Origin of the sequence: Streptomyces sp. NPDC102360 (assembly GCF_044766085.1) — a bacterium.
Lineage (GTDB): Bacteria > Actinomycetota > Actinomycetes > Streptomycetales > Streptomycetaceae > Streptomyces.
Window position 1 is genome coordinate 378,599 of sequence record NZ_JBIWLG010000005.1, and the last position, 56,270, is coordinate 434,868.

Annotated in this window: 52 protein-coding genes (1 of these 52 cut by a window edge); 26 read left to right on the plus strand and 26 right to left on the minus strand. The window is 71.8% G+C overall.

Translation table 11 applies throughout. The features are described from left to right. Positions 1-111: 111 nt before the first annotated feature. Positions 112-1,656, minus strand: a complete 1,545-nt coding sequence (locus ACIRHA_RS22635; RefSeq protein ID WP_403848525.1) for an APC family permease — start codon at positions 1,654-1,656, stop codon at positions 112-114. An 83-nt stretch (positions 1,657-1,739) separates the two neighbouring features. Next, complete coding sequence (locus tag ACIRHA_RS22640) at positions 1,740-2,717, minus strand: hypothetical protein (RefSeq protein WP_403848528.1); 978 nt, start codon at positions 2,715-2,717, stop codon at positions 1,740-1,742. 249 nt (positions 2,718-2,966) lie between these two features. Between ACIRHA_RS22640 and ACIRHA_RS22645 the strand changes: the two genes are divergently transcribed. From ACIRHA_RS22645 to ACIRHA_RS22660, 4 genes are read left to right on the plus strand one after another with little or no spacing between them, the layout of a single operon-like run. After that, on the plus strand, positions 2,967-3,857 hold the full coding sequence (locus ACIRHA_RS22645; protein ID WP_403848531.1) for a DMT family transporter: 891 nt from the start codon (positions 2,967-2,969) through the stop codon (positions 3,855-3,857). Positions 3,858-3,880: 23 nt separating this feature from the next. Beyond that, positions 3,881-4,417: an NUDIX hydrolase gene (locus tag ACIRHA_RS22650; RefSeq protein WP_403848534.1), complete on the plus strand. Its 537-nt coding sequence runs from the start codon at positions 3,881-3,883 to the stop codon at positions 4,415-4,417. Between the two features lie 23 nt (positions 4,418-4,440). Continuing rightward, positions 4,441-4,833, plus strand: coding sequence for a YidH family protein (locus ACIRHA_RS22655; protein WP_403848537.1), 393 nt, complete (start codon positions 4,441-4,443; stop codon positions 4,831-4,833). Continuing rightward, positions 4,830-5,156: a DUF202 domain-containing protein gene (locus tag ACIRHA_RS22660; protein ID WP_403848540.1), complete on the plus strand. Its 327-nt coding sequence runs from the start codon at positions 4,830-4,832 to the stop codon at positions 5,154-5,156. Before ACIRHA_RS22655 ends, ACIRHA_RS22660 begins: the two co-directional genes overlap by 4 nt. Before the next feature lie 27 nt (positions 5,157-5,183). Here the strand turns inward: ACIRHA_RS22660 and ACIRHA_RS22665 are convergent, their stop codons facing one another. Continuing rightward, positions 5,184-6,119: an NADP-dependent oxidoreductase gene (locus tag ACIRHA_RS22665; RefSeq protein WP_403848543.1), complete on the minus strand. Its 936-nt coding sequence runs from the start codon at positions 6,117-6,119 to the stop codon at positions 5,184-5,186. A gap of 385 nt (positions 6,120-6,504) precedes the next feature. Between ACIRHA_RS22665 and ACIRHA_RS22670 the strand changes: the two genes are divergently transcribed. Beyond that, a complete protein-coding gene (locus tag ACIRHA_RS22670; protein ID WP_403848546.1) occupies positions 6,505-7,533 on the plus strand; it encodes a phosphotransferase family protein in 1,029 nt (342 codons plus the stop codon). A gap of 81 nt (positions 7,534-7,614) precedes the next feature. Here ACIRHA_RS22670 and ACIRHA_RS22675 read toward each other — a convergent pair whose 3' ends face one another. Continuing rightward, entirely contained in the window at positions 7,615-8,208 is a 594-nt protein-coding gene (locus tag ACIRHA_RS22675; RefSeq protein ID WP_403848549.1) for a TetR/AcrR family transcriptional regulator, read from the minus strand. A 26-nt stretch (positions 8,209-8,234) separates the two neighbouring features. Next, complete coding sequence (locus tag ACIRHA_RS22680; protein WP_403848552.1) at positions 8,235-9,923, minus strand: class I adenylate-forming enzyme family protein; 1,689 nt, start codon at positions 9,921-9,923, stop codon at positions 8,235-8,237. Positions 9,924-10,086: 163 nt separating this feature from the next. On the opposite strand from ACIRHA_RS22680, the gene ACIRHA_RS22685 reads away from it, so the two are divergent. The 3 genes from ACIRHA_RS22685 to ACIRHA_RS22695 all read left to right on the plus strand — a co-directional run bounded on the left by ACIRHA_RS22685 (position 10,087) and on the right by ACIRHA_RS22695 (position 14,218). Continuing rightward, positions 10,087-11,367, plus strand: coding sequence for an exo-beta-N-acetylmuramidase NamZ domain-containing protein (locus ACIRHA_RS22685; protein ID WP_403848555.1), 1,281 nt, complete (start codon positions 10,087-10,089; stop codon positions 11,365-11,367). A gap of 182 nt (positions 11,368-11,549) precedes the next feature. Continuing rightward, positions 11,550-12,803 (plus strand): MFS transporter, encoded by a 1,254-nt coding sequence (locus ACIRHA_RS22690; RefSeq protein WP_403848928.1) that lies wholly within the window; start codon positions 11,550-11,552, stop codon positions 12,801-12,803. Between the two features lie 116 nt (positions 12,804-12,919). Beyond that, the gene (locus ACIRHA_RS22695; protein WP_403848559.1) at positions 12,920-14,218 is read left to right on the plus strand and encodes a serine-threonine protein kinase; all 1,299 of its coding nucleotides are present in this window, start codon (positions 12,920-12,922) and stop codon (positions 14,216-14,218) included. A 30-nt stretch (positions 14,219-14,248) separates the two neighbouring features. Here the strand turns inward: ACIRHA_RS22695 and ACIRHA_RS22700 are convergent, their stop codons facing one another. Next, positions 14,249-17,116: a penicillin acylase family protein gene (locus tag ACIRHA_RS22700; protein WP_403848562.1), complete on the minus strand. Its 2,868-nt coding sequence runs from the start codon at positions 17,114-17,116 to the stop codon at positions 14,249-14,251. 267 nt (positions 17,117-17,383) lie between these two features. On the opposite strand from ACIRHA_RS22700, the gene ACIRHA_RS22705 reads away from it, so the two are divergent. Beyond that, a complete protein-coding gene (locus ACIRHA_RS22705) occupies positions 17,384-17,986 on the plus strand; it encodes a hypothetical protein (protein ID WP_403848565.1) in 603 nt (200 codons plus the stop codon). 96 nt (positions 17,987-18,082) lie between these two features. On the opposite strand, the gene ACIRHA_RS22710 is transcribed toward ACIRHA_RS22705, so the two are convergent. The 3 genes from ACIRHA_RS22710 to ACIRHA_RS22720 form a co-directional block, all read right to left on the minus strand. Further along, a complete protein-coding gene (locus ACIRHA_RS22710; RefSeq protein ID WP_403848568.1) occupies positions 18,083-19,744 on the minus strand; it encodes an immunity 49 family protein in 1,662 nt (553 codons plus the stop codon). A 115-nt stretch (positions 19,745-19,859) separates the two neighbouring features. Beyond that, complete coding sequence (locus ACIRHA_RS22715; RefSeq protein ID WP_403848571.1) at positions 19,860-20,366, minus strand: hypothetical protein; 507 nt, start codon at positions 20,364-20,366, stop codon at positions 19,860-19,862. A 104-nt stretch (positions 20,367-20,470) separates the two neighbouring features. Further along, on the minus strand, positions 20,471-20,983 hold the full coding sequence (locus tag ACIRHA_RS22720) for a helix-turn-helix domain-containing protein (RefSeq protein WP_403848574.1): 513 nt from the start codon (positions 20,981-20,983) through the stop codon (positions 20,471-20,473). Positions 20,984-21,120: 137 nt separating this feature from the next. On the opposite strand from ACIRHA_RS22720, the gene ACIRHA_RS22725 reads away from it, so the two are divergent. After that, complete coding sequence (locus ACIRHA_RS22725) at positions 21,121-22,248, plus strand: aryl-sulfate sulfotransferase (RefSeq protein ID WP_403848577.1); 1,128 nt, start codon at positions 21,121-21,123, stop codon at positions 22,246-22,248. After that, positions 22,233-23,573: a uracil-xanthine permease family protein gene (locus ACIRHA_RS22730; protein ID WP_403848580.1), complete on the plus strand. Its 1,341-nt coding sequence runs from the start codon at positions 22,233-22,235 to the stop codon at positions 23,571-23,573. Before ACIRHA_RS22725 ends, ACIRHA_RS22730 begins: the two co-directional genes overlap by 16 nt. Here the strand turns inward: ACIRHA_RS22730 and soxR are convergent. Beyond that, entirely contained in the window at positions 23,521-23,997 is a 477-nt protein-coding gene (soxR, locus tag ACIRHA_RS22735) for a redox-sensitive transcriptional activator SoxR (protein ID WP_403848583.1), read from the minus strand. The genes ACIRHA_RS22730 and soxR overlap by 53 nt on opposite strands. 103 nt (positions 23,998-24,100) lie before the next feature. Here soxR and ACIRHA_RS22740 point away from each other — a divergent pair, with 103 nt between their 5' ends. Then, a complete protein-coding gene (locus ACIRHA_RS22740) occupies positions 24,101-24,562 on the plus strand; it encodes a MaoC family dehydratase (protein WP_403848586.1) in 462 nt (153 codons plus the stop codon). A 32-nt stretch (positions 24,563-24,594) separates the two neighbouring features. Here the strand turns inward: ACIRHA_RS22740 and ACIRHA_RS22745 are convergent, their stop codons facing one another. The 3 genes from ACIRHA_RS22745 to ACIRHA_RS22755 form a co-directional block, all read right to left on the minus strand. After that, complete coding sequence (locus ACIRHA_RS22745) at positions 24,595-25,239, minus strand: TetR/AcrR family transcriptional regulator (protein WP_403848588.1); 645 nt, start codon at positions 25,237-25,239, stop codon at positions 24,595-24,597. Between the two features lie 59 nt (positions 25,240-25,298). Further along, on the minus strand, positions 25,299-26,672 hold the full coding sequence (locus ACIRHA_RS22750; protein ID WP_403848591.1) for a pyridoxal phosphate-dependent decarboxylase family protein: 1,374 nt from the start codon (positions 26,670-26,672) through the stop codon (positions 25,299-25,301). 169 nt (positions 26,673-26,841) lie between these two features. Further along, positions 26,842-27,642, minus strand: coding sequence for a FadR/GntR family transcriptional regulator (locus ACIRHA_RS22755; protein WP_403848594.1), 801 nt, complete (start codon positions 27,640-27,642; stop codon positions 26,842-26,844). A gap of 245 nt (positions 27,643-27,887) precedes the next feature. Between ACIRHA_RS22755 and ACIRHA_RS22760 the strand changes: the two genes are divergently transcribed. From ACIRHA_RS22760 to ACIRHA_RS22770, 3 genes are all read left to right on the plus strand, one after another. Further along, a complete protein-coding gene (locus ACIRHA_RS22760; RefSeq protein WP_403848597.1) occupies positions 27,888-29,276 on the plus strand; it encodes an MFS transporter in 1,389 nt (462 codons plus the stop codon). Continuing rightward, complete coding sequence (locus ACIRHA_RS22765) at positions 29,273-30,625, plus strand: M20 family metallopeptidase (RefSeq protein WP_403848599.1); 1,353 nt, start codon at positions 29,273-29,275, stop codon at positions 30,623-30,625. Before ACIRHA_RS22760 ends, ACIRHA_RS22765 begins: the two co-directional genes overlap by 4 nt. 89 nt (positions 30,626-30,714) lie before the next feature. Continuing rightward, positions 30,715-32,352 (plus strand): amidohydrolase, encoded by a 1,638-nt coding sequence (locus tag ACIRHA_RS22770; protein ID WP_403848602.1) that lies wholly within the window; start codon positions 30,715-30,717, stop codon positions 32,350-32,352. Between the two features lie 18 nt (positions 32,353-32,370). Here ACIRHA_RS22770 and ACIRHA_RS22775 read toward each other — a convergent pair whose 3' ends face one another. Further along, the gene (locus tag ACIRHA_RS22775; RefSeq protein WP_403848605.1) at positions 32,371-32,664 is read right to left on the minus strand and encodes a YiaA/YiaB family inner membrane protein; all 294 of its coding nucleotides are present in this window, start codon (positions 32,662-32,664) and stop codon (positions 32,371-32,373) included. A gap of 81 nt (positions 32,665-32,745) precedes the next feature. Then, a complete protein-coding gene (locus tag ACIRHA_RS22780) occupies positions 32,746-33,897 on the minus strand; it encodes an acyl-CoA dehydrogenase family protein (RefSeq protein WP_403848608.1) in 1,152 nt (383 codons plus the stop codon). Positions 33,898-33,975: 78 nt separating this feature from the next. On the opposite strand from ACIRHA_RS22780, the gene ACIRHA_RS22785 reads away from it, so the two are divergent. From ACIRHA_RS22785 to ACIRHA_RS22795, 3 genes are all read left to right on the plus strand, one after another. After that, the gene (locus ACIRHA_RS22785) at positions 33,976-34,656 is read left to right on the plus strand and encodes a TetR/AcrR family transcriptional regulator (protein WP_403848611.1); all 681 of its coding nucleotides are present in this window, start codon (positions 33,976-33,978) and stop codon (positions 34,654-34,656) included. A gap of 43 nt (positions 34,657-34,699) precedes the next feature. After that, on the plus strand, positions 34,700-35,416 hold the full coding sequence (locus ACIRHA_RS22790; protein WP_403848614.1) for an ArsR/SmtB family transcription factor: 717 nt from the start codon (positions 34,700-34,702) through the stop codon (positions 35,414-35,416). A gap of 106 nt (positions 35,417-35,522) precedes the next feature. Further along, positions 35,523-36,503, plus strand: a complete 981-nt coding sequence (locus tag ACIRHA_RS22795; RefSeq protein WP_403848617.1) for an urea transporter — start codon at positions 35,523-35,525, stop codon at positions 36,501-36,503. Between the two features lie 222 nt (positions 36,504-36,725). Here the strand turns inward: ACIRHA_RS22795 and ACIRHA_RS22800 are convergent, their stop codons facing one another. From ACIRHA_RS22800 to ACIRHA_RS22825, 6 genes are all read right to left on the minus strand, one after another. After that, positions 36,726-37,208: a VOC family protein gene (locus ACIRHA_RS22800; protein WP_403848619.1), complete on the minus strand. Its 483-nt coding sequence runs from the start codon at positions 37,206-37,208 to the stop codon at positions 36,726-36,728. Between the two features lie 116 nt (positions 37,209-37,324). After that, a complete protein-coding gene (locus ACIRHA_RS22805; protein WP_403848622.1) occupies positions 37,325-38,407 on the minus strand; it encodes a Zn-dependent alcohol dehydrogenase in 1,083 nt (360 codons plus the stop codon). Positions 38,408-38,505: 98 nt separating this feature from the next. Continuing rightward, the gene (locus tag ACIRHA_RS22810) at positions 38,506-39,732 is read right to left on the minus strand and encodes an MFS transporter (RefSeq protein ID WP_403848625.1); all 1,227 of its coding nucleotides are present in this window, start codon (positions 39,730-39,732) and stop codon (positions 38,506-38,508) included. 73 nt (positions 39,733-39,805) lie between these two features. Next, positions 39,806-41,203 carry a CitMHS family transporter gene (locus tag ACIRHA_RS22815; protein WP_403848628.1) on the minus strand — a complete coding sequence of 466 codons (1,398 nt, stop codon included), beginning with the start codon at positions 41,201-41,203 and terminating at the stop codon, positions 39,806-39,808. A 156-nt stretch (positions 41,204-41,359) separates the two neighbouring features. Continuing rightward, positions 41,360-41,971 carry a TetR family transcriptional regulator gene (locus ACIRHA_RS22820; protein ID WP_403848631.1) on the minus strand — a complete coding sequence of 204 codons (612 nt, stop codon included), beginning with the start codon at positions 41,969-41,971 and terminating at the stop codon, positions 41,360-41,362. A 9-nt stretch (positions 41,972-41,980) separates the two neighbouring features. Further along, positions 41,981-42,469, minus strand: a complete 489-nt coding sequence (locus tag ACIRHA_RS22825; protein WP_403848634.1) for a hypothetical protein — start codon at positions 42,467-42,469, stop codon at positions 41,981-41,983. Positions 42,470-42,647: 178 nt separating this feature from the next. Between ACIRHA_RS22825 and hmgA the strand changes: the two genes are divergently transcribed. The 3 genes from hmgA (at position 42,648) to ACIRHA_RS22840 (ending at position 46,434) form a co-directional block, all read left to right on the plus strand. Further along, entirely contained in the window at positions 42,648-43,961 is a 1,314-nt protein-coding gene (gene hmgA / locus ACIRHA_RS22830) for a homogentisate 1,2-dioxygenase (RefSeq protein ID WP_403848637.1), read from the plus strand. Between the two features lie 75 nt (positions 43,962-44,036). Continuing rightward, complete coding sequence (locus ACIRHA_RS22835) at positions 44,037-44,786, plus strand: GntR family transcriptional regulator (RefSeq protein WP_389279613.1); 750 nt, start codon at positions 44,037-44,039, stop codon at positions 44,784-44,786. A gap of 430 nt (positions 44,787-45,216) precedes the next feature. Beyond that, complete coding sequence (locus ACIRHA_RS22840; RefSeq protein ID WP_403848640.1) at positions 45,217-46,434, plus strand: type ISP restriction/modification enzyme; 1,218 nt, start codon at positions 45,217-45,219, stop codon at positions 46,432-46,434. Positions 46,435-46,479: 45 nt separating this feature from the next. Here the strand turns inward: ACIRHA_RS22840 and ACIRHA_RS22845 are convergent, their stop codons facing one another. Beyond that, positions 46,480-47,190 (minus strand): TetR/AcrR family transcriptional regulator, encoded by a 711-nt coding sequence (locus tag ACIRHA_RS22845; RefSeq protein ID WP_403848643.1) that lies wholly within the window; start codon positions 47,188-47,190, stop codon positions 46,480-46,482. A 63-nt stretch (positions 47,191-47,253) separates the two neighbouring features. On the opposite strand from ACIRHA_RS22845, the gene ACIRHA_RS22850 reads away from it, so the two are divergent. Together ACIRHA_RS22850 and ACIRHA_RS22855 are read left to right on the plus strand one after the other, a co-directional pair. Beyond that, positions 47,254-48,249, plus strand: coding sequence for an ATP-binding cassette domain-containing protein (locus tag ACIRHA_RS22850; RefSeq protein WP_403848646.1), 996 nt, complete (start codon positions 47,254-47,256; stop codon positions 48,247-48,249). Next, a complete protein-coding gene (locus ACIRHA_RS22855) occupies positions 48,246-49,031 on the plus strand; it encodes an ABC transporter permease (protein ID WP_403848649.1) in 786 nt (261 codons plus the stop codon). The genes ACIRHA_RS22850 and ACIRHA_RS22855 overlap by 4 nt, the downstream gene beginning before the upstream one ends. Before the next feature lie 32 nt (positions 49,032-49,063). Here ACIRHA_RS22855 and ACIRHA_RS22860 read toward each other — a convergent pair whose 3' ends face one another. The 4 genes from ACIRHA_RS22860 to sigK all read right to left on the minus strand — a co-directional run bounded on the left by ACIRHA_RS22860 (position 49,064) and on the right by sigK (position 52,779). After that, positions 49,064-50,803: an amidohydrolase gene (locus tag ACIRHA_RS22860; RefSeq protein ID WP_403848652.1), complete on the minus strand. Its 1,740-nt coding sequence runs from the start codon at positions 50,801-50,803 to the stop codon at positions 49,064-49,066. 273 nt (positions 50,804-51,076) lie between these two features. Beyond that, positions 51,077-51,349: a hypothetical protein gene (locus ACIRHA_RS22865; protein ID WP_403848654.1), complete on the minus strand. Its 273-nt coding sequence runs from the start codon at positions 51,347-51,349 to the stop codon at positions 51,077-51,079. A gap of 126 nt (positions 51,350-51,475) precedes the next feature. Next, a complete protein-coding gene (locus ACIRHA_RS22870; protein ID WP_403848656.1) occupies positions 51,476-52,240 on the minus strand; it encodes an anti-sigma factor domain-containing protein in 765 nt (254 codons plus the stop codon). Next, a complete protein-coding gene (sigK, locus tag ACIRHA_RS22875; protein WP_403848659.1) occupies positions 52,237-52,779 on the minus strand; it encodes an ECF RNA polymerase sigma factor SigK in 543 nt (180 codons plus the stop codon). Before sigK ends, ACIRHA_RS22870 begins: the two co-directional genes overlap by 4 nt. Before the next feature lie 255 nt (positions 52,780-53,034). Here sigK and ACIRHA_RS22880 point away from each other — a divergent pair, with 255 nt between their 5' ends. The 3 genes from ACIRHA_RS22880 to ACIRHA_RS22890 all read left to right on the plus strand — a co-directional run. Then, on the plus strand, positions 53,035-54,645 hold the full coding sequence (locus tag ACIRHA_RS22880) for a DUF4331 domain-containing protein (RefSeq protein ID WP_403848662.1): 1,611 nt from the start codon (positions 53,035-53,037) through the stop codon (positions 54,643-54,645). A 103-nt stretch (positions 54,646-54,748) separates the two neighbouring features. Beyond that, complete coding sequence (locus tag ACIRHA_RS22885) at positions 54,749-56,107, plus strand: tetratricopeptide repeat protein (RefSeq protein WP_403848665.1); 1,359 nt, start codon at positions 54,749-54,751, stop codon at positions 56,105-56,107. Then, positions 56,104-56,270, plus strand: partial view of a nickel transporter gene (locus ACIRHA_RS22890; protein ID WP_403848668.1) — the beginning only. Its footprint extends 1,327 nt past the window's final position; the window shows 167 of its 1,494 coding nt (coding positions 1-167); the start codon lies at positions 56,104-56,106; its stop codon lies off the right edge, out of view. The genes ACIRHA_RS22885 and ACIRHA_RS22890 overlap by 4 nt, the downstream gene beginning before the upstream one ends.

A 56,270-nucleotide genomic window follows, 5' to 3' on the forward strand; every position in this document is an offset into this window, starting at 1 on the left:
CGGTCGCGGGGCGCTGCCCCGGACCCCGCTGGCTCTCGTTCGAACGGCGGGGCTTGATTTGGGGCTCCGCCCCGGACCCCGCGCCTCAAACGCCGGCGAGGCTGGATCGCCTCAATCGCCGGCGGGGCTTGAAAGCTGGTCCAGCTGGAAGGCCTCGTTGCCCAGGCCGATTCGCGCGTGGGTTTGAGGGGCCTTGCGGCGGAGGAACAGCCCGTACGCGCCGCCGGCCACCGCGGCCAGGGCGATGATGCCGGGGAGGATCCAGTTGAGCGGGGAGTCCGGGCCCGAGCCGACCAGGACGTCGAAGTCCTTGACCGTGTAGACGGCGATCACGAGGAGGGCGAGGCCCGCCACGCCGGACGCCACGAGCCGCCAGGCCTGCGCCGCCGCCGCCCCGCGGCGCGCGAAGAACACGATGACGGCGAGGGACGCCGTGGCCATGAGGAGGATGACGCCGAGCGCGCCCACGTTGCCGCCCCAGGTGAACAGGTGCAGGACCGGCGCCGTCGGGTCGCCGAACGGCCCGTCGTCGGCGACCGCGAAGCCGACGACGGCGATCAGCGAGATCACCGACTGCAGCACCGAGCCCTTGCCGGGCGCGCCGGTCGCCGTGTTCGTCCGCCCGAACGCGGCGGGCAGCAGCCCCTCGCGCCCCATCGCGAACGCGTACCGCGCCACCACGTTGTGGAAGCTGAGCAGCGCCGCGAACATGCCGGTGACGAAGAGGACATGGACGATGTCCGTGAAGGCGCCGCCGAGTCGGTCCTCCGTCAGTCCGAAGAGGAGGCCCGCCGACTGCTTCTGTGCGGCGCCGACGATGCCCGAGGGGCCCGTCGCCACCGTCATCGCCCACGAGCTGAACGCGAAGAAGAGGGCGACGCCGCCGACCGCGAGGAACATCACGCGCGGCACCAGGACGTGCGGCCTGCTGGTCTCCTCCGCGTACACCGGTGCCTGCTCGAAGCCGGTGAACGCGGCGATGCAGAAGCAGAGCGCGGTGCCGAGGCCGACGCCCGAGAGGGTCTCCGGGTTGAAGGCGTGCAGGGAGAGGCCCTGGGGGCCGGGGTCGCCGATGGCCGCGATGTCGAAGACGACCACGACGGCGACCTCGATGAGCAGCAGGACGCCCAGCACCTTCGCGTTGACGTCGATCTTCAGCAGGCCGAGTGCGCCGACCGCGAGGACCGCCACCACCGCCGGTATCCACCAGGCCAGTTCGAGGTTCAGGTACTGCTCGGCGAGGCCCGCGACCTCGTAGCCGAACAGGCCGAAGATGCCGACCTGCAGCGAGCTGTAGGCGACGAGCGCGACGAGGGCGGCCGCGGCGCCGGCCGTCGGGCCGAGGCCGCGGGCGATGTACGCGTAGAACGCGCCGGCGTTGTGCACGTGCCGGCTCAACTCCGCGTAGCCGACGCTGAAGAGGGCCAGCACGACGCCGAGGAGGAGGAAGAGGAGCGGCATGCCGACCACCCCCATCACCGCGAACGTCGTGGGCATGACACCCGCGACGACGAGCAGCGGCCCGGTCGCGGCGAGCACGGAGAGCAACAGCCCCGCCGTACCGAGCCGCCCGGCGCGCAGCGCGCTCGTCTCGCCCAGATACGTGTGAATGGCCGGATCCGCCGTGGCCTCGGGCGGTCGCTCGCTCGCGCTCATTGGGGGGCGTCCCTTCCTTCGTGCGGTGAGGTGAGGTGGAGTGAAGTGAGGTGAGGTGAGGTGAGGGCTTCGTCGGTGACTCTCTACACCGAGCCGAGCGCGGCGCCGCGCGCGACCCGGAACGCTTCGTACGGGTCCCGGTCCGGATACGACCAGGGGTGCGGTGTGCTGTGCCGGCCGATCCGGTGGAACAGGGCGGCCGCCTCGGCGGGGCGGCCCTCGCAGTACTTCGCGTGCGCGAGGTAGTTGAGGTCGATGCGGCCGCGCGGGTGCGAGGTGCCGGACCGCTCACGCGCGGCTCCCCACTCCAGCCACCAGTCGAACGCGGCCTTCAGGACGAGCCGGGCGCGCCGCCCCGACCAGTGCCCGGACGTCTTCGGGTCGTCGGAGAGCACACCCACCCGTGCGAGCACCCGGTAGCGCTCGGCGTGCGCGACGACGGGGAGCAGCGCCAACGGCGAGTCCGGCGTGACCTGTTCGCCGGCCCAGGACGCGAAGTCGTACACCTCGTGCAGCGGGTCCTGCCCGACGTCGGCGCGCCGCTCGGCGAGCCGCGCGACCATCAGGTGGTGCGCGTGGTGATGCCCGGGGTGCCGCAGGCGTACCTCGTCGAAGAGCCGCACGACGTCCTCCTCGCTCCCCAACTCCCGCTCCAGGAGCATCAGCCCGAGCAGCGGCGTCGGGTCGTTGGGCACGAGCTCCGCCGCCTGCGCGCACGCCGCGCGCGCCTTCTCCGGGCGGCCGCGGCCCTCGACGGCGCGCAGCGCACTCGCGCAGGCGAGCAGCACGACCGCGTCCGTGGAGTCGGGTTCGGCGAGCAGCCAGTCGCGGGCCCAGACCTTGGCCGTGGGTTCGCCCGCGAGGCCGAGGACGCGGTGGCCGCGCAGGTCCCAGTCGCTGCCGGTGGCGCGGAGCAGGGAGCGGACCTCGGTCCAGCGGCCGCGGGCGAGGGCGGAGCGGGCCGCGACGAGCTCGGTGTCGTCGAGTGCGGGGTCGCCGAAGGGAGGGGTGTGCGCGGGCTTCTTGCGGGAGCGCCCGAGCGGAGGCGGGGGTGGGGGCACCAATGGGGTCTCCCCTGTTCGAGCGCAGCCGAGAACTTGGGGAAGGGGTCCTTACGACTGTTCAGATGTGGGTGAGTGGACGGCAATTCGATGATCAAGCACAGCAAACCGGTATGCAGGTGTCCGCGTCAAGGTCGGCCGGTGACGCACTTCACCAACTGGTCGAAAACGCAGGTGAGTTCGGCGAGGAAGCGGCAGGCGCCGCTCGCTCGCGCGCGAGTGGCCGCGCCGGCCGCTATCGTCGACAGCGTGTCGGTTGTCGTCCTCCTCCTCTCCGTGAGCGCGGCGTTCTGTCTGGGCATCGGTTTCGTCCTCCAGCAGAACGCGGCGGTGCGGGCCCCGCTCAGCGACTTCCTCTCGCCCCGGCTGCTGCTCGACCTGATGCGCGTGCCGCGCTGGCTCGGCGGGATCGGCCTGATGGTGTGCGGGATGGTGCTCGGCGCGCTGGCCCTCGGCCAGGGCGAGGTGACCCTCGTCGAGCCGCTGCTCGCCACGAACCTCCTCTTCGCCCTGCTGCTCTCCCGCCGTCAGACGAGATCGCCGCTCGGCCGGCAGGGCTGGGCGGGACTGCTGCTGCTCGCGGGCGGCGTCACGGCGTTCATCGTCGCCGGGCAGCCGCGGGGCGGCAGCGCGGTCACCGATCCGCTGCGGCACTGGCTGATCATCGGCGTGATGGTCGGCGGGGCGCTGCTCCTCGCGGCCCTCGCCAAGCGCTCCCGGCTGACCGCGGGCCCGGCGCTGCTCGCGGTGGCGGCGGGCCTGCTGTACGGGGTGCAGGACGCGTTGACGCGGGTGAGCGGTCAGCGGTTCTCCGCGGGCGGCTGGCCGGAGCTGTTCACCGGCTGGCAGCCGTACGCGGTGCTGGCGCTGGGGGTCACGGGGCTCGTCCTGGTGCAGAGCGCGTTCGAGACGGCGCCGCTGCGGATGTCGCTGCCCGCGCTGACCGCGGCGCAGCCGCTGGCCGGGATCGCGTGCGGCGTGGGCTTCCTGGGCGACCGGCTGCGGATGGACACGGGGGCCCTCGCGTGGGAGGCGGTGGGCCTTGCCGGGATCGTGGCCGGCGTCGTCCTGCTCGGGCTGCACCCCGCGATGCCGGGCGCCGCCGCGTGCGGACGGGACCGGGTGGAGGCACCCCTCTAGCCGTCCCCCTTAGCCTGCCGTTCATGAACCCCGCCGAAGCGAACCCCCCTGAAGTGAATCCCGCCGAGGAAATTCTCGACATCGTCGACGAGCAGGACCGGGTGGTCGGGCAGGCGCCGCGCGGCGAGGCCTACGCGAAGCACCTGCGGCACCGGTGCGCCTTCATCCTCGCCAGGAACCCGGCGGGCGACATCTTCGTGCACCGCCGCACCCCCACCAAGCTCGTCTTCCCCTCCCACTACGACATGTTCGTCGGCGGGGTGGTCGGCGCCGGTGAGACGTACGACGAGGCGGCGCTGCGCGAGGCCGAGGAGGAGCTGGGAGTGAGCGGACTCCCGCAGCCCACGCCGCTGTTCACGTTCCTGTACGAGGGCGATGCCGGGCAGTCCTGGTGGTCGTACGTCTACGAGGTCACCTTCGCTCTGCCGGTACGCCCGCAGGTCGAGGAGATCGACTGGCACGCCTTCCTGAGCCCCGCCGACCTTGAGCGGCGGATCGGCGAGTGGGACTGGACGCCCGACGGGCTCGCGGCGTACGAGCGGTGGAAAACGCACAGGTAAAACGCACGGGTAATGTGCCGCGAGTGATCGAATTCGTACGCAGTATCCGTCTCTGGTTCGCGCCGGAGCGGATCAGAGAAGAGGGTGACACCCCCGACTACCGCTTCTCGCTCGCCAACGAGCGCACCTTCCTGGCGTGGGTGCGCACCGCGCTCGCACTGATCGGTGGCGGTTTCGCCGTGGACCAGTTCCTGCCGGACCTGCGCTGGGGCTGGCGCGTCGGGCTCGCGCTCGCGCTGCTCGCCGCGGGCGCACTGTGCTCGCTGCGGGCCGTGGGGCACTGGGTGCGCTGCGAGCTGGCGATGCGGCGCGGCGAGGACCTGCCGGTGTCGAAGTTCCCCGCGGTGCTCGGCGTCGTGGTGGCACTCGTCTCGGTGGCCATGGTCGTCATCGTGTTCGTGGGGTGGGAGGGGTGAGCGAGGCGGGCCCGCCCGTGCGCGACCCCGGACTTCAGCCCGCCCGGACGCGGCTCGCGTGGCGGCGTACGACGCTGTCGGGCACGGTCGCCGCGGTGCTCGCGGTGAAGGCGACGCTGAACAGCGGCGTCGGTCCCGGGCGGTTCGCGGCCACGGCGCTGTGCCTGCTGCTGTGGCTGGGCTTCGTGGCGGTCGCCCACCAGCGGATCACCGGACTCGCCCGGAACGAGGCCGCGCCGCCAGTGATGACGCGGCGGCAGGCGACGGCCGCCGCGCTGTGCACGGTGGCGATCACGGTGTGCGCGGCGGTGCTCATCGCTTAGCGGTATTCGCTATGTGAGCGCGCGGGGTCACTCGCCCCAGTCGACCGTGACCACCACTTTCCCGCGCGTGTGGCCCGTCTCGATCAACTCGTGTGCGCGCGCGGCCTCCTCCAGCGGGAGCGTCTCGTCGACGTGCACCGTCACCACGTCGGCCTCGGCGAGCGCCGCGAGGCGGGCGAGGTCGGCGGCGTCGGGGCGGACCCAGCAGTAGCGGCCGCCGAGCGCGACCACGTCGCCGTCGGCGATGGAGGCGAGCCGGCCGCCGGGTGCAAGGAGTTCGGCGGAGACCCGCAGCGTCTCGCCGCCCACCGTGTCGAACGCCCCGTCGACGCCCTCGGGCGCCAGGGCCCGGACCCGTTCGGCGAGCCCGTCCCCGTAGGTGACCGGCTCCCCGCCGAGTTCCCGTACGTAGTCGTGGTTGCGCTCGCTCGCGGTGCCGATGACGCGCGCGCCGAAGTGCCGGGCCAGTTGCACGGCGATCGAGCCGACGCCGCCGGCGGCCGCGTGCACCAGGACCACGTCGCCCTCCCGCACCTCCAGGCCGCGGGTCAGCACCTGGAACGCGGTGAGCCCGGCGAGCGGCAGGCCGGCCGCCTCCTCGAACGTGAGGTTGCGGGGCTTGTGGGCGAGGGTGCGCACCGGCGCGGCCACGTACTCGGCGAAGGTGCCGCGGGACAGGAAGTCCTCGCGTACGTAGCCGATGACCTCGTCGCCCGGTGCGAACTCGGTGACGGCGACGCCGGGCTGCACCACCACGCCGGACACGTCCCAGCCCGGGATCACCGGGAAGACGGGGTCGAGCAGCGCGTCCAGGTGCCCGGCGCGGCAGTGCCGGTCCACGGGGTTCACGGCGGCGGCCCGCACCTTCACCAGGACCGAGTCGGGCCCCACCTTGGGGTCGCGGACCTCGCCGTATTCGAGGACTTCGGGGCCGCCGTAAGAGCGGTAGCTGATCGCCTTCATGGCCGGAGGCTCCCATAACCCCAAATAAGGGGCATTCCGGACTAGCCTGGCAGGGTCAGCCCAGGTCGCCCGTCACCGAAGGTGAGTGCCATGACCACCCTCCACCAGGAACACCCCACCCACGAGCACACACACGGCCCGCCCTGCGGCCACCAGGAGGTGCCGCACGGGGAGCACTGGGACGACCACTGATCCCGCGCGCCACCGGAAGGGCCCGGCACTTCGCGCCGGGCCCTTCCCTCTGCCCGCGTGGCGGGGCACCGTGCACCGTAAGAACGATCACGTTTGTGAGAGTCCCTGGACGCCATACCGACTGGTCGGCATGATGGCAGCCACTGTTGCCCGGATACCGCCCGAACACCGCCCGGATTCTCGGAGGACCGCAATGAGCCATCCCCCTGGCCTCGACCTCGACCAGCTGCGCGCCCATCTCGACCGGGAGCGCCCCGGCCTGGTCACCGGGCCGCTGACCGGGCGGCTCATCGAGGGTGGGCGTTCCAACCTGACGTACGCGGTGAGCGACGGCGCCTCGAAGTGGGTGGTGCGCAGGCCGCCGCTCGGGCACGTGCTCGCGACCGCGCACGACATGAAGCGCGAGCACCGGGTGATCGCGGGGCTGCACCCCACGAACGTGCCGGTGCCGGAGCCGGTGCTGCTGTGCGAGGACGAGGACGTCGTCGGGGCGCCGTTCTACGTCATGGAGTTCGTGGACGGCACCCCGTACCGCACCGAGCAGGAACTCGCGCCGCTCGGGCCCGAGCGCACCCGCGCCGCGGTGCTCGGCCTCGTGGACACGCTGGTCGATCTGCACGCGGTGGACCCGGCCGCGGTCGGGCTCGGCGACTTCGGGCGGCCCGAGGGCTTCCTCGACCGGCAGCTGCGCCGCTGGGGCAAGCAGCTCGACGCGTCCCGTAACCGTGACCTCCCGGGGATCGACGAGTTGCAGGCGGCGCTCGGCCGTGACCTGCCGGCCTCGCCCGCGCCGACGATCGTGCACGGCGACTACCGGCTCGACAACGTGCTCGTACGGCAGGACGCCGATGGGGTCGACCGGATCAAGGCGATCCTCGACTGGGAGATGTCGACGCTCGGCGACCCGCTGACGGACGTGGGCCTGCTGGCGATGTACAGCGCCAAGCTGGACATGTCGGGATCGCCGATCTCCACGACCGCCGAGGCCGCAGGCCACCCCTCCCCCGCCGAGCTGATCCAGCGCTATGCCGAGCGGTCGGGGCGCGATGTGTCGGCGATCGCCTGGTACACCGCGTTCGCCTGGTTCAAGCTGGCCGTGATCCTCGAGGGCATCCACTACCGGTACACGCTCGGCCAGACCGTCGGCGCGGGCTTCGACCGGATCGGCGAGCTGGTGCCGGTCTTCATCGAGCACGGGCTCGGCACGCTCAAGCAGGGCTGAGCCACATCAAGCCCGCCTTTCGTACGAGAGCCGGCGGGGTCCGGGGCAGAGCCCCGTGGCGTGGGACCGGGTCCGCCGAAGTTACGGCCGCAGCGCCCGCAGCAGCAGGTCGGCCAGCTGGTCGGCCAGTTGCTGCGGGGTCAGCGAACCGTCGGGGCGGTACCACGTGGACAGGTGGTGGATCGAGCCGAAGTGGTAGTCGACCACCAGGTCGGCCGGCGTCTCGGTGGTGAAGACGCCGGACTTCTGGCCCTCCTCGATCAGCGCGCGGAACCGCTCGTGGTAGCGCCGCCGCTCGGCCCGTACCTGCTTGTTCTTCTCCGGGCTCAGATGGTGCATCGAGCGGAAGAAGATCGACGCGTCGTCGAGGTTGTCGATGGTGGTCACCACCACGTCGGCAGCCGCTCCGCGCAGCCGCTTCTCGACCGGCTCGTCCCGGTCGGCGAAGGCGTCGAGCCGCTCCTGCTGGAGGCGCAGCACGCGCGCGTACACCTCGTGCAGCAGATCGTCCTTCGAGCCGAAGTAGTGGTAGAGGGCGCCCTTCGTGACGCCCGCCGCCTCCACGATCTCCTGCACCGACGTGCGGTCGTAGCCGCGGTCGGCGAACAGCCGGGTGGCGGCCGCGAGGAGCCTTTGCGGGACGGGCGTGCCGTCGCCGTCGGTCGTCCTGGGCACTGCCGCCACCTGCCTTTCCGTAGTTCTCAGCCTTGTACTGACGGGGAACGCAGTTCCCGCCGGAGGATCTTCCCACTTGCGGTCTTCGGAAGGTCGCCGAGGACTTCCACCTCGCGCGGGTATTTGTAGGCGGCGAGGCGTTCCTTGCAGTACGCGGACAGGTCCTCGGGGCTCGCCTCCGCTCCCGGGCGCAGGCTCACGTACGCCTTCACGCTCTCGCCCCGGTACGCGTCCGGGATGCCGACGACGGCCGCCTCGCGCACGGCGGGGTGGCCGTAGAGGACGTCCTCGACCTCGCGGGGCCACACCTTGAACCCGGAGGCGTTGATCATGTCCTTCTTGCGGTCGACGACGTACAGCCAGCCGTCCTCGTCCATGAAGCCGATGTCGCCGGTGCGCAACTCGCCGTCGGGGAAGCCCTCTTGGGTCGCTTCCGGGCGGCGCCAGTACCCGGGCACGACCTGCGGGCCGCGCACCGCGATCTCGCCGTGCTCCCCGAAGGGCACGTCGTGGCCGAGGTCGTCGACGATGCGGACCACCGAGTCGGGCCCCGGCACGCCCACCGCGAGGGTTCCCGATGCGGGGTCGACCGGCGCCTCGACGCCCGGCGGCACGGACGCGCAGGGCGCCGTGCACTCGGTGAGCCCGTAGCCGTTGTGGATGTACGGGCCGAAGTCGGCGCGGAACTTCTCCACCAGGGCGGGCGGCACGGGCGCGCCGCCCGAGGAGATCGAGTGGAACGACGCGAAGTGCTCGCGCGTCGCCTGCGGCTGCGCGCCGAGTGCCATGAAGGCGGTCGAGGGGCCGACCGTGTAGGCGGGCCGGTGCTCGGCGAACGCGTCGAGGACGACGCCCGGCTCGAAGCGGTAGGCGAGCGCGAGGGTGCCCGCGCCCGCGAAGGAGGCGACGAGCTCGCAGACCATGCCGGTGATGTGGAAGAGCGGCGCGAGCGCGAAGTAGACGGCCCCTTCCGGGAGTCCGAGGCCCGTGCGCTGGCGCTCCGCGTTGAAGGTGATGTTGCGGTGCAGGTTGGTGGCGCCCTTGGGGGCGCCGCTGGTGCCCGACGTGTAGCTGATCAGCGCGATGTCTTCGCCGGTGAGTTCGCGCCCGTCCGGCGCCTTGTGCCCCGCGTGCGCGACCGCGACGAGATCGTCGGCGTCCGACGCCGCCGGTTCGACCCGCTCGAAGTTCAGCACCCGCTCGTCGCCCCGCGTCTGGAGGTCCAGCTCGCAGGCGGTCAGCGCGATGCGTACGGGAGAGTCGGCGGCCGTCTCGCGCAGATACGACTCCCAGGCCCGGTCCGAGCAGACGATTCCGGTCACCTCGGCGTCGTGCAGGACGTGCCGCACCTCCCCCGCCTTGTACATCGGGTTCACCGGGACCACGACCGCGCCCGCCTTGAACGCGCCGAGCAGCGCGAGCACGAAGTGCGGCGAGTTCTGCAGCATGATCGCGACACGCTCGCCGCGCTCCAGGCCGCGGGCGGCGAGGTGACCGGCCACGGAGTCGGAGAGCGCGTCCACGTCGGCGTACGAGAGGCGGCCGTCGAAGTAGGCGAGGGCCGGGCGGTCCGGGGCGCGGCGCACCGCGTCGGCGAAGGCGTGCACGACGGTGGCGGCCGGGGTGACCGGGGCCTTCTGCGCGTCGTTGAGGACGCCGAGCCAGGGCCTGGCCTCGTAGATCGAAGCGGTCTGTCCCTGCGAATCGTGCACCATCGGTCTCCTTCGAATGCTCCCCGAAAGCTCCGGCCTGCCGGGCAGACTAACCAGTCGGTATGTCGCTGCGAAAGAGCTTCGTGGTGTCGGTTCGTTCCGCGGGGCGGATTCCCGGACTAGCGTGCGTGACCACGCCAGTCCCCAAGATCACGGAGGTTCTTCCATGAACGTGTCGAGACGAGGGCTGCTCGCGGCGGGTGCGGGCGTCGCGGGTGGCCTGGGTGTCAGCGGCGCGACGGCGAGCGCCGCCCCCGGCATCGACGGTCCGGGCGCGGTCGGTCCCGGCATCGGCGGCCCCCGCCTTCGCACCGGCTTCGAACGCCTGGTGGAGAGCGGCTACGCGCTGCTCGCGGGCCAGAAGGTCGGCATGGTCACCAACCCGACCGGTGTCACCCGCGACGTCCGGCACATCGTCGACGTGATGCACGCCGACGAACAGGTCGACCTGCGGGCCGTGTTCGGGCCCGAGCACGGCTTCCGCGGCACGGCACAGGCGGGCGGCTCCGAGGGGAAGACCGAGGACCCGGCGACCAAACTGCCGGTCTACGACACGTACTTGAAGAGCGGCCAGGCGCTCGCCGACATCTTCACGGAGTCCGGCGTCGACACCATCGTCTTCGACATCCAGGACGTGGGCGCGCGCTTCTACACGTACATCTGGACGCTCTACGACTGCATGGAGGCCGCCCAGCTCGCGGAGAAGAAGTTCGTGGTGCTCGACCGCCCGAACCCGGTCACCGGACGGAACGCCTACGGGCCCATCCTGGACCGGAAGTTCGCGAGCTTCGTCGGCCGCCGCGAGATCGCGCAAGCGCACGGCATGACGGTCACCGAGCTGGCCCGGCTGTTCAACGCCGAGTACCTGGAGCACCCCGTCGAGCTGGAGACGGTGCTGATGAGCGGCTGGAAGCGGCGCGACTTCTACGACGCCTCCGGCCTGCCCTGGGTGCCGCCGAGCCCGAACATGCCGACGCCCGACACGGCCCTCGTCTACTCCGGCACCTGCATGTTCGAGGGCACGCTGCTCTCCGAGGGACGCGGCACCACCCGCCCCTTCGAACTCCTCGGCGCCGAGGGCATCGACGCGAAGTGGGCGGCCGCGGCCAATGAACTCGCCCTGCCCGGCGTGCACTTCAGGGAGGCGTACTTCGCGCCGACGTTCTCCAAGTTCCAGGGCAAGACGATCGGCGGCGTCCAGATCCACGTCGACGACCGCGAGGCGTTCGAACCCGTGCGCACCGGCATCGGCCTCTTGGTGACGGCCAAGAAGTCCTGGAAGGACTTCGGCTGGCGGCCCGACAACGCGATCGACCGGCTCACCGGGTCCACGCGCGTGCGCACGATGGTCGACGCGGGCGCGTCCACGGACGAGATCGTCGGGGCCTGGCAGGAGGAGCTGACCGCGTTCCGGGCCGTACGGCGCAGGTACCTCACGTACAAGTGAGCGCCTACGAAGGGCGCTGAGGGCGTCTCGGGATCCGGGACGCCCGTCCCGGAACATTGACTGGACAGTACACGGACAACCAGAGTTCGCTCGTGCTCAAAGACGACTCAACCAGGGACGACCTCGCCGAGGCGGAACCGGCGCAGGCCTCCGAACCCGACGCACCCGAAAGCTCGGAGAGCCTGCGCCGCGTGGCTGTGGCGAGCTTCATCGGCACGGCCATCGAGTTCTACGACTTCTACGTCTACGGAACGGCCGCCGCGCTCGTCCTCAACGCCGCGTTCTTCCCGAACCTCACCCCGATCAACGCCACCCTCGCCTCGTTCTCGACGTACGCCGTCGCGTTCGCGGCCCGCCCGATCGGCTCGCTGATCTTCGGTCACTTCGGCGACCGGATCGGCCGCAAGTCGGTGCTGGTGGCCTCGCTGCTCCTGATGGGCCTGTCGACGGCCTTCGTCGGCCTGCTGCCCGGGTACAGCACGCTCGGCCTGTGGGCGCCGATCCTTCTCGTGCTGCTCCGCTTCCTTCAGGGCGTGGGCCTCGGCGGCGAGTGGGGCGGGGCCGCGCTGCTCGCCGTGGAGCACGCGCCGAAGGGCAAACGCGGACTCTTCGCGGCGTTCCCGCAACTCGGCCCGTCCGTGGGCTTCTTCGCCGCCACCGGCATCTTCTGGCTGCTCTCCGAGTCCCTCTCGGACGAGGCCTTCAAGTCGTGGGGCTGGCGCATCCCGTTCCTGCTGTCGTTCCTCCTCGTGGCGGTCGGCCTGTTCGTCCGCCTGAAGATCAGCGAGACGCCCGTCTTCGCCAAGGTGATGGCGGAGCAGGAGGCCAGCAAGGCGCCGGCGTTCGAGGTCTTCAAGCGCCACCCGAAGGAGATCGTGCTCGGCGCCGGCGGCATGATCATCGCGTACGGGCTCTTCTACACGGCCACGACGTACTGCCTCGCCTACGGCACCACGACGCTCGGTGTCCCGCGCTCCACGATGCTCGCCGTGTCGCTCGTGGCCTGCCTGTTCCTCGCGGCCGGCACCTGGCTCGCGGCGACGCGCTCCGACGCGGGCGGCCGCCGCAAGATGGTGCTCATCGGGTCGAGCCTCGCCATTGTCTGGGGCCTGGCCCTGTTCCCGCTGATGGACACCGAGAAGCCGGTGCTCATCGCCCTCGCGCTCGGCGGCGCCCTGTTCTGCATGGGCGTGGTGTACGGGCCGATGGGCGCGTATCTGCCGGAGCTGTTCGGGGCGAAGGTGCGCTACTCCGGCGCCTCCTTCGCGTACAACCTGGGCGGTGTCCTCGGCGGCGCCGTCTCCCCGCTCATCGCGACGCGGCTGCAGAGCGCGCTCGGCTCTTCGTCGGTGGGCTGGTACGTCAGCGCCATGGCGGTCGTGTCACTGCTGTGCGTGCTGGCCCTTCCGGAGACGAAGGAGCGTCAACTCGGTTGATGCGTATGCGATTTGATGCCGTTTGACGGCTGAAACATCTGGCCAACCCCCGGGTACGGCGGGACGATGCGCGGCACAGCACGAAGGCTGCGCGACGCCTACCACGGGGGTTTGCCATGTCCGCACCCAAGCCACGCCAAGCACCTGAAGTCCACGTACGGCCCTACTGGGAGCTGAGGTTCGACGCCGACGGCGATCCGGACCCGCGGCAACTCGCCACGCTCCTGCGCGATGCGCACCAGGTGCGCGATCTGGTGGTCTTCGCACACGGCTGGAACAACGACCGCTCCATCGCGACCCGTCTGTACGACCGCTTCTTCGCTCCGTTCCCCGGCCTGGCGCCCGAAGCCTCCCTCGGCTACGTGGGTGTGTACTGGCCTTCGATGCGCTTCACGGACGAGCACATCCCGGACTTCGACCGGTCGGCCGCCTCGACCGCGGCCGCCGCCGTCCCGCGCACCACGCTCGACAAGGGCACCCGGCAGGGGCTCATGGAGGCCTTCCCGCGCAGTGAGCCCGTCGTGGACCTTCTGGCGCGGCGCCTGGAGGAGCAGCCGGACGCGTCCGCCGCCTTCGACGAGTTCGGCGGCCTCGTACGGCAGTTGGTCGGGGTCGGGCCTTCGGCGTCCGGCGCCGACACCTCGGAGGACGGCGGTCCGCACGCCACGCCCGCGATGCTCCACGAGGACACCAGGGCCATGTGCCTGGAGTTCGCGGCGGCCCTGGAGACGGCGGCGGGGCCGGCTGCCGCGGCGGCCTTCAAGCTGCCCGGCGGGCTCGCGAAGGCATGGAAGGGCGCGCACGAACTGCTCCGCCAGGCCACGTACTTCGCGATGAAGCGGCGGGCGGGGAAGGTCGGCCAGGCCGGGCTCGGACCGGCGCTCGGCCGCCTCGCCGAGGAGGCTCCCGGGGTGCGGGTGCACCTGGTGGGGCACAGCTTCGGTGCGCGCCTCGTCTCCTTCGCGCTCGCCGGGCTGCCGAAGCCCGCCCACAACGTGAAGTCCGTGACGCTCCTTCAGGGCGCCTTCTCGCACTACGTTTTCGCCGGCAGGGGTGCGCTGAAGGGGCGGCAGGCGCGGGTGGACGGCCCCCTGGTGGCGTGCTTCTCGCGGTACGACACCGCGCTGAGCGTGATGTACCCGCTGGCGTCGCGGCTCGCGGGCGACGACAGGACGCTGGTCGACCTCGGCGAGCGGTGGGGCGCGCTCGGGCACGACGGCTTCCAGGAGGTCGAGGGCGCGGTCCGCTTCACGCTGGCGGACGTGCTGCGGGCCGGGGTGCCGGGCGCGGGCTGTGTGAGCGTGGACGCGGCGCAGGTGGTGCGCGAGGGGCCCCCGCCTTCGGGGGCCCACAGCGACATCTGCCACGCGGAGCTGGCGCGGGTGGTGCTCGGGGCGGGGCGGGTCACTACGTAGGTCTCCCTGGGGCCCGCCCCGCGCGGGCTGCTAGCGGTGTGCCGGGAATTCCACGACCTGCTGGTACGTGGGCCGGTTCTGCCACTGGATGTTGCGGTGCGTGATGCCGCCGACGGCGCGGTGGCCGATGCTGTCGGCGCACCACTGCTCACCCGCCTTGCAGGTGTCGTCGCCGGGGTAGTCCTCGGTGGCGGGCTTGGCGGCGGCCTCGGCCAGTGTGGCGAGGAGGACGTCCCGGCAGGCGGAGAGGTCGCCGGAGCCGCAGTACGTGGCGCCGAGCTTCCCCTTCACCGGCTCGCCGAGCACGGAGCGCAGGTCCTTGTCGGCGTAGCCCCACCAGCCGTACTGGAAGGCCGATCCGGCGTGCGAGCCGGTCGGCCCGTGTCCGGCGGACGGCGCCTCGTCGACGGCCAGTTGCGAGGTCAGGGACTTGTAGAGGTCGTCGCCGAGCCCTGGCTTGAACTCGGCCTCGACCATCAGCGGCCACCAGGCGTCCATGATCCGTACGGCGTCGGGGTGGGCGTACGTCTTGGACCCGGCGGACGTCTGGTTGCGCTGGGCACCCGCCTTCTCCCAGGCCTCCAACTGCTGGACGGCCTTGGTCAGTTGCGGATTGTCGAGGTCGCCGATCGGCTTGCTGCGGATCACCTTGAGCATCTCGGGGAGCACCTGCTCGCCACGCAGATCCGTGACGGCGGCCTCCTCCATGGCCCGGGTGAGCGAGGCCCGGGTGACGCCGCCCCGCTCGGTGAGCTTCTTGACCCGGTCGTTCAGCAGATCGGCCCGGTGGACCGCACCCATGCTGAAGTTGGGTGACGAGAAGCCCTTGGCCTGCTTGTTGTTCCAGGAGACGTAGTAGTCCTGGTCGACCGAGTTCGGGTGCTGGGACGGGGGCGTCTCGGCGGACGTGTTGTTCGCCGGGTCGAAGTCCTTCCACTCATAGGCCCGTTCGCCCCGCACCGGCAGCGACATGTCGACGTCCTTGGCGCGCACCGGGTTGGTGCCGCTGTTGTAGTACGCGATGTCGCGCGAGTCGGCGTAGAACCAGTTGAACGCGTAGTTGATGTGCTGCGCCGCCTTCTGGAACGACGCGGCGTCCTTGACGTAGGTCGGGTCGTTCAGCATCTGGAAGCCGAGGATCGAGTCGGCCTCGTGGCGGTACGTGGAGCGAAGTGCCGTGTAGGCGACGGGTTTTCCGTCGACGGTGGCGCGGTGGCTGACGATCCCGTACTTCGTACGGAGGACCTGCATCCGGTAGGAGCCGGCGGCCGTGGAGTCGGCGATCGTCGGCTTCCAGGCGTTCTTCTTCTCCATCTTCTCCATGGGTGTGCAGCTGCCCCGGTACATGTACGAGGTCGACTGCCGGGTGGGCGCGGAGCCGTCGGCCTCGCACAGCGGGACCGCGTACGCGTCGGTGATGTCCTGGGTCGCCGAGGTCGCGGACCACGCGTAGTCCTGGCCGCGGCCGAGCTGGACGTACATGCCGACGCCGGCGAAGGAGACGCCGCGCGCGCTGATGCCGGGCCCCTGGAGCTCCTGCATCATCAGCAGCTGCGGCGCGAAGTAGCCGGTCTGCGGGCCGAACACGGCGACCGGGTTGCCGGAGGCGGAGTGCTTGCCGGAGACGAGAAGGGCGTTCGACATGCCCTTCTTGGACGCCGACCGCGTGAACAGGTCGGAGGGCAGGACGCCGTCGTCGTACATACCCTGGAGCGGTTTGAGCTTGGAGGGCGCCTTGACCGGGTCCTTCTTCGCCGCTGATGTCCCGGTCTTCGCCGTCGTCGACCCTGTCGCCGCCGAGCCCTCCTTGTCGTACACGAGGGGCTCCTTCTCCACCGAGCCCTTGTCGGGGAGCGCCTGCCCGCGCGCGTGCTCCGGCTTCTCGCCGTACGGGAAGCGGGTGCCGTCGTGGATCGTGGTGACGGTTTCCGGGTCCTCGCGGCCTCGGAAGGACTCCCAGACCTCGGTGCCCTTCCGGACGCCGTACTTGTCCTGCGCCTTGAGCAGCGAGAGCGCCGCGTCGACCTCTCCGCCGCCGCCGTTGCCGAAGAGTCCGCCGACGACGGAGGCGAGCGCGATCATGTCGGTCACCTTGAACGGCTGGATCTCGCCCACGTTCGTGATCGCGTCGACCTTGCCCGTGAGCACGTACTCGCCGGGGAAGTAGCGGCCCTTCTTCGACTTTTCCCGATAGGCGTTGAGGCCGTCGATATAGGCCTGGGCGTCGTCCATGGCCTGCTTGCCGCGGTCTCCGCCGGTCTTCTTGATGGAGTCGACCTGCTGTTCGAGATCTTTTTCGGTGTAGGGGGCCTGCGGCCAGAACTCCTGCTCGAGACCCTGGTTCGCGAGGGCGCCGCCCGCGAACGACGTCAATTCGCCGCGGCCGATGTGACGGAACAGGTCGATCAGCCAGAGGCGGTCCTGACCTGCGGCGAAGCCGGCCCCGAATTCTGTTCCGTAGCGCGAGGAACCTTTGATGTGGGGTACGCCGTTCTTCTTGTCACGGGTGATCGTGACGTCCTCGCGGGGGCGGGTGACGGAACTGACCTGGTCGTCCTTGACGCCGAAGGAGGAATCGTTGAAGAAGTTCGTGAGCGTGTCGTCGGTGAGAGACGGATACCCGGACGACAGCGCGTCATACGGACCGAGTTGATCGTCGGCGTGCGGAGGCTGGGTACCCAGCAATTTGTTGCCGAGGATCTGGGCGAGTGTGGCGCTGCCGTTCGCTCCGGGCGGCAGGATGTCGGCGCACTGGCCCTGGCAGTAGTCGGCGGCCGGCTCCTGTGCGGGTTCGTCGGCGGCGTTCGCGGTCGACACTGGAGAGAGGAGTCCGGCGGTGAGCACAAGTGCCGCCAGGGCCGTAACTCTCTTCGTAAGGCTTCCCATAAGGCTTCCCATGGCGCCGCAGGTTACCGACGGTTAGCCAAAGACAGAAGATGAACATGCGTCACGTTTTCGGAAACAACACAGGGAACACTCAGGCAGCACTCAAGTACTCCCCAACCTCAGAAGGTGCCGCTGATGGGCCCCATCCGAAATCGGATGGGATCCACTGCCCTTCGAGGGGATCCGAATCGCGTGTCGATACGTCTACTCGGCGACGCTGCTTGTTGGCGATTCATGTCTGCAGCAACGCCGACGTACGTGTGACGGAGGTGCAGGGCGATGGCCGGATTCCGAAGTCTGGCGAGACAGGTGCGCGATCCGCTGAGCGATCTGGCACTGCGGCGCTATTCACTGCGCAAGTGCCTTGAGAGATTTGCCCCTTACGGGCACCGAGCGACCTGGGACCACCTCTGTTCCCGGGCGGGGTTCGACCCCGAGGACCGCTCCCCCGACCCGGCCCGGCTGGTCGCGGCGCTGGAGGAGCTGGAGGAGGCGCGGGCCGTCTGGCTCGCGTACGAAGTCGCCTTCGCGGAGCGCAGGCGCAAGGAGAAGCACGACGGGCTGCGAAGCCCGGGCAGCGTGGACGACTGGCACCGGCTGACCTGGGGCGGCTTCGGCGTCGCCTGGTGCGACGACCCGTCCGTGCATCCCACGGAGCCGCTGGCCGAAGTGCTGCGCAGGCTCATCACGGCACTTGAGCGCGACCCCGGCGCGCGCTGCCCGGTGTGCACGGGCAGCCGCCTTGTCTGGCAGCACGATCTGGCGCACGAACCCTCGTCGGGCCCCGTGTGCACCCGCTGCGGCATCGTCGTACCGCGGCCCGTCCTCACACCCATGGCGCTGGCGGAGGCCAGGCTGGCGCGGCTGCTTGTCTCCGCGTAGGCCGGCCCGCCACCACCAGGTGACGTACAGCGCGACGGGGGTGCGGCCCCGACACCGGCGCACCCCCTGATCCATGCCTGCCACCCACGACAGGGCCTAGCCCGGCGCGACCTCCAGGCGCTGTCGGTTGAGCAAGTACCGCGGCAGGTACGGCAGATCGGTGCGGACCGGGAAGTCCATGTCGTACGCGAGGCACGCGAGCGCGAGCGGGCCGAGTGCCACGCGGGCGCGCGGCGCCCCCGACTCGCCCCAGTAACCGGCGTGCTGCACAAGGGCTTCCGCGAGCGCCTCGCCGAAGGCCTCGTGGTCGTGCGTGAGCAGCCGGTGGAACAGCGCGACGGGCTGGTAGTCGACGAGGTTGAGGAAGTCCTTCGGCGCGAGGGTCGCGACGTCGGGGTGCGAGGCCGTGATGGTGGTGACGAGCCGGTCCACGACGTCGTCGACGGGACGGCGCAGCCAGTGGCTCTGCAGAACGTCGATCCAGTGCGGCACATAGTCGTCCACCGGGGCGCCGCCGCGCAGTGTGTCGAGCGGCACCCGGCACAGGCGTGTGGTGCGCTCGCGGTCGCGGGTGACGAGGGTGAGGTAGAAGGCGTCGAGCCAGGCGCGGGCGGCGTCGTCCTCCGGCGCGAACTCCCCGTCGTCCGCCGGGGGTTCACCGTCCTTGCCGTGCGCGAACAGGGCGGTGCCGCGCTGCTGCGCCGCGACCCAGGCGTCCCACGTCTCGACGCGCGCGGCGTCGGGGTCGCTCTCCGCGTGCGCGAGGGCGCCGGCGAGTGCGTCGGCGAAGGAGTCGGTGGGGGCGGCCGCGAAGGAGTCGGTCGGGGCCTCGCCCGGCCGGCCGGAGTCGAGCCGGCCCGCCCGGTCGAGCGCGCGCAGCGCCTTCATCACGTCGACGAGTTCGCGCGGCGGCCGCTGTTCGATGGTGCGGGCCGCGTCGTCGATGTCGGTGAGCGAGGTGAGGCGCCCGTCGTGCCACCAGTAGACGCGGGGCGAGAGGGGTCCCGGCCCTTCGTCGTGGGCGCGGACCGCGTACGTGGCAAGGTCGCCCAGGGCGTCGGCCGCGCGGCCGTCGACGATCGGGTGGAAGGCGAGCAGGTGCCGGGTGGGCACGGCGACGAGGGCGCCCGCGTCGGGCATCCGCCGCCCGGTGACCTCCGCGACGACCTCCGGCAGCACGACGGCCCTGGTCGCCACGGAGTGCGCGTCGCCGTACACGGAGTAGAGGACGGGGTGCCCGTCGAGCCTGACCTCCTCGTGCCGCATCGGCGCCCGGATCAGGGCTCGCCGCGCGGCGGCCCACAGCTCGTCGGCGCCGGCCCGCGCCACGTCCTCGTCGGTCAACAGGCGTACGGAGTCGGGCCCGTCGAGCGCGAGCGCGAGGCGCAGCCCTTCGGCGACCTCGCGCGCGTGCACGGGCGCCGCCGGGCCGACGGCGTCCGCCGGTACGAGCCGCAGACATGTCCCCGCGAGCAGTTCCTCGGCGCTCTCGCCGCCCGGCGAGGCGTCCGCCAGCGCCGCGAAGTGCGCGTCGACGAGCGCGGGCCAGTCGCCCTCGGGGGCCGCCGCGCACCGCCGCGCCAGGTTCGCCAGCGGGAAGAGGCGACCGGCACGCTCGACCGCGTCGCCGACCAGGACGAAGTCCCGCTCGGCCCCGTATCGCGCCCGCGCACACTCGGCCACGAGCGCCCTGAGCCGCTCGGCCTGCGGCGTCGCGAGCATGGGCAGGTGCGAATCCGGAGCCTCGTTCTCAGTCACGGTGGCGACTCTACGAGGCGTGGGGCGCCCGAAGCGGGCCAATCCGGAAGACGGACCCGAACCGGGGCGGCGGCCCGCAGGACCCGTCAGGGCCCGAGCACTTCCAGCCGGATCGTCAGGGGCTGAGGACGTCCGTCTGGATCGCCAGCTTGAACTCGGCCAGCGTGATCGGCACCTTCAGCGGGGTGTCTCCCGAGCGGGCGGAGACCTTGAAGCCGACCGGGGTGCCGGGGTGCACGAACATCTGCCAGGTGTACGAGCGGTACTGACCGCCGCCCGTGGGCGAGATGTCGGTGGTGGCGGTGGAGTCGTAGCCGGTGCCCAGCGGGTCGCGCACGAAGCGGGCGCGGTACTCGGTCGCGCGGGCGTCCGCGCCCCAGAAGACCAGCGCGGACAGCGTGCCCCAGCCGTCGTGGCTGGGCCAGATCAGCCCCGAGCGGGCGTCCGGGTACCTCGACGAGCCGCCGCCGCCCGCCGGGTCGTGCATGTCCCACGGGTCGTACGACTCCTCGGCGTCCTCGTACGGGAAACGCACCAGGTGGTAGCCGTCGTCGTCGTAGACCAGGGTTTGCGCGCCCGTGCGGGCGGATTCGTACTTGAGCGAACTTATCGCCACTGCCATGCCGTTCGACCTCCCCCGTCGCCTTCGGTGCGACGCATGGTCGCGCCAAGTGCGGGCGCGGGCAAGGGGTGTTGCGGACCGGGGCCCGATCCGAACGACAGGCCCTACGGCGCGGCGATGCCCACGATGAGGACCCGGGTGCCGGGCTCCAACGGGCGCCAGCGGTGCGGGAGTCCGGCGGCGCAGTACAGCGTGTCGCCGCGCTCCAGGACGTAGTGGGTGTCGTCCGCCTCGACCTCGGCCGAGCCGTCGGCGACGTACATGACCTCGTCGCCGGGGTGCCGGAAGACCCGCTCCCAGTCGTGCTCCCCGGTGAACTCCAGGGCGTGCAGCCGCTGTTCGCCCCGGACGAGCGGGCGCGCGCCGTCGGCCATCGCGGGCCTCTCCGCCGCGCGCACCACGTCGACCGGGCGGGGCGGCTCGGCGGACGCGAGGAGCTCGACGGCGGTGGTGTCGAGGGCGTCCGCGATGCGCTGCAGCGAGCCCATGCCGGGGCGCGAGCGCCCGTTCTCGACCTGGCTGAGGAACGGGACGGAGACCCCGGCGCGGCGGGCCACCTCGGCGAGCGTCAGTTCGAGGCCGCGGCGCCTGCGCCGGATTCCGGGTCCCACGTTCATGAACTTGTAACGCCCTTTCGCTTCGGCCCCTGTTCCCCCGCAGCCTACCGTCGTGGTTAACTCCTTAACCAGTACTTAAAAAAGTTAACCACTGACGTCACCACCGAACCGACGTCACCACTGGATGGAGGGCCTCCATGGCTCGTGTCGACCAGAACCAGCGCCGCCGCCGCGGCACCGGACTCCTCGCCCTCGACGAGGACGCCGCGTACCGGGGCTACACCCTCTTCGCCCCGCTGACCGGCACCGGCGAGGTGTACCTGATCGACCTGCACGGTGAGGTCGTCCACCAGTGGAACCTCCCGAACCGCCCCGGCCGGCACGCGCGGATCCTGGAGAACGGGAACCTCGCCTACAACGGCGTACTGCCCGACGAGCCCGCCCTCTTCCCCATGTGGCACAAGTACCGCGGCGGCCTCATGCAGGAGATCGCCCCGGACGGCACGGTGCTGCGCGAGCACCGCGACCCGCTCCAGCACCACGACGCCCACCACTACGGCGACGGCCGGATCCTCTACACGGCGCTCGAAGCGCTGACCGGGGACGCGGCGGCGGCCGTGCGCGGCGGCGTACCGGGGTCCGAGGCGAGCGGCCCCGACGGCGACACGATCTGGGCGGACACGATCGTCGAGGTCGACGCGGAGGGGAACAAGACCTGGGAGTGGAAGGTCTCCGAGCGCCTCGGCCGCGAGGACTTCCCGCTCCACCCGGACTACGCCCGCGAGCACTACCCGTTGATCAACAGCGTGCTGCCGCTCGCCGACGGCAACATCCTCGCGAGCTTCCGCTCCGTGTCGGCCGTCGTCGTCATCGAGCGCGCGACCGGGGACATCATCTGGCGCTCCGAGCCGGGCGTCGTCTCGCAGCAGCACTGCCCGACCGAGCTGGAGAACGGCAACTTCCTCGTCTTCGACAACGGCGTCTTCCGGCCGCACTGGGACGTGCCGTTCAGCCGCGTCATCGAGATCGAGCGCTCCAGCGGCAAGATCGCGTGGGAGTACCACGACCCGGCGCGCGAGTCCTTCTTCGCGCCGTTCATGGGCAGCGCCCAGCGCCTCCCGAACGGCAACACCCTGGTCACCGACTCCCCCGCGGGCCGCCTCTTCGAGGTCACGGCCGACGGCTACCTGTGCTGGGAGTACATCGTCCCGTTCTTCGGCGGCTACTCCGAGGAAGAGGTCCGCAAGCTCTTCCCGTCCGAGCCCAACGCCGTGTTCCGCGCCTACCGTTACTCCGCGGCCGAGCTGCCGTGGCTGAACCGGTGACCGCGACCGCCGCACCATCCGTGGCGCCGGTCGACGAGCGGCTGCCCCTGAAGCGCCTCGTCCCCCTCGCCTGCCAGCACGTGCTGGCAGGCGTGGCCGCGCCCGTTTCCTCCGTCATCCTCATCGCGACGACGCTGAAGCTGCCGACGACGCAGACGGCCTCGCTGCTCAGCGCGACGCTCGTGCTGTGCGGCGTGGGCGCGCTGCTGCAGTCGCTCGGGGTGGCGGCGCTGCGGGTGGGCGCCCGACTGCCGTTCCTGATGCTGCCGGGCGGCGCCGCGGTGGCGATCTTCCTCCAGATCGCCCAGGAGTACGGTCCGGCGACGGCCTCGGGATCCGTCCTGGTCGCGGCCGCCTTCCTGCTCTGCGTCCTCCCCTTCTACGGCCGCCTCGTACGCCTCTTCCCGCCGCTGGTGATGGGCACGACGGTCGTCCTCATCGGCATCAACATGATCAAGGTGACCGCACCGATGGTCGCCTCGGGCCCCGGCCTCGGCTTCGCGACGCTCGGCGTGATCGCGGTGTTCTTCCTCGTCCTGCGCGGCGTGTGGCGACAGATGGCGGTGCTGCTCGGCCTCGTCTGCGGCACGGTGATCGCCGCGCTCCTGGGCACCGACATCGAGGTGGCGCACGGCGGCGCCTTCGCGCTGCCCGACCCCTTCCCGTACGGCGCCCCGCACTTCGATCTGCTGGCCGCCATCCCGCTCCTGGTCTTCGCCCTCGCCTCGCTCGCCGAGGCCACCGGGCAGACGGTCCTCAACAGCGAGGCCGTGGGCCGCACCCCCGACGCGGGCCGCGACGTGCCGCGCATCGCCCGCGCCGACGCGCTCGTCTCACTGTTCTCCGGCGTCTTCGGTACGTCGCTGATGGTGACCAGCGCCGAGAACATCGGCATCGTCCAACTCACCCGCGTACGCAGCAGGTTCGTGACGGCGGCGGCCGGTGTGCTGCTGATCGTGTGCGGACTGATCACGCCGCTGACCCGCGTCCTGGCGGCGATCCCGGAGCCGGTCGTCGGCGCGGCGGGCCTCGTCATCTACGCGGTGATCGCGGTCATGGGCTTCGGCATGCTCTCCCGCACGGACCTCTCGCACGGGACCGACAGCGTCGTCATCGCGCTCGCCCTCGTGATCGGCATGCTGCCGATCGTGTCCCCGGAGATGTACGCCGGCCTGCCGACGTGGGCCCGCACGCTGTTCGGCAGCGGGGTCGCGGCCGGGGCGATCGCGGCGATCGTCCTCAGCGCGGTCTTCCGGGCGCTCGGTCCAAGGCTCACGCCCCCGCCGGACGCTCCCGCCGCTCCCCCATCAGACGGGAGCCCGTGAGGCGCTCGCCGAAGACGTCGTCCGGGTTGGACAGCACACACGTCTCCAGGGACAGGCACCCGCACCCGATGCAGTCGGTCAGGTGATCACGCAGCCGCCCCAACTGCTTGATCCGCTCGTCCAGTTCGGAGCGCCAGACCTCCGAGAGGCGCGCCCAGTCGTCCCGGTTCGGGGTGCGCTCCTCGGGGAGCTCGGCCAGGGCGTCACGGATCGTGGCGAGCGGGATGCCGACGCGCTGGGCGGCCCGGATGAAGGCGACGCGGCGCAGCGTGTCCCGGCTGTAGCGGCGCTGGTTGCCGGAGGTGCGGCGGCTGGTGATCAGACCCTTGGACTCGTAGAAGTGCAGCGCGGAGACGGCGGCGCCGCTGCGCGCCGACACCTGGCCGACGGTGAGCTCGTGGATCTTCTCCGGAATCTGTGGCACCCGGCCGAGCGTAGACGAACCTAGTGCGGGCGCGGCTCTCGTTGTTAGAGTGCGAAGTGGTCTGAGCAAGCGCTTAGACAAGTCACCTGGGAGGTCACCGAACATGGCTGAGCCGCGCGTTTTCAAGGACGTCGACGACCTGAAGGGCGCCGTCGGCGAGCAGCTCGGGTACAGCGACTGGGTCGAGATCGAGCAGAGCCGCATCGACAAGTTCGCCGACGCCACGGGCGACCACCAGTGGATCCACGTCGACCCGGAGCGCGCGAAGGAGGGCCCGTTCAAGACGACCATCGCGCACGGCTACCTGACCCTCTCCCTGCTGCCGCTCTTCGGCCCGCAGCTGATGAAGGTCGAGGGCATGAAGATGGGCGTCAACTACGGGACGAACAAGGTCCGTTTCCCGGCCCCCGTCCCGGTGGGCTCGCGGCTGCGTGCCACCGCGAAGGTCACGGACGTGGCGGACGTGGCCGGCGGCGTACAGGTGACCGTGGCGTTCAGCGTGGAGCGCGAGGGCGGCGACAAGCCGGTGTGCGTCGCGGAGTCGGTGTCGCGGTACTACCTGTGAGTCCCTGCTACCGCCCCTGAGCACCCGTCCCGTTACGGCGCCGAGGGCGCGGTCACCATGCGCAGCACGAGGTCGGCGTAGAGCGCGCCGACCTCGTCGGGTGTCCGCTTGCCCTCGGCGTTGAACCAGCGGGCCACGTCGATGCAGAGCGAGAGCACGGCGACCGTGGTGCCGGGCACGTAGGGGACGTCGAACTCGCCCGCCCGCACACCGTCGTTGAGGATCTCCCGCACCGCGGCGTCGCTCTGCCGGCGCAGCGCCACGATCTCGGGCCGGTTCTCCTCGCCCAGCGAGTCCAGCTCGTACTGGACGACGCGCGCGGTCATGTGGTGCCCCGCGTGCCAGCGGACGAAGGACCGCACGGCCTCCGCGAGGCGCTCGGCGGCCGTGCCCTCGCTCTCGACCGCCCGGCGCAGGATCGCCAGGGCCTTGTCGTGGCCGATCCGGCTGATCTTGAGGAGCAGCTCTTCCTTGGTCTTGTAGTGGATGTAGAGCGCGGCCGGGCTCATGCCGGCGCGGCTCGCGATGTCGCGGGTCGTGGTGGCGTGGTAGCCGCGCTCGGCGAACGCCTGCACCGCGGCGACGAGCAGCCGCCGGGCCGCGTCGGGCGTGACATCGGCCCACGGCATCTCGTCCGTGTCCGCGTCCTCGCCGACACCGCGCTCGTCCTGCGTCATCGCTGCACATCCTCCCGTGGGGCTGGTGCCACACCCTACCCTCCGGGGTGAGCGGGCGCTTAGGAACCGGCCCCGGCAGGCTGCTCCTCGGTCATCGTGGCCAGGATCGTACGCACCGTCTCCAGGGTGAGGTCCGGGTGCAGGAAGGCGAAGCGGGCCACGGTCTCGCCCTCCCACACCGTCGGCACCACGAAGGCGAGCTGCCGCTCCAGGAGCCGCCGCGACCAGCTGTCGTACTCCTGGGGGCCCCAGCCCGTGCGGCGCAGCAGCACCACCGACAGCTCGGGGTCGCGCAGCAGTTCAAGGCCCTCGGTCGCCCGGATCAGCTCGGCGGTCTCCTCGGCGAGGCGCTGCCCCGACTCGACGGCTTCCCGGTAGGCCTCCGTCCCGTGCACGGCCAGGGAGAACCAGAGGGGAAGGCCGCGGGGGCGACGGGTGAGGTGGTACGCGTAGTCGCTCGGGTTCCATTCCTGCGGGGCGTCGGTGTGGATGCAGTCCAGGTAGGAGGCGTCCTGGGTGTGGACGGCGCGGGCCAGGGCCGGATTCCGGTACAGGATGGCGCCGCAGTCGAACGGCGTGAACAGCCACTTGTGCGGGTCGATGACGAGGGAGTCGGCGTGCTCGATGCCGGTGAACCGCTCGCGCAGCCGCGGCGAGAACAGCGCCCCGCCGCCGTAGGCCGCGTCGACGTGGAACCACAGACCGTGCGCGCGGGCCGCCTCCGCGATGCCCGCGAGGTCGTCCACGATCCCGGCGTTGGTGGTGCCGGCGGTGGCGACGACCGCGACCACGCTCCCGGGGTCGTCGTCGGCCGCGAGCGCGGCGCGCACCGCGTCGCCGGTCAGCCGGTGGTCGTCCGTGGGCACCACGAGGGCCCCGACGCCCATGATCCGCAATGTGCTGCCGATCGAGGAGTGGGCCTGGTCGCTGACGGCGACGCGCGGCCGGTCCACGGGGCGCCCTTCGGCGGTACGGGCCGTGTCCCTCGCCACCAGGAGCCCGGACAGGTTGGCCGCGGACCCGCCGCTGACGAAGCAGCCGCCCGCCCCGCCCGGCATGCCCGCGAGATCGGCGAGCAGCCGCAGCACCTGGTTCTCGGCGGCGACGGCGCCGGACGCCTCCAGCCAGGAGACGCCGTGCATCGAGGAGGCCGAGAGCACCATGTCGAAGAGGGCGGCGGCCTTGGTGGGGGCGCCGGGGATGAACGAGAGGAAGCCGGGGCTGTCGCAGGAGACGACGGTGGGTTCTATGTGCTCGGCGAACAGGCGCAGCACGTCGTCGGGCGTGGACGGACCGCTGTTCAGAGCGTCCTTGAGGGCGACGTCCAGTTCGGCGGCGTCCCCGAGCCTGCCCAGCGGAGCCGGGTCGAGGCGCAGCCGGTGCTCGACGTGGTCGAGGACCGTGCGGGCGAGGGCTTCGTCGTGGCGGTGCAAGGTGGCCGTACCTCCAGGTGCGGGGGCGCCAGGGGGTAACCCCGGCGGGCACGGTTCGCTATTTGGATTCGACCGGACCCATTTCGGAGGCTAACCACAACCGGCGTCGCTGGTCAACGAGTTCGCCACGCGGGGCCGGTCGGGCCCTTTCACTTCCTCCGGCGCCCGGTCAGTCCCCTGCCGTCGCCTCGAAGTGGTCGAGCAGCGCGAGGAACTGCCGGCCGGAGTCCTCCAGGTGCTCACGCATCCGGGCCTCCGCGGCCTCCGCGTCGCCCGCGAGGACGGCGAGCGCGATGGCCCGGTGCTCCTCGCTGAACACCCGGGAGAGGTCCCGGTCGGGCGGGTAGACCAGGGACCAGTCGCAGTCCAGCCAGAGCGCGTTGCCCCGCACGAACATCTCGGCGCGGGCCCGCTCCACCGCCTCTCCGAGCACCTCGTTGCCAGCCGCGGCGGCGACCGCCAGATGGAAGCGCGAGTCGACCTGGTGATAGGCCGCGAGGTCGGCGACCTCCTCGTCGAGCATCCGGACCAGGGCCCGCCGGTCGGCCGTCGAGCCGCGCCGCGCGGCGAGCCCGGCGGCGAACGGTTCGACCGCCGACCGGTACTCCATGTAGTCGCGGATGGTGGCCCTGAAGTCGGCGGCCACGGCGGCCCGTTCGCCCTCCATGGCGGGAGCGGGCCGCACCCGCGTGCCGCCGGAGCGGCCGAGCGTGGTGACGACGAGGCCCTCCTCCGCGAGCCTGCGCACCGCCTGGCGGATGGTGTTGCGCCCGACGCCCAGCGACGCGGCGAGCTCGCGCTCGGCGGGCAGCCTGCTGCCCGGCGCGAAGCCGCCCAGGGCGATGCGCTTGCGCAGGATCTCGGTGACCATGTCGCGCGAGGGCCTGCGCTGCCCCGGCCGCTCCAGCGGATCGGGGTGCCGCGCCGCCGCTGTACCGTCCGCCCCGCTCCCGGCTCCCGCCTTCACCACGCGCCCTCCCGGTCGTCTCGTCGCCATCGGATGGCCTCCGGACGCGAACTCGCCCGCCCCGGAACCTTATTGGATTCGGCGCAGACCCTATTGACAGGGCTTCTCCGCCGCTCGTAGCGTCCCGGTACCACTTTATGGGTCCAATCGAATCCATACTCCTTGGCCCTTGTTCTCCGGTCGGCCGTCCCCGCCCCCGCGCTCCCCCCGCGGGCCCGCCGTCCTGCCCTCAGAAGGAGCCCCGGTCCATGACGACACCCCCAGCCCAACCGGCCACGGACGCGGCCGCCCCACCCGCGGCCGAAACCCGGCGCAGCCCGCTGAGCATCGCCACCGCCACGCTGATCGGCACCAGTGTGGAGTGGTACGACTTCGGCATCTACAGCACCGCCGCCGCCCTGGTCTTCCCCAAGCTGTTCTTCCCCGAGATGAGCCCCGCGCTCGGCCTGCTCAGCTCCTTCGCCACCCTCGCCGTGGGCTCCCTGGGCCGGCCGCTCGGCGCGATCATCTTCGGTCACATCGGCGACCGCTACGGCCGCAAGCACGCGCTGATCGGCTCGCTGCTCCTCATGGGTGTGTCCACGTTCCTGATCGGCGTCCTGCCCAGTTATGCGGTGGCCGGCGCCCTCGCCCCCGCGCTGCTGCTGGTCATCCGCGTCCTGCAGTCGCTCGCGGTCGGCGGGGAATGGGGCGGGGCGGTCCTCTACGCGGTGGAGAACGCGCCGCCGCATCGCAGGGCGCTGTACGGGTCGTTCCCGCAGATCGGCGACGGTATCGGCTTCTTCCTCGCCACCGGCGTGTTCACGCTCGCCTCGCTGCCCGGCCACGAGGCGCTGCTCGCGTGGACCTGGCGGATTCCGTTCCTGCTGTCCAGCGTGCTCGTGCTCACCGGCCTGATCATCCGCAGCCGCCTGGAGGAGTCGCCCGAGATCAAGGAGGCGCTGCGCGAGGAACGGGAGACGGACGGGGTCGCCGCCAAGCTCCCGATCCTTGACGTCGCCAAGTCGTCCTGGCGCACCTGGCTGCTCGCCACCGGCGCGTTCCTCGTCACCGTCGGCGGCTTCTACGTGATCGTCACGTTCATGTCCGCCTACGCCGTGTCCCACCTGGGCTTCTCCGATGCCCAGACCTCGGCCGCCGGCATGTTCGCCTCGGTCGTGGTGATCGTCTTCACCCCGCTGACCGCGCTGCTCGGCGACCGGTACGGGGTCCGGCGCGTCACGCTGGCCGGGATGGCGGCCCATCTGGTCGTGGCGTTCCCGATGTTCTGGCTGGCCGGGTCGGGGAGCGTCGTGGGCCTGTGGGCCGGCATGGGGCTCGGCATGCTCGCGAGCACCATCGCGTACGCCACCGTCGGCACGATGATCACCGAGTGGTTCCCGCCGCGCGTGCGCTACACGGGGCTCTCGCTCGGGTACCAGATCGCCGGCCTCGTGGGCGGTGGCGCGGTGCCGCCGTTCGCGCAGTGGCTGGCCGGGTCCTCGGGTGCCTCGTGGACCCCCGTGGCGGTGCTCTTCCTCGTGATGGCGCTGGTCAGCATCGGCTGTGTGGTCCTCCACCGGCGCCTCACCTCCTCGGATTCCGCCCCGTTCGCCTCAGCCACCACCGCCACCACCACACCCCAGGAGACCCGGTGACCGACGCCGCCACACACCCCGCCGCCAGTGCCGCGGGCCGCGCCCACCTGGAGCGCCTTGCCCGGCGGGCGGCAGCCGCCGCGGCCACGGCGCCGGCGTGGTCGTCCCCGTATGAGGGGGCGGGTCCCGAGGTGCACGCCCGGATCGACACCGAAGTCGAGGACCTCGGCGCGGAGTTGCTCGGCCTCGGCCGCGCCCTGCACGCGGACCCCGAGCCGGGCTTCGAGGAGCATCGCGCGGTCACCCGCGTCGCCGAACTGCTGCGGGCCCACGGCATCGCGGTGGCGACCGGGACGCACGGACTGCCCACGGCGCTGCGCGCGTCGGCCGGTCCGGGCGGCGGGCCGACCGTGGCGGTGCTCGCGGAGTACGACGCGCTGCCCGGCATCGGCCACGGCTGCGGTCACCACATCATCTGCGCCGCGGCCGTCGGCGCCTTCCTCGCCCTGGTCCCCGTCCTGGAGCGGACCGGTGGCACCGCGGTGCTGCTCGGCACGCCGGCGGAGGAGAACGGCACCGGCAAGGAACTCCTGGCCCGCGCCGGGGCGTTCGAAGGCGTCGACGCCGCCGTGATGATCCACCCTTCGTCGGGGCCCGACCTCTTGGACGCGCCCTTCCTCGGTCTTCGTGAGGTGGTGGTCGAGTACACGGGACTCGCCGCACACGCCTCCGCCGCGCCGTTCATGGGCCGCAACGCCCTGGACGCGGTGGTCGCCGCCTACCAGGGGGTCGCCGCGCTGCGCCAGCACATCCTGCCGGACGACCGGGTCCACGGAGTGATCACCGACGGCGGCGCGCGGCCCAACGTGGTGCCGGAGCGCGCGGCGGCGCACTTCTATCTGCGCGCGGCCACCGTGGAGTCGCTGGCGGAGCTCTCCGAGCGGGCCCAGCGGATCTTCGAGGGCGCCGCGGCGATGACCGGCACCACCCTCACCGCCCGCTGGGACGACTGCCCGCCCTGCGTCCCCGTCCGGCACAACGACACCCTCGCGGCCCGTTTCGCCCAGCACCTGACGGACCGGGGCCGCACCGTGGTCCCCGGCAGCGCCGCACCGGACTCGGCCCGCGGCTCCACCGACCTGGGCAACATCAGCGTACGCATCCCGTCCATCCACCCGATGCTGTCCATCGCCTCCGCCGAAACGGCCCTGCACACCGCCGACTTCGCGGCCCGCGCCAAGGGCGCGGAGGCCGACCGCGCGGTACTGGACGGGGCCTCGGCGCTGGCCCGCACGGCCGCGGACTACCTGACCGACCCGGCCCTGCGGGCAGCGGTGGACCGGGAGTTCGAGGAGGCGGGCGGGGCGCTGGACGTGCCGAAACTGTTGTCGGCACCGGGGCCCGCATGACCGGCCCCACGCGTCTCTCCTGACCACCGCCTCCGCTCGCCGCGGCCGCCGGTCGCCCCAACACCCCACCCACGTAAGGGAGAACCTCCATGCCCACCCCCGATCTGATCCTCACGGGCGGCACCGTGCACACCGTCGACCCCTCGCTGCCGCGGGCCGAGGCGGTCGCCGTGACCGGGGGACGCATCACGGCCGTGGGCACCGACGCCGAGGTCACCGCGCTCGCCGCGGCGCGCACCGAAGTGGTCGACCTGCGGGGGCGGTTGCTGCTTCCCGGGTTCATCGACGCCCACAATCACGTACGCCTGGGGTCCGACGAGGACAGTGCCCAATTGGCGGGCGCGGACAGCCTGGCCGAGGTGCACCGGCGGATCGCCGCCTGGGCCGCGGCCCACCCGGACGCCGAGTGGATCGAGGCGGAGGCCTTCGACTACGGGGCGATCCCCGGCGGACGGATGCCCACCGCCGCCGACCTGGACCCGGTCACCGGGGACCGGCCCGCGTTCGTCTTCACGTACGACGTGCACAGCGTGTGGCTGAACACCGCGGCGATGCGCCGGCTCGGCATCACGCGGGACACCGACCGGCTCCCGTTCGGTGTCGTGGAGAAGGATCAGGACACCGGGGAGCCGACCGGCTTCCTCACGGGGTTCGCCGTGCTCGGCCTGGCCCGCGACGGGCAGCGGGCGCTCGCGGAGTTCCTGCCGTGGGCGGGCGACGAGCGGCGCTACCGGCGGCTGTGCCGCTCACTGGACATGGCGGCGGAGAACGGCCTGACCACGGTCGTGGAACCGCAGAACTCGCTGGACGACCTGCCGCTGTTCCAGCGGGCCCGCGCCGAGGGCCGGTTGCGCTCACGGCTCATCGCCGCCCTGTTCCACGGCCGCGGGACGAGCGCGGCGGATCTCGACGCGTTCGCCGCCGCTGCCAAGGACTTCGACGACGACAGGTTCCGGGTCGGCCCCCTGAAGCTGTACATCGACGACGTGGTGGAGCCGCACACCGCCGCGCTCCTGGAGCCGTACGCCAACGAGCCGGGAAACTCGGGCCGGACGTTCTACGACCCCGACGAGTTCGCCGCGGTGCTCACCGAGTTGGACCGGCGCGGCTTCCAGACGTTCACGCACGCCACGGGCGACCGCGGCATCCGGGTCGCCCTGGACGCGCACGAGTCAGCCCGCCGCGCCAACGGCCCGCGCGACGCCCGCCACCAGCTGGTGCACGTCGAGTGCCTGCACCCCGGCGACGTGGACCGGTTCGCGCGGCTCGGCGTGGTGGCGTGCATGCAACCGCGGCACGGCGCGCCGGACGTGGCGGGCCCCGGAAAGGACTGGGCGGAAGGCGTCGGCGAAGGACGCTGGGCGCACGCCTGGGCCTTCCGCTCGCTGCGCGACGCCGGCGCGACACTCGCCTTCTCCAGCGACTGGAACGTCGCCGAGATGGACCCGCTCGCCCACCTCTACACGGCCGTGACCCGCCGCGACCGGGACGGTGGCCGCCCCTGGATCCCCGAGCAGACGATCACGCTGCCGGAGGCGGTGGAGGCGTACACGATGGGCAGCGCGTACGCCAACTTCCTTGAGGGCGACCGGGGTTCGGTCACCGTGGGCAAGTACGCCGACCTCGCCGTGGTCTCCGACGATCTCTTCGCGCTGCCCCCGCAGGCGCTGCGCGACGCGTCGATCGACCTGACGGTGGTCGGCGGCGAGGTGGTGCACTCCCGCTGACCACCTCGCCGCCCGCTCTTAAGCCACCGGCTTGAACGGGTCGTGGTCCGCCAGGATCTTCTCCAGGCGGGCCTGGTCGACGCGGCTGTAGATCTGGCCCGCTTCCTGGCGGTCGCGGATCACCTTGGCCAGCGTGAACGCCGAGGTCGTGAGGTAGAGGACGGAGATGCCCAGGAAGGCGCGGATCCAGCCGCTCACGTCGAGGCTGTAGATACCGATGCCGACCGCGAGGAGCGCGACCGCGAACGAAGCGACCGCCTGGCCGTAGAAGGCCACCGTGTTCTGCTGCTTGACCGGTGTGTCACTGCTCATGCCGAACAGCATCGGGCGGATGGGGCCGCGACCCCATCCGCCCGCGTACTCAAGTACGTACTCAGAAGCGCCAGTTGGTGATCAGAACGCAGAGACGCCCGTCAGCGCCCGGCCGATGATCAGCTTCTGGATCTGGCTCGTGCCCTCGTAGAGGGTCATGACGCGGGCGTCGCGCAGCAGCTTGCCGACGGGGTACTCGTCGATGTAGCCGTAGCCGCCGAAGACCTGGAGCGCGTTGTTCGCCGCGCGGACCGCGGCCTCGGACGCGAACAGCTTCGCCTTGGACGCCGCCGTCGCGAAGTCCTCGCCGCGGTCGATGAGATCGGCGACGCGCCAGGTCAGCAGGCGGGCCGCGTCCACGTCGACGGAGATGTCGGAGATCAGCTCCTGCACCAGCTGGTACGAGGCGATGGACTTGCCGAACTGCTCGCGCTCGCCCGCGTATCCGACGGCCGCATCCAGGGCGGCCTGGGCTATGCCCACGCATCCCGCGGCCACCGACATCCGGCCCTTGGCGAGCGCGGACATGGCGATCGAGAAGCCCTTGCCCTCCGGGCCCATCAGCGCGGAGGCCGGTACGCGGACGTCCTCCAGGACCAGCTCGGCGGTGGTCTGGCCGCGCAGGCCGAGCTTGCCGTGGATGGTGTTGCGGGTCAGGCCGGGGGTGTCGGTGGGGACCAGGAAGGCGGAGATGCCCTTGTGGCCCGGGGTGTCGTTGGTGCGCGCGAAGAGGAGGACGACGTCGGCCCAGGTGCCGTTCGTGATGAAGATCTTCGTGCCGTTGATCACGTACTCGTCGCCGTCGCGGACCGCGCGGGTCTGGAGGTCCGCCGGGTTCGAGCCGTGGCCCGGCTCGGTGAGGCCGAAGCAGCCGAGCGCCTCGCCGGCCGTCAGCCTCGGGATCCAGTGCCGCTTCTGCTCCTCGCTCGCCCACTGCTGGATCGGCTTGGTGACCAGGCCGAGGGAGACGGAGACGATGCCGCGCACCGACGAGTCGCCACGCCCCAGCTCCTCCGTGACCAGCGTGTACGCGAGGTGGTCGCCGCCCGAGCCGCCGTACTCCTCGTCGATGGTCAGCCCCAGGAAGCCCAGGTCGCCGAGCTTCTTGACGATGCCCCGGTCGACCTCCTCCGCCCGGTCCCACGCCACCACGTTCGGCGCGATCTCGCGGTCCACGAAGTCCTTGGCGAGCCGGCGCACCGCCGTCTGTTCCTCGCTCAGCTCCAGGTTCATGGCCACTCCCGATCGGTCGACTCGTCACTCAGTTAATTAGCACTGCTAGTTTTAGCGTGCAGCCCTACTATGTGCCGCATGGCCCGACCGCGCAAGCCCCTCCTGAGCAGAGATCGCATCGTCGACGCGGCCCGCGCCCTCGTCGACACCGAGGGCCTCGCCGCCGTCTCGACGCGCCGGCTCGCCGCCGAGCTCGGGGTGAGCGGACCCTCCCTCTACAACCACTTCCGCACGAAGGACCAGATCCTGGAGGCGGTCGCCGACTCGGTGAGCGCACAGGTCGACCTGTCGATGTTCGACGCGGACGACGACCGGGACTGGCGCACCGCGCTGCACGACTGGGCCGTCTCCTACCGGGCGGCGCTGCGCGCCCACCCGAACATCGTCCCGGTGCTCGCGCGCGGACCCGGCCACCGTCCGGCCGGCCTGCGGCTCGCCGACGCGGTGTTCGGCTCGATGGTCGACGCCGGGTGGCCGCCGCCGCAGGCCACGTCCATCGGCGCGCTCATGCGGTACTTCGTGACGGGATCCGCGCTCGGCTCGTTCGCGGGCGGCTTCCCCGACGACGAGGCGGCGTACGACCCCGCCGACTATCCGCACCTCGGCCAGGCGCATCTGCTCGCGGAGCGGCAGGAGGCCGTCGACGACCGGGCCTTCGAGACGGGACTCACCGCCCTGCTCGACGGGCTCGCCCTTCAGTACGAGGCCGTGCGGCACGAGCAGGTGGGCGCGGTCACGGCCGAGGGCGGCGACCGCTGACGGTTCGGCGGCCGCCGAACCGTGCCGGGGTCATCCTTGACCCATGGCCGCCTCGACCGAACCCGGCGCTCCGCGCCTCGCCGCCCTCGCCTCGCTGATCGCCGACGAGACACGGGCCGCCTGTCTGCTCGCGCTGCTCGACGGCCGGGCATGGACGGCGGGCGAGCTGGCGCGGCACGCGGGCGTCGCGGCGTCGACCGCGAGCGAGCACCTCGGCAAGCTCGTCGCGGGCGGGCTGCTCGCCGAGGAGCGGCAGGGCCGCCACCGGTATCTGCGGCTCGCCGACGCGCAGGTCGCGCAGCTCCTGGAGGGGCTCGCCGGGTACGCGGTGCCGGACGGCGGGGAGCGGCCTGCCACGCTGCGGGCCGCGTCGGCGCGGACCGCGATGGCCCGCGGCCGGACCTGCTACGACCACCTCGCGGGCCGGCTCGGGATCACGGTCACCGACGCGATGGTCGAGCGGGGACTGCTGCGGCCCGATGCCGACTCCTCGGCCTTCGCGCTCACCGACGCGGGGCACGGCTGGTTCCGGGCACTCGGGGTGCCGCTGGAGCCCGGCCCGCGGCGGCCACTGGTGCGCGGCTGCCTCGACTGGACGGAGCGCCGCCTCCACCTCGCGGGGCGGGCGGGCGCCGCGCTGTGCGCCCACGCCTTCGCGGCCGGCTGGGTCGAGCGGATCGGCTCCGAGCGGGCGGTGCGGGTGACCGGGGCCGGGGAGCGGGCACTGCGGGCCGAGCTGGGCGTTGCGGCGCCGCGCTGAGCGGGCGCCGTGGCGCGTTCCCGCCCCCGGCCAGAGACCTCCCCGGAAGTAGCTGTAACGTACATTCGCCGGGCCGGGAAACATCTTCGTAACACGGGAGCGGCGCATGACGCAGACGGTGGATGCCGCGATTCACCAGGAAATCGGGCAGAGTTGGGCAACCGGTTGCAGACAATTCGCGCTGCGTGTGCTGCGCGGGATCGGCCAGGTCACGTTCCTGCCGCGCGCCCTCACGGGCACACTGTTCGCCGCCGCGCTGTTCGCCTCCGGGTGGGAGTACGGGCTGTACGGGGTCGGGGGCGCGGCCGTCGGCACGCTGGTCGCGGCGCTGCTCGGCGTGGAGAAGGAGCGGCTCACCCTCGGCATGGAGGGCTTCAACGCCTGCCTCGTGGGCGTGAGTTGCGCCGTCTTCCTCAACCCCGACCAGCTGTCCTCGGTACTCGTGGCCCTGCTCGGCTGCGCCGCGGCGACCGTGGCCACCGCCGCCGCGGGCCGGGCCCTCGGGGCGTGGGGGCTGCCCGCCCTGACGCTGCCGTTCTGCCTCGTGGCGAGCGTCATCACGCTGGCCGCGCCCGGGTTCGCACGGGTGTGGACGGGCGGGGGCGGGATCGCCGCGTTTCCGCAGGCGGTGTCCGGGGCCAGGACCGGGCTCCAACTCGACGACGCCGTGCGGGGGTTCTTCGCCGGATTCGGCCAGATCTTCCTGATGCCGCAGTGGTACGCGGGGGCGCTGGTGCTCGCGGGGCTGCTGGTGGCGGGGCCGCGGGTCGCGGGGGTGGCCTGCCTCGGGAACGTCGCGGGCATGGCGACGGCGTGGGCCCTCGGTGAGCCTGCCGCGCAGCTGGCCGACGGGACGTCCGCGTACAACGCGGTGCTTGTTTCGCTCGCGCTGTGTGGCGTGTTCCTGAAGGCCGCGCCTCGGACGATGGCGTATGCGGTTGCCGGGGCGGTGGCGGCCACGGTGTGTGCGCCGGCGTTCGGGGCGCTTGCGGCGCCGGTGGGTGGCCACATGTTCACGTGGCCGTTCGCCTTGACCACGCTGGTCTTCCTCGTCGCCGCGCGATCCTTCCCCCGACTGACCGGCTGACCCGATCAACCACCTGCGGCGGCTGAGCCAAATTAAGCCCCTGCGGCGATTGAGCAGCGGGGTCCGGGGCGGAGCCCCGCGGCCTGGGCCACGGAGCCGCCTGCTCTATCGCCGCAGGGGCTCAAAAGACTGGGGCTCTGCCCCATACCCCGCTCCTCAATCGCCGGAGGGGCTTGAATTGCTCGCCGGCAGGGGCTTGAATGGCGGGCTTCAAATGGGAGGTCAGGCCGATTCGAGGGCTGCAACGTCGATCTTGCCCATTTTCATCATCGCGGCCAGGACCCGGTCGGCCCGGTCCTTGTCGGGGTCGGCGAGGAGTTCGGGGAGGCGGCGGGGGACGATCTGCCAGGACAGGCCGTACTTGTCCTTGCACCAGCCGCACGGGCCCGGCTCGCCGCCGTCCGCCGTGAGGCGCTCCCACAGCTGGTCGACCTCGGCCTGGTCGGCGCAGTCGACGGAGAACGAGACCGCCTCGTTGAACGTGAACTGGGGGCCGCCGTTCAGCACCTGGTACTCGGTGCCCGCGAGCCGGAACTCCATGGTGAGGACCGAGCCGGGCTCGCCGGGACCGTCCTTGCCCCAGCGCTGGACCGCCAGGATCTCGGAGTCGGAACCGGGGAAGAGCGACAGGTAGAAGTCGACGGCCTCCTCGGCCTTGCCGTCGAACCACAAGCAGGGACGGATCTTCTGGGCGTTGGCGGGCATGGCGTGCCTCCTGGTTCCCGTTCCGGTGCCGGTCGGGCCGGCCTGTATCAGGGTGCTCCTCATACAGACCGGCCGCCCGCCGGGAACTCATCGGCGGGGCATCACCAAAAGCATCGCTAGAACACGACGAGCGCCCGGCCGCCCTTGCCCGCCACCATGTTGTCGAACGCCGCCGGGATTCCCTCCAGGGCGATCCGCTCGGTCACCAGCGTGCTCAGGTCCAGGCGGCCCGCACGGATGTGCTCGGCGAGCACCGGGAGGTCGACCGCCGGGTCGCAGTTGCCGTAGACGCAGCCGGACAGCGTGCGGCCCCAGTGGAAGATCTCCAGGGCGTTGAAGGTGACCTGCTGGTCCTTGCCTCCGATACCGACGACGGTGGTGCGGCCGCCGCGCCGGGTGGACTCCCAGGCCGTACGGATCGTGACGGCGCGGCCGACGCACTCCACCGCCACATCGACGCCCTGCTTGTCCGTGAGACCGCGGATCTCGCGGGCCGTGTTCTCCGACGCGACCACGTAGTCCGTCGCGCCCGCCGCGCGTGCCAGCGCCTCCTTCTCCGGGGAGACGTCCACCGCGATGACCTTCGAGGCGCCCGCGATGCGCGCGGCCTGGAGCGTGGCGAGGCCGACACCGCCGACGCCGTACACCGCGACGGTCTCCCCCTCCCGTACGCGCGCGGAGTGGTGCACGGCGCCGTACCCGGTGAGCACCGCGCAGCCGAGCAGGGCCGCGTCGATGAGCGGGACGCCGTCCGGCACCGGCAGGACGCAGTTCGCGGCGACGACCGTCTCCTCGGCGAACGCGGCGACGTTCAGGCCGGGGTGCAGGTCACTGCCGTCGGACGCGCGCTTCGCGTGGATGTTCGCCGCACCCGCGAGGGCGTTGGCGCACAGCCAGACCTCGCCCAGCGCGCAGGCGTGGCAGCTGCCACAGGAGGGCGCCCAGTTGAGGACGACGCCGTCGCCCGCGGCCACGTGCGTGACGCCGTCGCCGACGGACACGACGGTGCCCGCGCCCTCGTGGCCGAGGACCGCGGGGACCGGGACCCGCATCGTGCCGTTGGTCAGGGACAGGTCGGAGTGGCAGACCCCGGCGGCGGCGAGCCGCACCCGGACCTGGCCGGGCCCCGGTTCGGGCAGGTCGATGTCGGCGATCTCCAGCGGGGAGCCGACGGCGGGCAGTACAGCGGCGCGGACCATGATGAGCACAACTCCCTGAGCGAGTGCGGGGTGTCACGTACGTGCCGGTCCAAACTAGCGTCGCTAGTTTCTTGGGTCCATAGGCGCCCCGCAGAGGCTCAGTGCCGCTGGTGATCCCGCTCGCGCCGACGGAGCCGGGGCGCCCGTGTTCTCCCGCGCCCGGCATCGCGCTCGGCGCCGCCCCTGACCCCGAGCCCCGCCGCCACGAACAGCAGCCCGCCCAGCATCACGAACGGCGCCGCCGTCCCCGCCACGCCCGCGATCAGACCCGCGGACGCCGGGGCCGCGACCTGCCCGAGCCGGTTGCCGGTCAGCCGGAGCGCCAGCGCCGTGGAGCGGGCGTCGGCGGGGGCTGCCTGGACGACCGTGGTCATGGAGAGCGGCTGGCCCACCCCGAGGCAGAAGCCGAGGACGACCAGCATCGCGCCGAGCGCCCACACCGGCACGGGAAGCGCGATGCCCGCGCACAGCAGCGCCGCGAGCAGGCACGTGGTGGCGATCAGGGCGGTCCTGCCCAGCCAGTTGATGAGCGGGGTCATGACCAGGCGGCAGGCGACCGTCGCGCCCGCGCGCAGGCTGAGCAGCACGCCGACCACGGCGGGCGCGATCCCCCGGTGCTCGCCCACCACCGGCAGATACGCCGTGAGGATGTCGGTGGCCGACAGGACGGCGAGGCTGATGAAGATGCCGCCGGGCACACCGCGGGTGCGCAGGATGCGGTGCACGGGGACCTTGGAAGCCTCCTTCGTACGCGAACCCGTCTGCGTACGACGGGACTCGATGCGCCACAGCGAGGTCACGGCCAGCGCGCAGACGCCCGCCGACACGAGGAGCGCGAGCGCGCTCGTGCCCGCCATGTCGTCGCCGTCGATCAGGGCGCCCGCGGCGATCGGCCCGACGAGCTGGCCGAGGGAGGCGCCGATGGTGAAGTGGCCGAAGTTGCGGTCCTGGTCCTCGGGCGCGGACTGACGGGCCACGATCGACTGGGCGCCGATGACGAAGCACAGATGCCCGAGCCCCATGACGCCGCTCCAGGCGGCCATCCCCACAAGGGAGTTCGCGAGCCCGCTCAGCGCGCACCCGCCCGCGATGAGGACGACCCCCACCGGGAGCAGCGGAGCGCACCGCCCGTGATCCGTGCGCCGGCCGAGCGGCACGGCGGCGAACAGCGGGAGCAGCGCGTAGACCCCCGCGATGACGCCGACGGCACGTTCGTCGGCGCCGAGCGCGAGGGCCCGGTAGGAGACCGCGGGCCGCGCCATCGACACCGCCCCCTGCGCGAAGCTGAAGGCGATGACGAGGCGGAGCAGCCAGGCACGGCTCATGAGGTCACGGGGTTCATCGGGTCTGAAGGACTCATCCGGTCAAGGGCTTCATCGGGTCACGGGTTCCGTCGGGTCACACGATGCCGAACAGCAGCCCGGCGCCGAGGACGACCAGCGCGGTCAACGCAGCCCATTTCACGGTGAACTTGGTGTGGTCGCCGAACTCGACCTTAGCCATGCCCACGAGCACGTAGACCGCCGGGACCAGCGGGCTCGACATGTGCAGCGGCTGGCCGGCGAGCGAGGCGCGGGCGATCTCGAGGGTCGAGACGCCGTGCGCGTTGCCCGCCTCGGCGAGCACCGGCAGGATGCCGAAGTAGAAGCCGTCGTTGGACATGAAGTACGTGAACGGGATGGACAGCACGCCCGTCACGAGTGCCATGTGCGGGCCCATCCAGTCCGGGATGCCGCCCACGACCCACTTCGCCATGTGGTCGACCATGCCGGTGCCCTGGAGCACGCCCGTGAAGACGGCGGCGGCGAAGACCATGCCCGCGACGTTGAGCACGTTCTCGGCGTGCGCGCCGATCCGGGCCTTCTGGTCGGCCATGTGCGGGTAGTTGACCGAGAGCGCGAGCGCGGCGCCGAGCATGAACAGCACCGGGATCGGAAGCAGCTCCATGATCATGGAGGCCAGGAGCACCACCGTGAGCAGGGCGTTGAACCAGTAGAGCTTGGGGCGCAGGGTGGCCCGGTTCGGGTCGAGCCCGGAGAACGTCTCGCCCTCGTCGTTCTCGTACGAGGGGGTGGACGCGGAACCGCCACCGGTGCCGGTCCCCTTGCTCCCGCTTCCGGCGCCGACGAGCACCTTCTCCTCGACGGTCTCGGTGACCTTGACGTCCTCGTCCAGGGAGAGGTGGCCGAGCCGCTTGCGCTCGCGGCGCCCGAGCACGTACGAGAGGGCGAACACGAAGATCAGTCCCACGCCGAGCGCCGGGATCATCGGCACGAAGATGTCGCTGGCGTCCACCTTCAGCGCGGTGGCGGCGCGGGCCGTCGGTCCGCCCCACGGCAGCGTGTTCATCACGCCGTTGGCGGTCGCGGCGACACCCGTCATGACGACGAGGCTCATCTTCAGGCGCTTGTACAGCGGGTACATCGCCGAGACGGTGATCATGAAGGTGGTGGAGCCGTCGCCGTCGAGCGAGACGATCGCGGCGAGCACCGCGGTGCCGACGACGATGCGGACGGGGTCGGCCTTCGCGAACTTCAGGATGCCGCGCACGATCGGGTCGAAGAGGCCGACGTCGATCATCACGCCGAAGTAGACGATCGCGAACATCAGCATGGCGGCCGTGGGCGCCAGGTCACCGATGCCGGCGATCACGTAGTCGCCCAGCTTGGCGCCCTGGCCCACAAGGACGCAGAACAGCGCCGGTATGAGCACAAGCGCCGCGATGGGCGACACCTTCTTCATCATGATCAGCACCAGGAAGGTGGCGATCATCCCGAATCCGAGGATGGTCAGCATGGGGAGGGCCCTCTCACGTCTACGTTCGCCTTCGAACAGCCGCCGTGGGGGAGGCAGCCAGCGAGACGCTAGGTGGGCCGGAGAAGTGTTAACAAGACGTTGACACGCGAGCAATAAGCGCAAAACTCCAGGTCACGGGCGGTTCACACGGGCGGCTCAGTCGAGCACGCGCGCCAGATAAGCGCGCAGCAGCTCCCGGACCTCCGCGATCACCGCCGCGTCGCCGCGCTCCGGGTCGATGCGGAACGCGAGCCGGACCAGGGCGTCGGCGGATTCCACGGCCACCAGGAACGCGCGGCGCAGGGCCGCGTCGGGGGTCCGGTCGAGGCGTGGGGCGAGGAGTTCGGTGAGGGTGTCGGCGACGCGGTGGTTGGGTCCGGCGTCGGGGGCGCCCACGGGGAGCTGGGTGCCGAAGTCGACCAGGGAGAAGCCCGGCGCCGTGCGCTTCATCGCGAGGTACTCGTCGAGCACAGCGTCCATCGCGGCCCGCCAGTCGCCGCTGGGGACGCCCCTGAGGCGCGCGGTGACCCGCCGCACGTACCGGTCGAGGTTGCGGTCGGCCAGCGCGTCGACCAGGGCCCGCTTGTTGCCGAAGAAGCGGTAGACCGAGCCGATGGGAACCTCGGCGCGGTGCGCGACGGCCCGGGTGCTCAGCTCGTCGTAGCCCGCCTCGTCGAGGAGTTCGGCGCAGGCGTCGAGGATCCGGGCCAGGCGCTCGGCACTGCGCCGCTGAACGGGCTTGCGGCGCAAGGGCGTTGAGTGGGCCATACGGCCAGCCTACGGGGACGCGGTCAGGTCCGCGGTGGCCTCGACGGGCTTGTCCGCGACGGCCCACACCGTGTGGTCGTCGGCGTAGAGGCGGGCGGTGAGCTGGTGGGTGCCGCGCCGCAGGCGGGTGCCTGGGATGCGGTAGTCGACGGCGCGCAGCCGGGCGAGGCGGCGGCCGTCGAGGTAGAGCCGCGCGTATCCGCGGCCCTCGACGGCCCGGGCCGGGGTGCCGTGGGGGCTGAGACGGAAGCGGCGTACCCAGATACGGATCTCCCAGCCGCCCGCGGGGCCCGTCCGCGGCTTCACGATCAAGCCGATCTCGGGTGCGCCCTTGTCGGGCACCCGGCGGTAGTGGTGGCCGGCCGCGTCGGTGCGGCCGAGGACCTCGCCGGCCTGCCGGGGCCCGCCGCCATCGCCCCCGCAGCCCGCGACGCCGCTGAGCAGGGCGCAGGTCAGCAGCGCCGCGGCGGCCGTGCGCAGGGACGGGAAACTGGGCATGTTCGGGACGGTAGAGGACCGCCGACATCGGCGGATCCCTCGCGGGGAGGACGCCCGCGGGCCGGTACTCGACCGCTGGTACCGCCGCGCGTCAGCCATCCGAAGGACGGCGGTGTCTTGCGCCGCCCACCCGTGAATCCTACGGTGATGCATAGGAATCATTGACCAGGGAGCGATGATGAGCGGGGACGTACGCAAGACCGCCGAGGGGCTGACCTACCTCTCCGGCTTCGGGAACGAGCACGGCTCGCAGGCCGTGCCGGGAGCCCTGCCCGAGGGCCGCAACTCGCCGCAGCGCGCGCCGCTCGGCCTGTACGCGGAGCAGCTCAGCGGCACCGCCTTCACCGAGCCGCGGGCGCACAACCGCCGCTCGTGGCTGTACCGGATCCGCCCGTCGGCGGCGCACCCGGAGTTCAGCCGTGTCGACAACGGGGCGGTGCGCACGGCCCCGTTCACCGAGACCGTCCCCGACCCCAACCGCCGCCGCTGGAACCCGCTGCCCGAGCCCGCGCCCGGCACGGACTGGCTGGCCGGCCTGTGGACGCTGGGCGGCAACGGCGACGCGACGCAGCGCACCGGCATGGCCGTGCACCTCTACCACGCCAACTCCCCCATGCTGGACCGGGTGTTCAGCGACGCGGACGGCGAGCTGCTGATCGTCCCTGAGCACGGCGGGCTGCTGCTGCGCACGGAGTTCGGGGTGCTCGCCGTCGAGCCGAACGAGGTCGCGCTGATCCCGCGCGGCGTCCGCTTCCGGGTGGAGCTCCTTGAGGAGTCCGCGCGCGGATACGTCTGCGAGAACTACGGCGCCCCGTTCCAGCTGCCCGACCTCGGCCCGATCGGCGCCAACGGCCTGGCGAACGCACGGGACTTCAGGGCACCGGTCGCCGCGTACGAGGACGCCGAAGGCCCGGTGGAAGTCGTCAACAAGTTCTGCGGGAACCTGTGGTCGGCCGTATACGACCACTCCCCGCTCGACGTCGTCGCCTGGCACGGCAACCACGTCCCGTACGTGTACGACCTGCGCCGCTTCAACGTCATGGGGACCATCTCGTACGACCACCCGGACCCGTCGATCTTCACGGTGCTCACCTCGCCGTCCGACACCCCGGGCCTCGCGGGCGTCGACTTCGTCGTCTTCGCGCCGCGCTGGCTGGTGGGCGAGGACACCTTCCGGCCGCCGTACTTCCACCGGAACGTGATGAGCGAGTACATGGGGCTCATCGAGGGCGCCTACGACGCCAAGGCCGAGGGTTTCGTGCCGGGCGGCGGCTCGCTGCACAACATGATGTCGGCGCACGGTCCCGACCGGGACACGTTCGACAAGGCGAGCGCCGCCGAGCTGAAGCCGCAGAAGGTCGACGACGGCCTGGCCTTCATGTTCGAGACGCGCTGGCCCGTCACCCTCGCCCCGCAGGCCGGGGCCGCCGGGCATCTGCAGCGCGGTTACGACGACGTATGGCGTGGCCTGGAACGCCACTTCCGCGGATAGATCTGGCGGACAGATCCGATGGACCCCATGGTCGCCGCATTGCACCACTCCCCCCACGACCGGTACGGATAACTCGTGACGTCATTCGCCCCGGACTCGATCGTCCTGAACCGCAAATTGCCGCTCTGGTATCAGGTGTCGCAGTCCTTGCGCGCCTCGATACTCGGAAGATCGCCGCAGGACCCGCTGCGCCTGCCCACCGAGGAACAACTCGCGGGGCACTACGGGGTCTCCGTGCTCACCATGCGCCAGGCCCTGAAGGAACTGGAGGACGAGGGACTCATCACGCGGCACCGGCGCCGCGGCACGTTCATCGAGCCGGACGCCCAACAGGGTGCGCCGGTACGCCTGTTGGGCTCGGTCGACGCGATCGTCGCGCAGCAGTCCGGCATGACGACGCGGCTGCTCGACCACGACACGGTGCCGGTCCCCGTGGCCTTCGCCGAGCACTTTCCGGGGGCGGGGGCCGTCCCCACGTACCACCGGCTGCGCAGCGACGAGAAGACCGGCGAGCCGACGAATCACGCCCGCAACTATCTGCGGCCCGACCTCGGCGCGCGCGTCGACCTCGCGGATCTGGAGCGGTGGCCGATGACGAAGGTGCTGCGGGATGTGGTCGGTGTGCGCATCAGCCGGATCACGGACTCGGTGCAGGCGCGGCTCGCGGACCCGGAGACGGCGCGCCTCCTCGAAGTCCCTTTGCTCAGTCCGATCCTGCACTACACGGGCGTGACGTACGACGAGGAGGGCCGAGTCCTGGACGTCGCGGTCATCCACTACCGGGGGGACCGGTTCTCCTTCACGGTGACCTTGGATGCGGATTGATGTGTCGCGGCACCGGCGTTACGGCCACGGGGCTCCGCCCCGGACCCCGCTGCTCAATCGCCGCAGGGGCTTGAAATGCCAAGGCACCGCGGGGCTTGGCCTATCAATCACCCGCGGGGCTTGATCTATCAGTCGTCGGCGGGGCTTGATCTATCAGTCGCCCGCAGGGCTTGATCTATCAATCACCTGCGGGGGCTTGGTCTATCAGTCGCCTGCGGGGCTTGATTTATCAGTCGTCGTCGGCGGGGCTTGATCTATCAAGCCCCGCCGGCGATTGAGGCGAGCTTTTCAGCCCCGCCGGCGATTGAGGCGAGCTTTTCAGCCCCGCCGGCGATTGAGGCGAGTTTTTCAGCCCCGCCGGCGTTTGAGGCGCGGGGTCCGGGGCAGAGCCCCGTGGCCGCAACACCGGTGCGGTGAAAGGGGACGTAGCATGCCGGGCGTGACGAACGACCCGTTCACCGAGGCCATCGGACTCGCCGAGCTCATGCCCTGGTCCGTCGCGCCCCTGCGCCTGGGCCGCACCTGGCCCGTCGCCCCGGACCCCGCTTCCCTACGGTCCCGTTGGAACACCTTCGTGGCGGCCGGCGAGGCCGAGCGCGCCGCACTCCTCGAACCCACACGCACCCGCACCCTGCACACCGCCGCCGCCCAACTCCCCGGCAGGCGCACCGGCACCGAGCCTCTCGCGCACGCGGAGGGCCCCTGCCCGGACCCCGTGCCGCTGCTGCACGGCCCGTTCGACGAGCAGTGGCTCATACCGGACCAGCGCCTGATCGACGCCGCACGCCCCGAGCTGTGGCGGGTCGCGGACGACCGGCAGGTGTTCCTCGTCGAACAGGGCTACGTGCCCGACGCCGGCGGCCCCGCACTGCTCGCGTCCACCGTGCTCCCGGAGGGCCGCTCCCCCGCCGGCCGGCCCGGCCGCGTCCGCCCGCTGTACCGCCGCCCCGGCGGCGCGGAGCCGAACGTGGCGCCGGGCCTGCTCACCCACCTCTCCGGCACGTACGACCAGGAGGTGACGGCGGCCGATCTGTTCGCGTGGATCCTGGTGGCGGGCGACCGCGACGGCTCCCGCGACATCCGCGTGCCACTGCCGGACGACGCCGACGTGTGGGCGCGCGGCGTGGAACTCGGCGGCCGTGTCCTGTGGCTGGAGCGGCGCGGCACGGACGCCGACCGCCCCAAGCTGCCCGGCGGCCGCCGCCCGTACGTGCGCGCCCCACTACCCGCCCGGCCGACGGAGATCCTCTACGACCGCGAGGAGGAGGCCCTGCTCGTCGGTGACGGGCGGGTGTCCCCGGTGCCCGCGGCGGCCTGGGACTTCCATGTCAGCGGGGTCCGGGTCCTGGAGCAGTGGTTCGCGCGCCGCACCGCACCCGCCGAGCCCGGCACGCTCGCGGCCCTGCGTCCGGCCAGCTGGCCGCAGCCGTGGACCTCGCAGCTCCTTGAGCTCATCACGGTCCTGACGCTGCTCGCGGAACTCGGCCCGGGGCAGGCCGAGTTGCGGGAGGCCGCCCTCGCGGACCCGCTCACCACGAAGGACCTGGAACGGGCGCACGTGCTGCCGGTGCCGGACGCGGCCCGCCACCCCGCCTCCGTCCTCGACCACCAGGAGGAGGGCCCGGGCGGCCAGTTCGCGCTCCTGTGACCTGGCCCTGTGACCCGGCTCCTGTGACCCGGCGAGGCGGGCGCGTCACTCCGCCGCGAACCCCTCCAGCGTCCTCCGCAGCGCCCGCTCGAACACGGCCTCCAGGTCGATGGGCCCTGCGTCCTCCGCGAAGGACGCCGCGAGTCGCGGGTACCGGCCCGAGGCCACCTGCTGGCCCAAGTACGCGATGCGCACGGCCTGTTCCTGCTCGGCGCTCCACGGCAGGGAGCGGGTCCGCTCGGCCGTGGCGATCTCGTTGGCCACGTACGTCGTGACCACGCTGGTCACCGCCGCGACCAGCTCCATCTTCGTGCCGTACGGCAGGTCGAGCGGGTCGAGGCAGGTCAGGCAGTACTCCAGGTACGCGAGCGCGTTCGGGCTGAAGCCGTAGACCGGTGACATCAGGCTCGGCATCCAGGGGTGCCGGTGCATCAGCGCCCGCGCCTGCCGGGCGAGCCCGAGCACGTCCGCCCGCCAGTCGCCGCTCGGCTCGGGGAACTCGTACTCGGCGCTGACGGCGTCGACCATCAGCTCGTACAGGTCCTCCTTGCGCGGCACGTAGTTGTACAGCGACATCGTGCCCATGCCCAGCTCACCGGCGATCTTCCGCATGGACACCGCGTCGATGCCCTCGGCGTCGGCGACGCGCACCGCCGTCGCCGCGATGTCGGCCCTGCTGTGCGCAGGCCTGGGCCCCCGCCCGGCGCGCTCGGGGCGCGCCCAGATCACTTCGGGTTCGGCCGCTCGGCCCGCCATTGATCATCACCTCGCGCACCATCCTAGTTACGTACACCGTACGTAGTGCGCTACGGTGGGGCCATGACTTCTACGTACGCTGTACTTAGTGAAGGTCTGGAGAAGCGCTTCGGCAAGGGACCGAAGGCCGTGCACGCCGTGCGCGGCCTGGATCTGGCGGTCCGCGAGGGCACGGTGTGCGGTCTGCTCGGGCCGAACGGGGCAGGCAAGACGACCGCCGTCCGGCTGCTCACGACCCTGCTCCGCCCCGACGCCGGCACCGCGCGTGTCGCCGGGCACGACATCACCGCCGACCCGCAGTCCGTCCGCCGCCGCATCGGCGTCACCGGCCAGTACGCCTCGGTCGACGGGGACCTCACGGGACGTGAGAACCTGCGCCTGTTCGCCCGCCTGCTGCGCACGCCGCGCGCCCGCTCCCGCGCCGACGAGCTGATCGAGCGCTTCGAGCTGACCGACGCGGCCGACCGCCCGGCCCGTACGTACTCCGGAGGCATGCGCCGCCGCCTCGACCTGGCCGCGAGCCTGATCACCCGCCCTGCCGTGCTCTTCCTCGACGAGCCGACCACCGGCCTCGACCCGCACAGCAGGAACGGCATCTGGCAGGCCGTGCGCGAGTTGTCCCGCGAGGGCACCACCGTCGTCCTCACCACGCAGTACCTGGAGGAGGCCGACCAGCTCGCCGACGACATCGTGCTGATCGACGAGGGCCGCGCCGCCCACTCGGGCACCCCCGCCGAGCTCAAGGCACAGATCGGCCACTACGCGGAGGTGGTGGTCGCCGAGGACCCCCAGGGCTCGGACGAACAGGCGCTGCACGCGGCCGCCGTCGTCCTCGACCAACTCACCGGCACCCGGCCCCGGTTGGACGCGGAGCGCCGCACCGTGGGCGCCGTCGTCCTCGACCCGGCCGTCACCCTCCCCCGCGTCGTGCGCGAACTCGACGCGTCCGGCGTCCCGTTGCTCGACGCGACGCTGCGCCCGCCCACGCTCGACGAGGTGTTCCTGCGCCTCACCGTCACCGGCCGCACCCCGACCGAGGCCCAGGAGGCCGCCGTATGAGCACCGCCATCCTTTACGACGGTACGGCCATGCTCGGCCGTCACCTCCAGCGCGTCCGGCACGCCCCGGCCATCCTGATCATGACGCAGACCATGCCGATCGTGTTCCTGCTGTTCTTCGGCTACGTCTTCGGCTCGGCGCTCGCCATGCCGGGCACGGAGTACCGGGCGTTCCTGGTGCCGGGCATGCTCGTGGCGACCGCGGCGAACGGGATCATGACCGGGATGTTCGGAGCCGCCCAGGACTCGCACCGGGGCGTGATGGACCGCTTCCGCACGCTGCCGATGAGCCGGGCCGCGGTGCCGCTCGGGCAGGCGGTCGCCGATCTGCTGACGACCGCCGTCGGCCTGGTGCCTCTGGTGCTCGTGGGGCTCGCGATGGGCTGGCGGATCGAGGGCGGACTCGCGGGCGCGCTCGGCGCGTTCGGGCTGCTGCTGCTCTTCCGGTTCGCCGCGACGTGGGTCGGGATCCTGCTCGGGCTCGCCTCGCAGAGCGAGGAGGCGGCGGGGCAGCTGGGCGGCGCCACGTTCATGCTGCCGCTGCTGTCGAACGCGTACATCCCGACCGACGGGATGCCGGGGTGGGTGCGCACCCTCGCCGAGTGGAACCCGATCAGCGCGGTGGCCACGGCCGTGCGCGAACTGTTCGGCAACGCGCCGGTGCCGCACGGCGCGGCCTGGCCCGTGGCGCATCCGGTGGCGGGCTCGCTGGCGTGGTGCGCGGTGCTGCTCGCGGTGTGCGCGCCGCTCGCCGTCCGCCGCTATGCGCGCGGCGAACGGTGAACGGTGAACGGTGAACGAACCGTGCGCAACGGCTACTTCTGCGGCTCCAGCGCCGGGCCGAGCGAGGAGAACTTCTCCTGGGACACGACCCGCTTCGGCGGCCAGGTGATGTTGCTCGGCGGCCACTTCTGCCCGGTCTTCTTCAGGAACCACTCCGGCGGCTCGTACATGGGCGGCTCATAGCCGTCCGGGATCGCCGTCTTCCACTCGACGTCCTTCGTACGGTCCTTGAACTCGTCCTTGATCGCCTTGAGCCGCTCCGGCTGGGTGATCAGGTCGACCGCCGTGGCGGCGAGGTACTTCGCGGCGGCGAGCACCGCGGCCTGTCCGGGCGCGGCGGCGGCGCAGGCGGCCGTGGACCAGGTGTGCATCTTCGTGCCGATCGGGGCGAGCGCGGAGCCCATCGACACGGTCGGCACGTTCCAGCTGATGTCCGCGACGTCGGTCGAGCCGCCACCGAGGAACACCGGGTCGGGCGGCTTGAGTTCGCCGACCTTGTCGTGCATCCCGGCCTCGGGGAGCCCCAGGGACTTCTGCAGGTCCTTCGCCAGCTGATGGGCCTCGGCAGTGAACTTGGGCGGGCCGATCTGCCGCATGTTGTCGTGCAGCAGCTCCGCGAAGGACTTCGAGGGCAACTGGTTCCAGCAGGCGGAGGTGATGCGGTGCCGCACCGTCGTCTGCGAGGCCTTGGCGGCGGCCTCGGAGATCGCGATCACCTTGTCGAGCAGCACCTGGACGCGGGCGGTGCTGCCCTCGCGCACGTAGTAGCTGATCTCGGCGATCTCGGGTGTCACGTTCGGGATGTCGCCGCCGTTGTTGATCACCCAGTGGAGGCGGGCGCTGGGCGCCATGTTCTCCTCGCGCAGGAACTCCGACATGGTGGCCATCATCACGGCCGCGTCGAGCGCGGACTTGTTCCCGAGCGGGGTGCCGCCGTGGCCCGCGACGCCGAGGAACGTGAAGGTCACGGCGGTCATGGCGTTGGTGGTGCCCCAGCCGGTGGCGTTGGCGGTGGAGGGGTGCCAGTCGAGGAAGGCGTCGAGACCCTCGTACACGCCCTTGCTGACCGCGTACGTCTTGCCGATCAGGGTCTCCTCGGCGGTGGAGCCGAAGAACTTCACGGTGACGGGGAGCTTGTGCTGCTTGGCGGCCTGCGCGACCGCGGCGGCAGCGGCGGCGGCCGCCGTGCCGAGCGCGCTGTGCCCGCAGCCGTGGCCAGGGCCGTAGCTCGGGGCGAAGGGGTCGTGGATGTACTCGCGCGGATCGTGGTGGCCCACGCCCTTGTTCTGCGAGAGGCCGGGCAGCGCGTCGTACTCGCCGCTGAACCCGAGCACCGGGCCGCCGCTGCCGTAGGAGTAGGTCGCGGTGAACGCGGTCGGGAAGCCCGCCGTGCCGAACTTCACGTCGAATCCGGCCTGTTCGAGGAAGCCGGCCTCGGCGAGCGAGGAGTTCCACTCGCGCAGCGACAGCTCGGCGTGCTCCCAGATCTCCTCGTTCAGGCCGGTGATGCGGGAGCTGTTGGCGCCGATCCAGCCGAGGGCGGCGGACTTGGCGGCGCTGTCCTCCGCGAGGCCTTCGGGCGCCTTGTATGCGAGGGGGTCCGCGTCCGCGGCGTCCGCCGCGGCGGCCATCGCCGGGTCCGCCTGGGCGGTCATCGCGGCGGTGGTCACTCCGGCGGCGCCGAGCATCTGCATGATGCGGCGTCTGCTGATCTGCGGTCCGGACGTGGCCGCGGGTATCTCGTGCTCGTGGTGGTCGTGCAGGTCACACACGCGTACCTCCCGGGGGTGAGGTGGGTGTAGCTGTAACTGCCAACGACGATCACGCGCCACATTGGACCCTGGAGATTGCCCCGTCAACATCTGTGCGTGACAAGGGCGTTACGCGATGTACGGACAAGCGGGCACGACAAAGGCCCGCATCGTCCTCCTTGCCGGAGTGTCCGCCGCGTGCCGTGGGGATGACGGTCGCTGTGCTGCGCGGCGATACACCGGACGGCGCGGAGGTGCGATACGGGCCTTGTCTCCTACTGGGGCAGCCGCTTCCTAGTGGCCACCGAACAGCGAGCGGCGAAGCCGCCGCAGGGGCGCGAAGAGAGAGACCCTCCGCATGCGTGCGCGACTGCCGCTGCGCTCGTGCGCCGCCGCGTCCCGCGTGGTCAGCTCGCGCATCAGTGACGTCGCCTCCATCGTCTCGCGCTGCGGGACGGCAGGGCCGCCGAGCACCGAGAGATGGCGGTCGAGACGCGAACTGGTCGCACTGTTCCCGCAGGTAATGGCAGGCACTCGCGGCCTGCTGCGCACTGTTATCTGTTCCATGTCACTCCCCACCCGTACGAGGGCACCCGGCCCGGGCAGGTTAACCCTATCGCCCCAGCGTGGCACTCGTGCATCCCGGTAGCAGTATTCACCTCCCTCGTAAGGGGGTTGACGGTTCGAAAGCGATCACTCTCCGAATCCGACTGATTCCAGGGCGAGTTGGACAAGTGGGGCTCCTGTGGGCCGCGCAGAACCGCCGTTCGGCTCCGTTGTGACAGCGAGTGAGGAGGCGTCCGGAGTCAAGCCGGTGGCCACCACCGGCGTGTCGGAGCCGTCCTCGGGCAGCACACCGAGGGAGCGGGGCGGTTCCGAAGGGGCCATCAGCCACAACTGGTGGACCCGGCCGCGGGGCGGCGCTCGGAGACCTGTGACAGTGATAACCGCGCTGCCCCGCTCGGGCGACGCGACCACGTTCAGCCCGTCGGCGCGCACGGCACCGGCATCCGGCGCCGCGAGCACCCGCGCCACCTCGCGCGCTTCGGCCCGCTGCGCGTCGAGCCGGTCCGAGGTGCGCTCCAGCTGCACGGCGAAGAGCGCGGCCACGGTGAGCGCGCCCGCCCCCGTGGCCACGCCGAGCGGGACGAGCAGCCCACGCGCGCGTGGCGCCGGTCGCTCCTCGACGGCCGCGGGGGCCTGAGCGGTGATCCGTACGGCGGTCAGCACCCGCTCGCGCAGTTCGGCGGGCGGCGCGATCGCGGCGGAGCAGGCGAGCCGCACCGAGCTCTCGGTCAGCGCGCGCACCTCGTCGGCGCAGGATTCGCAGCGCGTCAAGTGCCGCTCGAACCGGGTCCGTTCGCGGTCTTCCAGGGCGTCAAGGGCGTAGGGCGCGGCGAGGGAGTGGACACGCGGGCCCCACGGGACGCGGCGACTCTTCGGGATCCGGTCGTTCATACGGCGTCCCCCAGGCAGGCGCGCAGCCGGGTCAGCCCGTCGCGCATCCGCGTCTTGACGGTGCCGAGCGGAACGGAGAGGCGCTGCGCGACCTCCCGGTAGGTGTACCCCTCGTAGTAGGCGAGGGTCACGGAGCGGCGCTGGAGTTCGGTGAGCCCTTCGAGGCAGCGGCGGACCCATTCGCGGTCCAGGTTCGTCTCGACCTGCTCGGCGACCTCGTCGAAGGCGGTGCGGTGCCAGCGGCTCACGGCCCGCTCCTCGCGCTCCCTGGCCGCGCGGGCCTGCCGCACCCGGTCCACGGCTCTGCGGTGGGCGTGGGTGAGCACCCAGGCCATGGCGGTGCCCCGGTGCGGGTCGAAGCGGGCGGCGTCCCGCCACAGTTCGAGGAACACCTCCTGGGTGACCTCCTCGGACTGGGCGGGGTCGCGCAGCACCCGGAGCACGAGCCCGTACACCGCGCCCGACACCAGCTCGTACAGCTCCTCGTACGCCCGCACGTCGCCCTGCCCGACCATCGGCAGCAACTTGTCCGCCCGCATCGGTTCCCCTCCCGCCCGGCGGCGCGGCCCGGTGCCGCGCCGCCCCCACTACGTGGTTCGCGGCCGGGCCCGGTCCGGATCGGGGGCGCCGCGAAGTTTCGTGAAGGAAGTACGGGCGGAGGGGCGCGGAACGCGGGCCCGCCGCGCGGCAATCCGCGACGCATCGATCCGCGGTCGACCAATCCGCCGGGCGCGGTGCGCCGAATGGCTTGGCGTCAACCGCACTTCGTGCACGGACCGCGTGAGGACGGACCCATGACCTCTCAGTCAGCGAAGCCATCGAAAGCATCGGCTTCGGCAAGCCCAGACACGGCACGCGGCGCACCCCGCGGGCGCGCGCGGCGCCGGGTGCTGGCGCTCCTGGTCTGCGGCGGCCTCGCCGTGGGCGGTCTCGCGGCCGCCGGCGCGACCGGTGTCGGCCCGCAGCGGGCCGAGGCCTCCAGCCACCGCGAGGCGCCCCTGATCTCGGGCCAGCCGCAGTACGACAACACCGATGTGTACGCGTTCGTGAGCCCCGACAAGCCGGACACCACCACCCTGGTGGCCAACTGGACCCCCTTCGAGGAGCCCGCCGGCGGGCCGAACTTCTACCCGTTCCCCGAGGACGCCCATTACGACCTGCACATCGACAGCGACGGCGACGCGCAGGGCGATCTGCTGTACCGGTGGACGTTCAGGACCCACACCAAGAACGGGAACACGTTCCTCTACAACACCGGCCCGGTGAACAGCCTCGACGACCCGAACCTGAACGTCACGCAGACCTACGACATCGATCTGCTGCGCCTCAAGGACCAGAAGATCGTCTCGAAGTCGAAGATCGCCGACGACGCCCCGGTGGCGCCGTCGAACGTCGGCAAGGCGTCGATGCCCGACTACAAGAAGCTGCGCGACCAGGCGGTCAAGAAGGTCGGCGGCGGCGTCACCTCGTACGTGGGCCAGGCCGACGACCCCTTCTTCCTCGACCTGCGCGTCTTCGACCTGCTGTACGGCGGGAACCTCTCGGAGGTCGGCCGCGACACGCTCAAGGGCTACAACGTGAACACGGTCGCCCTCCAGGTGCCCACCGCGTTCCTCACGGAGTCGAAGGACCAGCCGAACATCGGCGTGTGGTCGACGACCTCCCGCAAGGACGCGCAGGGCGACTGGACACAGGTGTCGCGGCTCGGCAGTCCGCTGGTCAACGAGGTGGTGAACCCGCAGAAGGTCAAGGACCGCTTCAACGCGTCCGCGCCGTGGAACGACAGCCAGTTCCTGCCCTTCGTGACCGAGCCCGAGCTGCCCAAGCTGATCGAGTCGATCTACAAGATCAAGGCTCCGAAGACGCCGCGCAACGACCTGGTGGACGTCTTCCTGAAGGGCGTGAAGGGGCTCAACCAGCCGCCGGGCGTGCGCCCCTCGGAGATGCTGCGCCTCAACACGTCGATACCGCCGACGAGTTCACCGAAGCGTCTCGGCGTCCTTGAGGGCGACAAGGCGGGCTTCCCGAACGGCCGCCGGCTCTCCGATGACGTCGTGGACGCCGAGCTCCAGGTCGTCGAAGGCGAACTCCTCGGCAAGAAGAACGACCTGGGCGACGCCGTCGACGCCAACGACAAGAAGTTCGAGTCGTCGTTCCCGTACGTGGCGCTGCCCACGGAGGGTTCGCGCGGGCCGCTCGCCAAGAGCACGTCGCAGAGCGACACCGAGGTCCGCGACCAGCTCACCGGCAGCTCGGTGTCCTCGGGCTCCGGCGACGACAACACGCTGCTTACGGCCTCCGCCGCGGCGGCAGGCGCCGGCTTCCTGCTGATCGGCACCGGGCTCCTGTGGTGGCGCAGCCGGAGCAGGCGGCGCGCGCGGTTCAACCCGCCGTACTCCATGTGAGCAATCCCCAGAACGGCGCGGCCCGCGTGCCTTGTCCTCCCACCGCGGGCCGCGCCTCCCACTCGTCTTTTCGTCTCTCGCAATCTCGTCCCGAGGAGCGCGCATGCAGGCCTTGTCCGGCAAGGGGTTCGGGACGTCGGGGCTCGGGCGGCTGCTCGCCCTGGGCGCCGCGCTCGCCCTCGCCCTCACCGCGGGCGCCCTGGTCACCGACGGCGGCTCCCCGCCGAAGGCCGTGACCACGGGCACCGCCCCGAACCCGGCACCTGCCCGGCTCGCGTCGGGCGACCTCGACCGGGGCGTCGCCGAGCTGCAGAAGCACCTGAAGGCCCAGCCCAGGGACCACACGTCGTGGGCGTCGCTCGGCACGGCGTACGTCGAGCAGGCGCGGGTGAGCGCGGACCCGTCCCGCTATCCGCAGGCCGAGCGCGCCCTGGCCCGCTCCCTGAAGCTGCGCCCCGGAAACGATCCGGCACTGGCCGGGCAGGCCGCACTCGCGGCGGCCCGGCACGACTTCGACGGCGCGCTGCGCCTCACGCGCGAGGCCCTGAAGGTCAACCCGTACAGCGAGGCCGCGCTGGCGCTGCGCGTCGACGCCCTCGTCGAACTCGGCGACTACAAGGGCGCGTCGAAGGCGGTCGACGTGGCGGACTCGCGCCGCCCCGGCATCCCCACCTTCACCCGCTTCGCATACGTACATGAGTTGCGCGGCGACGTCACGACCGCGCACAAGGTCCTCTCCCGCGCCCTCACCAGCGCCACATCACCCGGCGACGTCTCGTACGTGGCCACGGCCCTCGGCCAACTCGCCTGGCGCCAGGGCGACTACAAGGCCGCCCTGCGCCACTACGCCACGGCCCTGCGTGCGGACCCGGCCTCGGTCGCCGCCCTGGAGGGGCGCGGCAGGGCGCGGGCCGCGAGCGGGAACACGGCGGGCGCGATCCGCGACCTGAAGGCCGTCGTCGCGCGCGCCCCGCTGCCGACCGCGCTGGTGGAGCTCGGCGAGCTCTACGAGGCGCGCGGCGAGGACAAGGCGGCGCAGCGCCAGTACGCCCTCGTCGGCACCTGGCTGCGGCTCGCGCGCGCGGGCGGCGTCGACGTCGACCTGGACACGGCGCTCGCCTCGACGGAGCACGGCGACCGGGCCGCGGGCCTCAAGGCGGCGCGCGCCGAGTGGCAACGCCGGCACACCGTGCACACGGCGGACGCGCTCGCCTGGGCGCTGCACGCGGGCGGCCACGACAAGGAGGCGCTGCCGTACGCGCGGCGGGCCACGGCCACCGGCTTCGGCGAGGCCGCGTTCCTCTACCACCGAGGCGTGATCGAACTCGCCGCGGGCGACCGCTCCAAGGGCCGCGAGCTGCTGCGCGAGGCGCTGGACCGCAACCCCGGATTCTCGCCGCTGGGCGCGAAGGCGGCGCGGGCGGCACTGACCGGGACCACGGGGAAGGGAGCGGGACGATGAGGCGGATACGGCGCTGGAAGCGGTACGTCGTCCTGCCCGCAGCACTGGGCGCCGCCACGGCCGGGCTCCTCTTGGCCGGCTCCCCGCGGGCCGCCGCCCACCCGCTGGGGAACTTCACCGTCAACCACTACGACGGGCTGCTCGTCGCCCCCGGCACCCTGCG

Coding starts and splice junctions, on each gene's coding strand:
- ACIRHA_RS22770 (WP_403848602.1), top strand. CDS start 30,715: ATGCCCACCCCCGATCTGATCCTCACGGGCGGCACCGTGCACACCGTC.
- ACIRHA_RS22685 (WP_403848555.1), top strand. CDS start 10,087: ATGAACGTGTCGAGACGAGGGCTGCTCGCGGCGGGTGCGGGCGTCGCG.
- ACIRHA_RS22795 (WP_403848617.1), top strand. CDS start 35,523: ATGACGCAGACGGTGGATGCCGCGATTCACCAGGAAATCGGGCAGAGT.
- ACIRHA_RS22745 (WP_403848588.1), bottom strand. CDS start 25,239: ATGACGCAGGACGAGCGCGGTGTCGGCGAGGACGCGGACACGGACGAG.
- ACIRHA_RS22740 (WP_403848586.1), top strand. CDS start 24,101: ATGGCTGAGCCGCGCGTTTTCAAGGACGTCGACGACCTGAAGGGCGCC.
- ACIRHA_RS22820 (WP_403848631.1), bottom strand. CDS start 41,971: ATGGCCCACTCAACGCCCTTGCGCCGCAAGCCCGTTCAGCGGCGCAGT.
- ACIRHA_RS22700 (WP_403848562.1), bottom strand. CDS start 17,116: ATGGGAAGCCTTATGGGAAGCCTTACGAAGAGAGTTACGGCCCTGGCG.
- ACIRHA_RS22880 (WP_403848662.1), top strand. CDS start 53,035: ATGACCTCTCAGTCAGCGAAGCCATCGAAAGCATCGGCTTCGGCAAGC.
- ACIRHA_RS22810 (WP_403848625.1), bottom strand. CDS start 39,732: ATGAGCCGTGCCTGGCTGCTCCGCCTCGTCATCGCCTTCAGCTTCGCG.
- ACIRHA_RS22885 (WP_403848665.1), top strand. CDS start 54,749: ATGCAGGCCTTGTCCGGCAAGGGGTTCGGGACGTCGGGGCTCGGGCGG.
- ACIRHA_RS22850 (WP_403848646.1), top strand. CDS start 47,254: ATGACTTCTACGTACGCTGTACTTAGTGAAGGTCTGGAGAAGCGCTTC.
- ACIRHA_RS22855 (WP_403848649.1), top strand. CDS start 48,246: ATGAGCACCGCCATCCTTTACGACGGTACGGCCATGCTCGGCCGTCAC.
- ACIRHA_RS22845 (WP_403848643.1), bottom strand. CDS start 47,190: ATGGCGGGCCGAGCGGCCGAACCCGAAGTGATCTGGGCGCGCCCCGAG.
- ACIRHA_RS22780 (WP_403848608.1), bottom strand. CDS start 33,897: ATGAACCTGGAGCTGAGCGAGGAACAGACGGCGGTGCGCCGGCTCGCC.
- ACIRHA_RS22760 (WP_403848597.1), top strand. CDS start 27,888: ATGACGACACCCCCAGCCCAACCGGCCACGGACGCGGCCGCCCCACCC.
- ACIRHA_RS22870 (WP_403848656.1), bottom strand. CDS start 52,240: ATGAACGACCGGATCCCGAAGAGTCGCCGCGTCCCGTGGGGCCCGCGT.
- ACIRHA_RS22680 (WP_403848552.1), bottom strand. CDS start 9,923: ATGGTGCACGATTCGCAGGGACAGACCGCTTCGATCTACGAGGCCAGG.
- ACIRHA_RS22695 (WP_403848559.1), top strand. CDS start 12,920: ATGTCCGCACCCAAGCCACGCCAAGCACCTGAAGTCCACGTACGGCCC.
- ACIRHA_RS22785 (WP_403848611.1), top strand. CDS start 33,976: ATGGCCCGACCGCGCAAGCCCCTCCTGAGCAGAGATCGCATCGTCGAC.
- ACIRHA_RS22825 (WP_403848634.1), bottom strand. CDS start 42,469: ATGCCCAGTTTCCCGTCCCTGCGCACGGCCGCCGCGGCGCTGCTGACC.
- ACIRHA_RS22670 (WP_403848546.1), top strand. CDS start 6,505: ATGAGCCATCCCCCTGGCCTCGACCTCGACCAGCTGCGCGCCCATCTC.
- sigK (WP_403848659.1), bottom strand. CDS start 52,779: ATGCGGGCGGACAAGTTGCTGCCGATGGTCGGGCAGGGCGACGTGCGG.
- ACIRHA_RS22705 (WP_403848565.1), top strand. CDS start 17,384: ATGGCCGGATTCCGAAGTCTGGCGAGACAGGTGCGCGATCCGCTGAGC.
- ACIRHA_RS22865 (WP_403848654.1), bottom strand. CDS start 51,349: ATGGAACAGATAACAGTGCGCAGCAGGCCGCGAGTGCCTGCCATTACC.
- ACIRHA_RS22725 (WP_403848577.1), top strand. CDS start 21,121: ATGGCTCGTGTCGACCAGAACCAGCGCCGCCGCCGCGGCACCGGACTC.
- ACIRHA_RS22775 (WP_403848605.1), bottom strand. CDS start 32,664: ATGAGCAGTGACACACCGGTCAAGCAGCAGAACACGGTGGCCTTCTAC.
- hmgA (WP_403848637.1), top strand. CDS start 42,648: ATGAGCGGGGACGTACGCAAGACCGCCGAGGGGCTGACCTACCTCTCC.
- ACIRHA_RS22665 (WP_403848543.1), bottom strand. CDS start 6,119: ATGAAGGCGATCAGCTACCGCTCTTACGGCGGCCCCGAAGTCCTCGAA.
- ACIRHA_RS22715 (WP_403848571.1), bottom strand. CDS start 20,366: ATGGCAGTGGCGATAAGTTCGCTCAAGTACGAATCCGCCCGCACGGGC.
- ACIRHA_RS22635 (WP_403848525.1), bottom strand. CDS start 1,656: ATGAGCGCGAGCGAGCGACCGCCCGAGGCCACGGCGGATCCGGCCATT.
- ACIRHA_RS22815 (WP_403848628.1), bottom strand. CDS start 41,203: ATGCTGACCATCCTCGGATTCGGGATGATCGCCACCTTCCTGGTGCTG.
- ACIRHA_RS22790 (WP_403848614.1), top strand. CDS start 34,700: ATGGCCGCCTCGACCGAACCCGGCGCTCCGCGCCTCGCCGCCCTCGCC.
- ACIRHA_RS22720 (WP_403848574.1), bottom strand. CDS start 20,983: ATGAACGTGGGACCCGGAATCCGGCGCAGGCGCCGCGGCCTCGAACTG.
- ACIRHA_RS22800 (WP_403848619.1), bottom strand. CDS start 37,208: ATGCCCGCCAACGCCCAGAAGATCCGTCCCTGCTTGTGGTTCGACGGC.
- ACIRHA_RS22840 (WP_403848640.1), top strand. CDS start 45,217: ATGCCGGGCGTGACGAACGACCCGTTCACCGAGGCCATCGGACTCGCC.
- ACIRHA_RS22805 (WP_403848622.1), bottom strand. CDS start 38,407: ATGGTCCGCGCCGCTGTACTGCCCGCCGTCGGCTCCCCGCTGGAGATC.
- ACIRHA_RS22650 (WP_403848534.1), top strand. CDS start 3,881: ATGAACCCCGCCGAAGCGAACCCCCCTGAAGTGAATCCCGCCGAGGAA.